The sequence below is a fragment of the Bradyrhizobium sp. Mp19 genome (assembly GCF_029952935.1).
Taxonomy (GTDB): Bacteria; Pseudomonadota; Alphaproteobacteria; order Rhizobiales; family Xanthobacteraceae; genus Bradyrhizobium; species Bradyrhizobium elkanii.
The window spans coordinates 1-54,060 of the sequence record NZ_JASAUT010000041.1; the positions used below are offsets into that span (position 1 = coordinate 1).

Below are 54,060 nucleotides of genomic sequence, written 5' to 3' on the forward strand. Positions count from 1 at the left end.
CAGCCAGCATGGTGAATCAGAAACACACTGATTTGGGAATCCCAAATCGATTCAACCTAAACCCATCCCGCTTTAGCGGCCCGTCCAGGTCGGCTTGCGCTTCTCGCCGAAGGCCTTGAGGCCTTCCTTGGCATCCTCGGTCATCGCGAGCAGCGCGATCTGGCTTTCGGTGTAGGCGATGCTCTCGTCGAACGACATCGACGCGATCGCGCGCATCGCGTATTTGCCGCGGCGGATCGCCGTCGGCGACTTGTCGACGATGCGGCTGATCAGCCAATCGACCTTGGCGTCGAGCTCGGCCGCCGGCACCACATAGTTGAGCAGGCCCGCGGCCTGGGCAGCCTTGGCATCGAACGGTTCGCCGGTCAGCGCCCATTCGTTGACCAGGCGCGGCGGGGCGATCGATTGCAGCAGACTCAGCACCTGCATCGGAAACACGCCGACCTTCACCTCGGGCAGACCGAAGATCACGCCATCGGCAGCCACCGCCATGTCGGTCATGCACAACAGGCCCATGCCGCCGGCCATGCAGACGCCGCCGACCCGCGCGATCGCGGGCTTGGTCGCGCTCTGCGACAGCCGCAGCAGGTCGGCATAGTCGACATTGGGGCGCGAGAAATCCATCGAGAAGGCCGCGCCGCTGTTCTGCAGGTCGGCGCCGGCGCAGAACGCCTTGTCGCCCGCGCCGGTCAGCACGATGACGCGCACGTCCCTGTCGTCATGCGCTTCGCGATAGCCCTTGGCGATGCCCGCGATCACACCGGCATTGAGCGCGTTGCGCTTGTCCGGGCGGTTGATGGTGATCCAGAACGCCTGCCCGCGCTTTTCGAGAAGAACGCTGTTGTCGGTCATGTTTCCTGCCTGTTTTCTTGGCCAATGTGCCATTGTCAGCCGACATTTGCGGCAGGATCGGCGCCGACTGCAAGCAGGATTTATGCGGCGGCCGATGCCTTCCGGATCCAGACCTTGTTGTCGTGGAACGCGGCGCCGCCGAGCGGTGCGACGGCCTCCGCCCCGGTCAGCATGTTGATGCCGCGCCCGCCGATATGGGACTTGTTCGGATGGATCGACTCGGCGATCAGCACGCCGCGGCGAACGCCGTCGAACAGCTTTGCGGTCAGCGTGGTCTCGCCGCGCATGTTGCCGAGCGTCACCGCGTCGCCATCGGCGATCGACAGGTCAGCCGCATCGTCGGGATGGATCATCACGGTCGGCGCGCCCTCGCGGGCCTGCGACGACGGCGTCTCGTTGAAGCTGGTGTTGAGGAAGCTGCGCGAGGGCGAGGTCGCGAGCCGGAACGGATGCTGCGCGTCCGCCTCCTCGATGATGGTCCAGTGGTCGGGCAGCGAGGGCATCCTGTCCCACGCGCCCATCAGCCCGCCGGCCCCGACGGGGACCTTGCCCCAGTCGACCTTGAAGTGGAACTTCTTGTCGGAATGGGCAAAGCCGTCGAGATAATGCGAGGTGCGGAAATCGGGCTGCAGGTCGCGCCAAATGTCGGCCTCCAGCGCCTCGATCGTGCCGTGGCCACTCTTCTTCAAGGTCGCATCGATCAGTTGGCGCGGCGTCATGTCGAAGCCGGGATGCACGGCGTTGAGGCGGCGACCGAGCCCCTGCATCACCTCGTGATTGGAACGGCACTCGCCGGGCGGATCGATCAGCTTCGGGCCGACCGAGATGTGCTGATGACCGCCGCCGTAATAAAGGTCGTCGTGCTCCATGAACATCGTCGCCGGCAGCACGATATCGGCCATCTGGGCCGTCTCGGTCATGAACTGCTCGTGCACCGCGACGAACAGATCCTCGCGGGCAAAGCCCTGGCGCACCAGCGCTTGCTCGGGCGCCACCGTCATCGGGTTGGTGTTCTGGATCAACATCGCCTTGACCGGCCCGCCGCCGCGCAGCGCTTCGGGATCGCCGGTGAGGATGCGGCCGATCTTGGACTGATCGAGCACCCGTGTAGCGGGATCGATCGCGTCGTGGCCTTCGATAATCGACTCGTCGAAGCGCCAGATTGCGGCGTTGTTGAAGAACGCGCCGCCGCCCTCATATTGCCAGGCACCGGTGACCGCGGGGATGCACGATGCGGCGTGCATCTGGGCGGCGCCGTTGCGGCTGCGGGTGAAGCCGTAGCCAAGACGGAAGAACGAGCGCTTGGTCGTTCCGACCAGCCGCGCGAACGCCTCGATCTCGTCGACCGGCACGCCCGAGATCGCTGAAGCCCATTCCGGCGTGCGGGTCTTCAGATGCGCCTCCAGCTCGTCCGGGCAGTCGGTATACCGCGCAAGATAATCGCGATCGGCAAATCCCTCGCGGAACAGCACATGCATCACAGCGCAGGCGAACGCGCCGTCGGTGCCCGGCCGCAGCAGGATCTTGATGTCGGCCTGCTTCATGGTCTCGTTGTTGTAGACGTCGACCGCCGCAATCTTCGCGCCGCGCTCCTTGCGCGCGCGGGATGCATGCGTCATCACGTTGACCTGGGTGTTCACCGGATTGGTGCCCCAGATCACGACGAGGTCGGAGACGCCCATCTCGCGCGGATCGACGCCGGCGATCTTGCCGGTCCCGGCGGCAAAGCCGATGCGCGCGATGGTCGCGCATATCGTGCCGTAGAAGCGCGAATACTTCTTCACATGCGACAGCCGATTGAGGCCGTCGCGCATCACGAGCCCCATGGTGCCGGCGTAATAGTAAGGCCAGACCGACTCGGCGCCGAATTCCCGCTCGGCCGCGTCGAAGCGCGCCGCGATCTCGTCCAGCGCCTCGTCCCAGGAGATCCGCGCGAACTGGCCGGAGCCCTTCGGCCCGGTCCGGCGCAGCGGATACATCAGCCGCTCGGCGTGATGAATCCGCTCGGCATAGCGCGCCACCTTGGCGCAGACCACGCCGGCCGTATAGGTCTGCTGTTTGGAGCCCCTGACTCGACCGATCGAGCGTCCCTCGATCACCTCGACGTCGAGCGCACATGCCGAGGGGCAGTCGTGCGGACAGGTGGAATGGCGGATGTCGACCTTGGCATGCTGGTTCATGGCCAAATTGGTAACATCAAACGCCGCCTCCGCCGAGGGGCATTATTGACTCAGCTCGCGCGAAATCCGGGCACGTGCCATGCGGCAGGCGCCCGGATGGGCAGCGATTGGCCGAGCTGTGCCATCAGACTCGGAAGATGCGGGTGTAATGCGATTTGATCGATTCCCCTTCCCGCTCCACCGCCACCGGATCGTCCTTCATCGTCTTGATGTCCTTTAGCGGCCTGCGTCCGGCCTTCTCCTTGGCCTGCGCGTGGACGGATCTGAGGCCGCCGATCTCGACATTGAGCTGCTGGCCCTCACGCCCGAGCGCGAACGACTGGAACAGCCTGGCGGCATTCGGATGCGGACAGTCCTTGAAGATCCCGTTGGGGCCGACAATGATCGGCGACCCCTCGGTGGCGTAGACCGGCTCGACCGGGCGGCCGGCCTCCTTCATCTGGAAGATGTTGTATTCGTTGCCGTCGGCCATGACGGCACGCTCGCCGAGATCGAGCTTCTTGGGTGGATCCGTCGAGGACTGCACCTGCATGATGTTCTGCTTGGCGAGCTTCTCGAAGAAGCTCCAGCCGAGATCGCGCTGCATCTGATAGGTCGCGGTCATGATGGTGCCGCTATAGCCGGGATGCGCCTTGACGATCTTGCCCTTCCATTTCGGATCCAGCAGATCGGCAAAGCTCTGGGGCGCCTCCTCGGCCTTCACGAGATTGGTGTTGTAGGCAATGATCGAAAGCCAGACCCGGAAGCTTGCGAATTGCCCGTCCGCGTCGCGATGCTCCTCGGGATAGTATTTCGCGACCTCCTCCGGAACATAGGGCGCGAGAATGCCGTCGCGCTTCCACACGATGAAATGTGCGGCGTCGGAGGAATTCACGACATCGACGGCATGAATGTTGCTGGAATATTCCTGGCCGACCCGCTGGAACACACGCTCCGCGCCGGTGCGTTCGACGCGCACAGTGATATCGGGATATTTCGCTTCAAATGCCCTTGCCAGCTTCTCGGCAACCGGCAGATCGGTCGAGGTGTAATAGACGACCTGCCCCTCTTTCTTCGCCGCCTCGATCAACGTCGGCATCACCGGTTCCGCAGGTGGCGCGGCGGCCATCACCCGCGTTGAAAGGGCGGCCCCAGCCAGCACCGCGCCCGAGCCCTTCAGCATGTCGCGGCGCGATAGCCCAGGATGTTTCCTCATATGATTCCCCGCACGCGATGGCGAAGTTTGAGTACACCGTCCTCCCGCTCTTATTCCGATGCGCGAAAACGGAGTCTGTCGTCGACAGAAGCTTCAAGTTGCAGCTAGACTTCTGATCAAGAAACAAGACTAAAGTTGGGGGATTCAGTCAATGGCGAGCCTGCGATACGCCTTGGTGTTTGTCGCGGCGTTGCTGACCGTGTCCATGTCAAGCTCATATGCTGAGGCCGAAGACTATCCTGCGCGGCCGGTCAGGATCATCGTTCCCTTTGGTCCCGGCGGTCCGGCCGACGTCGTCGCGCGACAAGTCGGCGGCATCTTGCAGGAAAGCCTCGGCCAGCCCTTCGTGGTGGAAAACCGCACCGGCGCCGGCGGCGTGATCGGCACGCTCGAGGTCGCAAAGGCGCCTGCCGACGGCTACACCCTTCTGATGATGTCGAACATCCAGACCGCGAACGAATCGCTGGTACCGCAGCGCAACTATGAGCTGATGCGCGACCTGACGCCGATCGCGTCGTTGAACACTTCGGATCTCGTGATCGTGGTTCACCCCGCCGTGCAGGCAAAGACCTTGCAGGAATTCATCGCCCTCGCAAAGGCCCAGCCGGGAAAGTTGAACTATGCGTCGTCAGGTCAGGGCACGCCGTATCACATGGCGGGCGAGCTGTTCAAAGCCATGGCGGGGATCGACGTCGTGCATGTGCCCTACCGCAACAGCGGGGAAGCCCGCGGCGGCGTCATCGGCGGCCAGGTCCAGATGATGATCGATGCCGTTCCGGCGATGGCGCCGAACGTCGCCGAAAACCAGGTGCGAGCGCTCGCAACAACCGGCAAGATCCGTTCGACGGTGCTGCCCAACGTTCCGACGGTGACCGAGGCGGGCGTGCCCGGCTATGAAGCAACGATCTGGCTCGGCCTGATGGCCCCGGCGGGCACGCCGAGGCCAATCATCGACAAGCTCAACGCAGCGGTGAATGCAGCCATCAGGCGGCCGGAGGTCGAGAAGCTCTGGGCCGCGCAAGGCGCGGCGCCGATGACCATGACACCGGAGGCGTTCGACAAATTCCTGCGCGCCGATATCGTGAAGTGGGCAGACGTCGTCAAGAGATTGGACAAGCCCCAATAAGCACGCAGCGGCGAGTCCGCGAGCGAAGGAACAGGGCGCATGAAGACCTTGAACATCCTGAGTGGCGGGGCGGCGCAGGGCCTGGTGCGCAGCCTCGCACTCGCGTTTGAAGCCGATACCGGCCTGGGCATCTCCGGTGATTTTGGCGCGGTCGGCGCCATGGCCGACAAATTGCGCGCCGGCGTACCGACCGACATCGTCATCCTGACCGCTGCCCTGATCGCAAAGCTGGCCGACGAAGGGCTGGTTTTGCGCAGCTCGATCACGGACATCGGCCGCGTGGAAACCGCCCTTGCCGTCCGGGCCGGCGATCCGTGGGTCAGCGCCGACGACGCAGCCAGCCTGCGCGCGGCATTGCTCGCCGCGGACGCAATCTTCGTGCCCGATACCAAGGCATCGACCGCCGGAATTCATGTCGCCAAGGTGCTCGCGCAGCTCGACATCGCTGATGTCGTCGCCGACCGCCTGAAGATCTTTCCGAACGGTGCGACCGCGATGCGGCATCTGGCGGAGTCCAATGACCGGCAGCCGATCGGTTGCACGCAATCGACCGAGATCATCAGCACCAAAGGTGTCGTGCTGTCGGGCACTTTGCCGCCGGAATGCGGGCTCGCGACAATGTATACGGCTGCGATCCCGACGCAGGCATCGTCGGCATCGCAGGCGCAACACCTGATCGCGTTGCTGACGTCGCCCGAGACATCACGGCTGCGCAGCCAGGCCGGGTTCGTCTCCGGACCGGAGTCGTCAACACAACCCACGGCGTGATCGGATGCGATAACCTGCCGCCGCAGGGGCACACGGCCAAAATATCGAAAACAACCCCATGCAAAGTAGCCGGCGGCTGCCGGCCGACACGGCCCACTTGACTCGTCGGGCAACTCAGCGGTACGTTTCCATTATTCCGAAATCACGCCGACACCGCCCCTTGCGGCTGTGCCATCCTTGACGCCCGCCGATGGCGGACTTCTCCAGCGACAAAGGCGACGCCTTTGCGCGGGAATGACGGCGCGATTGCTCGGCTTCCGCAATGACATCACCCACGCATGCGCCGCCGTGCCAAAGGCGGCAATCAGAAACCGATTGGTTTCCACGATGCCGGGCTCAATCCGAGGCCTGGGTCGCATAAGGAGAAGGCTACGAAAATGAAGGTCAGGAATTTCCTAAAGTGGACAGCCTCGACATCGCTGATCATCGCGGTGGTCACGGCCGGGATCAGGGAGAGCCATGGTCAGGCCGTGACCATCGCGAATGGCGCCGACGTTGCCGAGGGTTCGACCACCGACGCTCCAGCTACCGTACCAACCAGCGCCGCCGCCGCGACCACGATCTCCCTGCTCAAGGCGCTGAACAACAGTTTCGTCAATGGCACTCAACAGATACAGGGCAACATCGCCGGCGGCACGGCCGACTCCGGCAACCCGGTCAAGATCGGCGGTGTATTCAACTCCACGATGCCGACCCTTGCCGCCGGTCAGCGCGGTGATCTGCAACTTTCGAACTTCGGTGGCATCCTTGCCGCGACATCGTCCACCGGCGCGGACGCTTCGACCAACGTTGGCGCAGCCTTGAACGTCGGTACCGGCGGGTCATCGAACACCAGCGGTGCGCTATTCAACAAGGGCTTCATGTTCAACGGCACCACGTGGGACCGGCAGCGGTCGATCAACGGCGCAGCGGCCGCTGGCACCGGAACTGCGGCGGTGGCCATCGCGCCGACCAGCGCAGCAGTGGGCGGCATCACACCAGTGGTGACCAGCGCGGCTGCCAATAACCTCGTGCTCAAGGCCGGTGCAGGTAACCTGTACTCGGCCTATGCGACCAACCTGACGGCCACGGCCGGTTTTCTGGTGATCATCAATGCGACCACCGCACCTGCGGATGGCGCAATCACTCCGCTCGATTGCGCGCCGCTGCCTGCGTCCGGCTTCGGCTCGATCAACTATAATCCCGGCCCGCCATCAGTGTACTCGACCGGCATCACGGCCGTGGTCACATCGGCTGCCAACTGTTTCACCAAGACCACCGGCGTGATCACCGCCTACATCAAGGGGGCCGTGCAATGAAACATGGCATCACTCGACTGCTCGCTGCCGCGATTCTAACGGGGCTGTTCCCGTATTGCAGCCATGCCCAGCAGGTGCAGACCGGAAGCCAAGTGCTGAAGGTCCCGTTGACGGGGTCGATATTCTCCGACGACACGCCGCCTGCGATCATCCACCGTCTCGCGGATCGCGTGTTGATCGGCGGTGCGGTAATCGCCGACGGCAAGCGCTTCCCGGTGCAGACGACTTGGGTGGCGCAGCAAGCCTCGGGCCTCATGACGTACTTCGACAGCCGCTCGACCTTCGAGGTGGTGAGCCAGCGCGGCGCCACCGCAATCGCTGCGGGCTCGCGCACGAGCGACATGAACCCCTCCGACACCGGCACCGTCGGCTTCCTCGGCTTCGCGCTGAATGACTATCTCGATGCGGTGCAGACGAACCGGCGATCATCGTGGGGGCACTACACCCACGTGGTGCGCGCAGCGGACACCACGACGACCGGCACCGGCGGCACCGGCGGCGTCTCCAGCACGGCTTTCACCTTCTCGCCGATCCCCGGCACAGCTCCAACGGTTGGTGGACGCATCGACGGCACCGGGATCACGCCCGGCACATGGGTCACCGCATATAACGGTAGCACCGGCGTTGCGACCTTGTCGGCTGCCATGACCGTCGCTGCTGCCACTACCGTGACGTACTCGGCATCTGGTGGCGCCATCGCAGGCGGCATCCAGGGCATGGAAATGGATGTCGCGAACCTCGGCAGCATCGTCAATGTCGATCCGTATGGCGGTGGCACCTCGCAAACCGGCATGACGCTTGATCTGTTGCTCGGGTCCGGCGGCGAAACAGGTCAATCGGGCGCCGTCGTCAACCCCGCCAGTGCGGCGCTGTTGATCGCGAACAATCACGGCCAGTTCATGAAAGGTATCGTTGTCGGCGCCAATTCGATCTACGGCAACGACGGCAACACGCCGGGGCAGACCGCGCCCGCTATCGTCATGGCGAAGGGCCATGAAATACAATGGCGGTTCAGCGGCGGCGACGTGACGCCCGCTCTGTCGGCTGTCATCCGCTCCGACAACAACGCGTTGGCGACCCAAACCAAGCTGATTTTCCGAACCAACGGCGCAGCGTTTACCGACCAGTTCGAGAACCAGATCGGCCGGTTTCAGCCACCCGCTACGACGCAGGGGCAGACCACCAACTATCTGGACTTCATTGCCGCCATTGCGGGCAGCGGTTCGCCCAACCCGGTGATCGCGGCGACCGGCACCGATGCGACAGTCGGAATGGACTTTCAGACCACGAACCGGGGCAACTATAACTTCTACAATCTGTCCCACACGCGGCTACTCGCGCGCATCGCTGATATCGGCGGATCGGGCTCGAACGGCAACTCGATCATCATCAACGGCAACGATTCCGGCGCGTCTCCCTCGGTGGCCGCTGGCGGTGTCGATACCAATATCGATCTCGGGTTCACCCCGAAGGGCACCGGGGCGATCGTCATGAATGCACAGATGAAACTGAAGTCCTTCACCGTGGCGACGTTGCCGACGTGCAATCCGGCAATGCAGGACGCGATGGCCGCCGTGACTGACGCGACCGCGCCAACGTATAATGGCGCCCTGATCGGAGGCGGCGCGGTTCACGTTCCAGTTTATTGCAACGGTTCTGCCTGGACCTCGCATTGAAACAGGGACGTCTGCACTTGAGCCGAGAAGCCGCGGCGTACTGGATCGCCCCGCACGCGTGGAGAGCCCACGGCTCCTTCCACGCGTCGTCCCTGCGAAAGCAGGGACCCATACGCCGCGGCTCGTGTCGTGAACGGGACTCGTCGTCCAGTATTGCGCAACAATGACCGTCTGTGGTTATGGGTCCCTGCTTTCGCAGGGACGACACTGAACTTGTGGCGCGATCTCAAGCAGGTTCCGTGTCGTCGCCCGGTCAGGTGTTCAGGCCGGGCGATGACGGCGCGAGACCGCTTCAACCTGCCTTCATCACGCTCTACCGCGCCAGTTGCGTGAGGCCGGTCGGCGGTCCGTCCACCGCGGTCCAGCCGCCGTCGACGAACAGCGTGCTGCCGCTGACATAGCTCGCCGCGTCCGATGCAAGGTAGGCGACGGCGGTCGCGACCTCGTCGGCGCTGCTCCAGCGATTGAACACGGTATGGCCGGCATAGAGGTTGTAGATATCCGGCCGCTGCTTGAACGGACCGGTCAATGCGGTCTCCGCGATGCTCGGCGCGATCGCATTGACGCGGACGCCGGATCGCCCGACCTCGGACGCGAAGCCCTTGACCAGAAGGCCGATCGCCGCCTTGGTCGATCCATAGACTGCAAGTCCCGGCTCGATGGTCACGGCACGCACCGAGGAACATGCAATCAGGCTGCCGCCCTGTTGCTTGACCATGGTGCGACCGAACGCCTGAAAGAACCAGACCGTGCCCTTGACGTTGAGGTTGATGACGCGGTCGAGATCCTCCTCGGTGTAATCGAGGATGGTCTTGCGGATATTCAGTCCCGGCGTCGTCACCGCGATGTCGATCCGCTGAAATTCCGCGAGCGCCCTCGCCGCCAGCGCCTCGACGCCGGCACGATCGGCCGCATCGCAGCTGGCTGATGTTGCCGATCCGCCCTGCTGCCGGATCGCGGCGGCCGTTGCCTCCGCGCCCTCTTGCGCTCGATCGGCGCAGAGCACGCGCGCGCCGAGCGACGCCAGCGCTTCGGCCGAGGATTTGCCGATCCCTGAGGCCGCTCCCAGCACGACGGCGGTCTTGCCGGTGAGATCGAATAGCTTGCGATAGTCGGTCACGTGAATCCTCCCTTCGGCGACGCATGCCGGAATGCAACACTTTCCCGATTTGCTTCAGGTTCGACACCGAGGGCAAGCGCCATCTTGCACAAGCGCGGCAAACGCGTCAGCATTGCGGGCAGAAGCGCGCCTGCGCCAGCTCCGTCAAGAAAGGGCACCCGTCGTGAGGATCATTGACCTGAGCCGAGAGCTCTATCACCGCACGCCGAGCTATCCCGGCCATCCGCCCATCATGCACGGGATGTGGAAGAACCACGAGGAAGCCCTTGCGGAATCGAGAAACGTCTATGGCCTGGCATCGATGTTCATCTCGATGCCCGACCATGGCGGAACCCACATCGATGCGCCCCGGCATTTCGGCCCGAGCGGCATACCGATCAATGAATATCCGCTGGAAAAGTGCATTGTACCGGGCATCTGTCTCGACCTTCGCCACATCGCGCCGCGTGCCGAGATCACCCCTTCCGACCTCGAAGCAGCCGTGAAGGAGGCCGGACGGCCGATCCCGATGGGCGGCACCGTCCTGCTCTGCACCGGCCACCATGCCCGGACGTTTCCGCGCAAGGAATATTCGACCGACAATTCCGGCGTGAATGTCGCGGCGACCGAGTGGCTGGCGAAACACGGCATCGTTCATTTCGGCGTCGACTCGATGCGCCCCGGTCCCGACAGCGACGAGAACCTGCTCGTTCACAAGGCCTGCCTCGATCTCGACATCACCCACATCGAAAGCCTGTGCAATCTGGAAGCCCTGCTCGGCCAGGGGCAATTCACCTTCATCGGCCTGCCGATGAAATGGCGCGACGGGACGGCGTCGCCGATCCGCGCCGTAGCGGTATTCGACCTTTAGATTCGTGATGCGGGGGCATGTCCGATGACGGGTAGATTAGCCCCTTCCTCGCGTCGTTCGATCCTGAAAGCCTGTAGCGCACTTGCGATCGCTGGTCTTACCGGGCGGGCCAAGGCCGCCGGCTACGCGGAACGCCCGATCAAGGTCATCGTGCCGTTTGCGCCTGGTGGACCGACCGACATCATGGCCCGCATCCTCGGCACCCATCTTGGCGAAGCGCTCGGCGGCACCATCGTGGTTGAGAACCGCCCCGGTGGCGGTGGCAATATCGGGATCGGCATTGCCGCACATGCCGAGCCCGACGGCTATACGCTCCTGATCACGTCGAGCGCCTTTGTCGTCAATCCCGGCCTCTACGCCAAAATCCCGTACGATCCGGTCAAGGACTTCGCGCCGATTGCCGAGCTTGGCACGTCGCCGAACGTGATCCTGGTCAATCCGAAGCTTGGGATCAATTCAATCGCCGAGCTGATCGCACGCGCAAAGGCAAACCCGGACGAACTGAACTATGCCAGCCCTGGCCTCGGGACGACGCCACATCTCGCCGGCGAGCTGTTCAAGATCATGGGCCAGCTCCAGATGACGCACGTGCCGTTCTCGGGCGCTGGTCCCGCCATCCAGGCGATCCTGAGCGGAACGACCGAGGTCGCCTTTGCGGCGCTTCCGCCTGCCCATCCACACATCGAGTCAGGGGCATTGAAAGCGTTGGCCGTCACCGGAACCCATCGATGGTTCGATTTGCCTGATGTGCCGACCATGATCGAGCTCGGCTACAGGGATTTCGTCTCCGACACCTTTCAGGGCTTTCTCGCGCCTGCGAATGCGCCCTCCTCCGTTGTCGCGTTGCTGTCGGCGAAATCGATCGAGATTCTGAAGACGCCGAAGATCGCCGAACAGCTGCGCAACGACGGCTTCGAGGTGCTTGCGAACGGGCCCGACGGCATGCGCAGGCGAATTGCCGACGAAGTGCCGAAATGGCGCGGCATCATCGCAAAGGCGGGGATCAAGCCGGTCTGAGCAGATCAACATTGCGCGACACGCACAGCGTGTGATCTTGCGACCATTGGCCAGCATCCCTAGGCTCCCCCTCCATAACAAAACAACCAGGGAGGCGATCGTCATGACCACAAGGCGGGATTTCCTGAAAGCGGGAGCAACGGCGGCGGCAGGCATCGTGTTCTGCGGCTGCGGGCTCGTCCACAACGCAAATGCGCAGCAATCGCGCCAGCAACTGCCGGTCACGGTCAACGGCAAACGTGTCAAGACCATCGACATCCACGCGCATTGCCATTTCCGCGAGGCGGGAGCCCTGCTCGGCGCCGACGCCGGAAAGCTGCAACTGCCGCCGGTCAACGGCGCCAGCGAGGCCTTCATCGAGATCGACAAGCGGCTGGCTGCGATGGACGCGCAGGCCGTCGATATGGAGGTGCTTTCGATCAATCCGTTCTGGTACGACCGCGACCGGGACCTTGCCGTGCAGATCGTGAAAATCCAGAATGAGAAGCTCGCCGAGCTCTGTGCCTCGAAGCCCGACCGGTTCGCAGCTTTCGCCTCGCTGACGCTGCAGGCACCGGACCTTGCGGTGCAGGAGCTGGAGACGGCGGTGAAAAGGCAGGGGCTGAAGGGCGCGGCGATCGGCGGTGTCGTCGATGGCGTCGAATTCTCAAATCCGAAGTTTCATCCGGTCTGGGCCAAGGCCGAGGAACTCGGTGTCCCCCTGTTCATCCATCCGCAGGGCGTGCCCGAGCTCAACAAGCGGCTCTCCGGCAATGGGTGGCTTGGCAACACGATCGGCAATCCGCTCGAGACCACGATCGCACTCTCCCATTTGATCTTCGAGGGCACGCTCGATCGCTTCCCGGGACTGAGAATCATCGCCGCACATGGCGGCGGTTATCTCGGCTCGTATGCCGACCGCTCGGACCATGCCTGTCTGGTTGGACCCAAGGGATGCAATCCGGAGATCAAGCTCCAGAAGGCGCCGGCGGAATATCTCAAACAGATTTATTTCGACTCTCTGATCTTCACGCCGGAGGCGATCAGGCACCTCGCCGCCCAGGTTGGCGTCGGCCAGATCGTGCTGGGAAGCGACTATCCCTATCCATGGCAACTCGCACCGGTCGACCACATCTTCGCCTCGTCGTCGCTGAGCGACGATGACAAGGCCAATATTCTCGGGCGGACCGCAGCAAAGCTGCTTGGCGTAGCCGCGTGAGGACGGCTTGCTGCTGGACAGGCAGCTATCGTCGCGCCGTGCCGCGCGACGACGGCATCAACGATCAGTAGGCCTTCACCGTCCGGATCTCGTTGAGAGGCCGGGCTGTCGGTGCCACCTGCGCGATATTGGGTATCGGATCGGTGTAGACGGCGTCGGTTCCGACGAACTCCGCTTGCGCCGCGTCCGATATCCATCTGACCGCCGCCGGATGACTGACCAGCATCCCGATCAAGGCAACGATGACGAGCAGCGGCAACGCGACCAGCTTGATGCTGAAGCTCTGGTAATTGTGCTGTGGATCCTGCCGTCGCTTGTCGAAAGAGCTCTGCATGGATTCCTCCATATTGTGCTCCCCTGAAGCGTCACTTACCGCAGCGCACGCAAGGCCGATGTGAATGGCTTCACAGGCCTTGTTCAGCTCACCGTTTCGTGAAATGCACGACCGACCGGGCAGCCGGCGCGACTACTCGCCGTCGTTCGCGCCGGCGTCGACCAGCTCCTGCAGCGTCTCGGGCTTCAGCACGACGATCGCGCCATGCTCGAGCCTGACCCAACCGCGTATCGCCCACGCGCGGAGCTGCTTGTTGATGCTCTCGCGCGTCATCCCGACCATCTCGCTGATCTCCTGCTGGGTGATCGAGATGGTGCGCCCCTGCGGCTTGTGCTTGTCGCTCAGGCGCAGCAGCGCGCTGGCCAGACGGCCGGGCAAGTTCTGCAGGATGACCTGCTCGACCTGATCGCTGGTCCGGCGCAGTCTTTCGCAAAGCAGCTCGATGAACTTCATCGCAAGCGTCGGTTGGCTGCGCACGAACGGAATGAACTCGCGCCGGTCAATGACGAACAGCTCGCAATTGGTGTTGGCGGTGGCATCGGCCGTCCGCGACAAGCCATCGAGCAGCGCGATCTCCCCGAAGATCTCGCCGGCTTCGATCAGGTTCAAGATCGCGTTGCGACCATCCGGCGACGAGATGCTGATCTTGACCGTGCCCGAGATCACCGCAATCAGGCTGGTGCCAGGATCGCCCTTGGAAAAGATCGTCGTCCCCCGTTTCAGCGTGGTGTGCTTGGCGTAGCGGCAGAGCTGATCGAATGCCTCAGGCTCGAGATCGGCGAAATAGGGATGCTTGCGCAACACCGACAGCTTGTTGTTCGAAAACAACGGCGCGCCGGAAGTTCGTTCTATGGGCGACGCACCGGTCATCGTGATCCAGACTGATTGTGTTGCGTTCAATCGGCCCGCCAGCACAGCGGACGCCGACAAAGCCATCGATCAATGAAAGCAGACAGAAGTATAGCCCCCCAGGAGCCCTACAGCAACAAAAGGTCCGAGCCGGCGCAATGGGATAGAAGGCATCCAAGGTACAATTTGGAATAAATATGTGTCGATGCAACGCTCAATTGCAGGCTGCGGGCAGCGCTTGGTCTGACATGCCCGGCCCATCCACGACAATCTCGCCTGGCAAAATCCTGTCTGTGCGAGGGGTCAACGCGGCCAACTCACAGCAGCTTGCCGTCTGGCCCAAAGAACGGATGCGGCCCGTCAAACTGACCGATCGGGACCTGGTGCGTGACCAATTGTCCATAATCCGGCCCGCCAAACCACGTGTGCAAGTGAAACGCCGGCGGTTCCACCTTGAACGATGGTTCGCGGAGCTGTCCGAGGTCCAGGTCGACCGCATGGTTCGGCGCGGGGCACAATGTCACGGGTATCCCGGCGAAAGAGGTCAGCATGGCACGATGCACGTGCCCGCAGCCGATCAAACGCACCCGCGGGTGACGCCTGACGATTGCTGCCAGTTCGGCGGCATTGAAAAGGTCCTGACGGTCCATGTGCCAGATGCCGCCCTTGAACGGCGGGTGATGCAGGAAAAGCAGCGCGGGCCGGTCGAGCGCTGCCGCCAGCGTCGCGTCCAGCCATTGCAGCGTCGACGGTTCGAGCATGCCATGAGGCTTTCCGGCAACGCTTGAATCAAGCAGCAGCAGATCGAGGCCATTCACCTCGATCTGCTGGTCGAGCGGACCTGTCGCATGAACATAAGGTGCGGCAGGGAACGCGGCGCGCATCCACGCACGCGAATCGTGATTGCCGGGAATTCCGGCAAACGGAACGCGCAGCGGCGCGAGCAGTCGCTTGAGATAGTCGTATTCCTCGACCGAGGGCGTATCGACAAGGTCGCCCGAGATGACGACGAAATCGGGCGCCGGCTCGAATGCGCTGAGCGCGGCCACGCAGCGTTCAAGCGCCTTCGCGGTATCGACCCGGCCATAGGCCAACGCTCCCGGCGGCTTGATGTGGAGGTCGGAAATCTGGGCGATGAGGACCGGTTTCGACGGCATCGATCAATCTCGTGGTTCGGAGGGGAGCAGACGGACAGCGTCGGGCGCAATCGAAAGCCCGACGCGATCGCCGATCCTGGCTTGAATCGTGTTGGGAGCGTCGACATTGAGCGGCTTGCTCGATGCACCGCTCACGACGAGCCGCTGTCGGTCGCCGATGAAGCTGACGGAATCGACGATTCCCGAAAGTATCCCGGTGCCCGCCTCCGTCACGCGAATGGTTTCGGGGCGGATCATGACGGTCGCGTTCGCGGTCGTCGCTCCACCCGCGATCGGCAGTCGCCCGCCGGGCAGGATCAATACGCCGTTCTCGACCGGAGCCTCCACAATGTTCGCCGCTCCGATGAACTCCGCCACAAACCGGTCCTTCGGCGCGAAGTAGACCTCGCGCGGCGTGCCGATCTGCGCGATTGCGCCTTTCCGCATCACGACAATCCGGTCGCCCAATTCCATGGCTTCGGCCTGATCGTGGGTGACATAGATCGTCGTGATCCCAAGCGCGCGCAACAGCCGGTTGAGCTCGCTGCGCAGCCGGTCCCGCAGCGCGGCGTCGAGCGCGGTCAAGGGCTCGTCGAGCAGCAAGATGCCGGGCCGGATCGCGACGGCACGCGCCAGTGCGACGCGCTGACGCTGGCCGCCCGAAAGCTGGTCGATGCGGCGATTCTCCAATCCCGTGATGTTCGTCAGCGCAACCAGTTCAGCGACGCGTGCGGCGCGCTCGCCCCTCGCAACACCGCGGATCTTCAGGCCGTAGGCGATATTGTCCGCCACCGTCATGTTGGGGAACAGGGCGTAGGACTGGAACACCATCCCGACATTGCGCCGCTCGATCGGGACCGAAGTCATGTCCTTGCCATCGAACAGGACCTTGCCGCCGACATCCGGCAGCTCGAGCCCTGCGATGATGCGCAGCATCGTGGTCTTGCCGCAGCCGGACGGCCCGAGCAGCACCAGCGTCTCGCCGCGCGCAATGTCGAGGGTTGCGGGATCGAGCGCGCGCGTGCCGTCGGCAAAGGTCTTGCCGCACGCCTCGATCCGCACCGCTGCACCGTGCCCGGCCGTACTCATCGCTTGTGATCCCTGTCGGCCAGCAGCTGCATCGCGACCAGCAGCGGAATGATCATCACGAAGAAGATCAGCGTATAGGCCGACGCCACTTCGAGCCGCATCGAGGCGTAGCTGTCGGCGAGCCCGATCGGCAGTGTCTTCGTCAACGGCGTATGCAGCATCCAGGTCAGGTTGAATTCACCGAGCGACAGCGTAACCACCATCAGCGCGCCGGCGAGAATTCCCGGCAGTGCGTTCGGCACGATGACGTCGCGGAATCGCCGCCATGGCGACGCTCCGAGCGAAGCCGCGCCCTCATCCAGCGTCTTGATGTCCACGGTGGCAAACACCGCCATCACCGACCGCACCATGAACGGCATGGTGAAGATCACATGGCCGACCAGGATGAAAAGCCAGGAACGGCGAAAGTCACCGAAGCTGCCATAGGCGAGCAGCAGTGCAAGCGCAATCGCTAGCCCAGGGATCGCCAAAGGCAACGTGATGATCTCCTCGACGATGCGCGCAAGCCGGCCTCCCCGCGTATGCAGCGCATAGGCTGCGGGAACGCCGGCGAGCAGCGTGACGGCAAGGGTCGCGAATGCGATCACGAAGGAGAGCAGGATGGTGCCGGCATAGAGCTCCCAGACCTGCGCGACCCATTGCAGCGTCACGCCGGACTGGATGCCCCGGAAGTAATTGACGGTCACGCCCGCGGAGATCGACAGCCCCGCGGGAACCACCAGGAAGGCGGCAACGAGCAGCGTGAAGATGAACTGGCCGGTGAAGATCAAGCGATCACGCATGCGTTCACCCGGCCGCCGCGACCGCGCTGCCGCTGAACGAGCGGGCGAGCGCGAGGATGAGCCAGGTGATCAGGCCAAGTCCCACCGACAGCGCAGCCGAGGTCGCGAAATTGGCGGCCAGCGTAAACTCGGTGTAGATCAGCATCGGCAGCACATCGATGTTCGTTGCCAGCGTAAACGCAGTCCCGAAGGCCCCCATCGCGGTCGCAAACGCAATCGCACCGGACGCAACGAAAGCCGGCGCCAGCGCCGGCAGCACGACGTCACGCTGCACCGCCCAGGGGCTGGCGCCGAGCGAACGCGCGGCTTCCTCCAGACCGACATCGAGCTTTTGCACGGCCGCCATGATGGTCAGGATCACGCGCGGGATCGAGAAGTAGAGATAGCCGAGGAACAACCCGTAGATCGAATAGGCGAAGACGAACTTCTCGCCGAAGATCCGGTTGGAGAGATCGCCGATCAGGCCCTGCCGCCCCGCCAGCAGAATGATCATGAAGCCGACCACCACGCCGGGAAACGCCAGCGGAAAGGTCAGCATCGCGATCAGCACGGCCCGCCCGGGAAAGCGGTGCCGCTGCAGAAACATTCCGGCTATCGTCGCCACGATCAGCGTGACGACCGTCGTTGCCGCGGCCAGGAGCACGGTATTGATCAGCGTCGCGCGGTAACGAGCTTCGGTCAGGATGGCGAGATATCCGGCGAGACCGTGCGGTCCTTCGGCACCCGCGACCACCAGCCGTGCCATCGGCAGCAGGAAGAATGCCGTGGTCACGACCGCGAGCGGCAGCAGGCAGAGCCAAACGAAGGATTTTTGCGACATCGGAAGAATGGTGCCCCGGCGAAGGGCACCATATTGCCTCAGCGAACCTCGGCGAGATAGCGGTCGACGAAGGCTTTTTGCACGTTTTCCATCTCGCCCCAGTCGACGCTCTTGGCACGAGCATAGTCGCTGTCGGGGAGAAATTTCCCCTTCACGGAAGCCGGCAGCTCAATCGGGCGGGCCGGACGCAGATAGGCATTGGTCCAGATCGCCTGCCCCTTGTCGGACAAGAGATAGTCCATCACCTTCTTGGCCTTCTCCTTGTCGGGCGCGTTCTTCACGAGACCAACGACATAGGGAAACACCACCGACCCCTCGCAGGGAATCACAAACTCGAAGTTGCCCTTCTCCGAGTACTTCGCGCGATAGGCATTGAAGTCGTAGTCGAACAGGATCGGCATCTCACCGGAGACGACGCGGGCATATGACGTCTGCTTGGGTACGATCGGATCGTTCTTGCGCAGTTCTTTGAAGAAGCTGATCGCCGGATCGAAGTTGCCTGGCGAGCCGCCGAGCGCCAGATTGACGGCGACCGCGCCGACATAGCCGACCGCCGCCGACGACGGATCGAGATAGCCGACCATCCCCTTGTAGTCGGGCTTCAGAAGATCCTTCCAGCAGGCAGGCACCGGCTTGCCGCCAAGCGCATCCTTGTTCACGAACAGGCCGAGCGTGCCGGAGTGGATCGTGGTCCAGTAGCCATCGGGGTCCTTGAGGCCGGTCGGGACCTGATCCCAATGCGCCGGCTTGTAAGGCTCGAGCGCATCCTGGGCCTTGGCCTTCATGCCGAAGGTCACGCCGAAATAGCCGATATCGCCGACCGGATTGCTCTTCTCGGCCAGGATCTGGGCCAGCGCCTGGCCGGAATTCTTGTTGTCATGCGGGATATCGTAGTTCAGATCCGCCTTGATCGCCTTCAGCATCGAGGCCCAATCTGCCCATTCCGGCGGACAGTTGTAGCAGATCACGTCGGCCGCCCTGGCGGATTGCCACGGCGCGATCAGCGTCAGCGCCAGCAACGCGAGGACAAGGCGGACGGTCTTCATGGGAGGCTCCGGTCTGGGAGAGGATGCAATGAGGATTTCAACATCAACCGGGCGACCAAGTATAGGCCGCGTATGAATGTTTTGCGACGCGCTTGCTGCCGTGCAGCAAATGCAACGGCCGCGATGCCGACGATCCGGTGCTCGCGGCAACCACTGGTTTCGCGCTAGGCTGCCGGCCAAAAGAGGAAGCCCATGTACCAGCCGCCCGGCGTCAAGACATCGTCCGATCTTCCCGTCCCAGACCTGATGACAGCCTGGGTCCTTGGTGGCCCCGATCAGCTCCTGCTTCGCGAAAAGCCGACGCCGGTCCCGTCGCGTGCCGAGGTGCTGGTGCGCATCGACGCGGTTGCGATCTGCGCCACCGATCTCGAAATTATCCATGCCGGGTCGCCGGCAAGCATTCAGGGCGGCCTGCCCTTCAACAAGAACTTTACGCCGGGCCACGAATACATGGGCACGGTCGCCGCGCTCGGGCCGGACCTTGACGAATTCAGGATCGGCGAGCGGGTCAGCGTCGAAATCCACGCCGGCTGCGGCCAATGCAAACGGTGCCGCCAGGGCATGTACACGTCATGCCTCAACTATGGAAAGCCGGAGAAGGGCCACCGCGCCAACGGCTTTACGACCGACGGCGGATTCGCGGAGTACGCAGTCAACCACATCAATACGCTGGCGCGCGTCCCGGATAGCATGAGCGACGCGGAGGCGACGCTCGTGGTGACCGCGGGCACGTCGATGTACGGCTTGACTGAATTGGGGGGATTGGTGGCGGGCGAGAGTGTCGTGGTGATCGGCCCGGGGCCGATCGGACTTCTCGCAGTTGCTGTGGCCAAGGCGCTTGGCGCAAGCCCGGTGATTCTGACCGGAACGCGCAACAAGCGGCTGGCGATCGGCCGGGAACTGGGGGCCGACCGCGTCATCAACATCAACGACGAAGACGCCGTTGCGGTCGTGAAGCAACTAACAGGGGGGATCGGCGCGGACTATGTCGTCGAATGTGCCGGCACCGAAGCGACACTCAACCAGGCCATTCACATGACCAATCGTGGCGGCAAGATTTGTCTGGCCGCCTTCCCGCACGAGGCCGCGACGCTGGACATCGCGCATCTCGTGCGAAACAACATCTACGCTTACGGGATCCGCGGCGAGGGCCGCAGCGCCACTCGCCGCGCCATGGAATTGATGGCAGCGAAGCGGTTCGACGCGACACGAATCCACACGCATACGTTTCCGCTGGCCGACCTGCCGACGGCGCTCAGATATGCGCGGGATCGCGTGGATGACGCGATCAAGGTCGTCGTCACCACTCGCAAGGCCGACGCGATCGCGCGCGCTGCGGAGTGAGGTCCATTCGCGCCGGCGGGAGACCGGGAAGCCCGCTCACACCGAACAATATCGTTCCTTGATCTCGTCGTCGGCCAGCAGGGCCTGCGCCGACGCCTGATGCACCACCGCTCCCTGATCCAGGACGTAGGCACGATCGGCGATGCCAAGCGCGAGCTCGACATTCTGCTCAACCAGCAGCACCGTCGTTCCCTGCGACTTCATGTTGCGGAATAGCTCGAACATCTCGTCGACCAGGACCGGCATGATGCCCTCCGAAGGCTCATCCAGCATGATCAGGTCGGGCTTTGCGATCATCGCCCGCGCGATCGCCAGCATCTGCTGCTCGCCGCCGGACATCGTGACCGCCTCCTGGTCCATGCGCTCGGCCAGCCGTGGGAATACTCCTGCGATCTCGTCGATCAGCTCGGCTTCCCGCTTCTTCGCCGGCGACGCCACCAGCCCGAGCCGCAAATTTTCCCGGACCGACAATCCCTGCACAATCCGCCGCTCTTCGGGAACATAGGCAAGTCCGAGCGCGAAGCGCACATGCGCCGGCTGGCTCAGCAGCTCCTCGCCCTTGAAGGTGACCGAGCCGCGCGTTCGTCCCATCAACCCCATGATCGATTTCAGTGTCGTCGTCTTGCCGGCTCCATTGCGACCGATCAGGCAGACGATCTCGCCTTTGGCCACCTCGAGCGTGATGTCCTGCAGCGCGTGACTTGCGCCGTACCAGGCATTGAGCTTGCTGATCTGCAGCATTCGTCAATGCTCCCGCTGGCCGAGATAGACCCGCTTCACCGCCTCGTTCTGCCGGACCTCCTGTGGCGTTCCTTCTGCGAGAAGTTCTCCGTGGTGCAGCACGAGGATGCGATCGCTGATCCCGAGCACCAGCTTCATCTTGTGCTCAACGAGGATGACCGTACGCTCCTTTGCGAGCTTCACGATCAGATCCATCATGGTCCGGGTTTCTTCCGGACTCATGCCGGCCGTCGGCTCATCCAGCAACAGCAACCGGGGTTGGCTGGCAAGCGCCATGCCGATTTCCAGCGCCCGCTGCTCGCCATGGGCCAGCGTCTTGGCGGCACGTTCCCGGGACTCCCACAGCCCGACCAGGGCCAGCAACTCGTCCGCCCGCTCGACCAGCTCGGTCAGGCGCGCGCGGGGACGCCAGATGTCGTATCTCGACACCAGCGCCTGCAGACCGACGCGGATGTTTTCACGGGTCGTGAGCTGCGGAAACACGCTGGTGATCTGAAAGGACTTTGCGATCCCCATATGCGCAAAGCGGTGCTGCGGCAGGCCGGTGACATCCTTGCCCTCGAATTCAACGCTGCCTTTGGTGGGCGCAAACGCGCCGCACAGCAAATTGAAATAGGTGCTCTTACCGGCCCCGTTCGGACCAATAATGGAGGTGATCGCTCCTCTGGAAAACTCCGCCGAGATATTGTTCAGCGCGACAAACTTCCCGAACGTCTTGCCGACGCCCCTGGTGCGCAGAATGATTTCTTTGGTTTGGCCTTCCGCGGCGCTCATCGCCTGCCTCGCGCGATCAGCGTGCCCCAGATGCCGGCGGGGAAGAACAGCACGCATGCAATGAAGATGGCGCCAACGATCAATTGCCAGTGGACCGTCCACACGGAGACCACGTTCTCGAGGACCAGGAAGACGGCGGCGCCGATCATCGGCCCGAAGAACGTTCCCATACCGCCCAGCAATGCAATCATCACGACCAGGCCCGACGTCTCGTAGTGCAGGATCTCGATCGGAACGATCGACAGATGCAGCGCCTGCAAGGCTCCCGCGAGACCGCAGAAGCCGCCAGACAAAACGAAGGTCAGCAATCGGGTCTTGGTGACGTCATAGCCTGACGCGCGGGCGCGCATCTCATTCTCCCGCACGGCCTCAATGACGGCGCCAAATGGCGAGGCGAGAATGCGCGACATCACGAAAAAAGCGGCAATCACGAAAGCCGCGATGACATAGTAACGGACCATCGGATTGATGAAGTCGAGCCGCAAGCCGAACAGATCGATGGTGCGGACGTTGATGCCGCGGAGGCCGTTTTCGCCACCGGTCAGGTCAACCGCCTGATAGAAAAGGTAGTAGATACATTGCGACAGCGCCATCGTCACCATCGCGAAGTAGATGCCGCGGGTCCTGATCGCGAGCACGCCAATCAACGATGCCATCAACAGGCCGCCGGCGATCCCGGCCGCGATGGCCGCATACCATGGCCAGCCAAAATGGACGATGGCGATGCCACAGAGGTAGGCACCGGTTCCGAACAGCGCCGCGTGACCAAACGACAGCAGACCGAGATAACCAAAGACGAGGTTGAAGCCGACGGCGTACAATCCATAGATCAGGATGTTCACCGCGAGGGCCGTGAACGGCATCACCAACGGGAAAATCAGGATCACCGCCGCCACAATGCTGGCGCGATGCCGCGTTGCGAACTCGTACCAACTGCCCGTCGTGGCACGAGGCTGTTTGATGGATTCGGTGGCTCCGGTCATCCCTGGCTCTCAGCTCATCAATCCGGCGCGGCCGAAGAAGCCCTGGGGACGGACGATCAGGACGATCGCCATCAGGGCAAAGATCGAAACCTTGGCCATCTCGGGTGCAAACAGCGACGTCATGCTGACCACCACACCGACGAGGAGGCCCGCCAGTACGGCGCCACCGATCGAACCCATGCCTCCCACGACCGTCACCACGAAAGCCTCGGCGAGAATCGTGCCGCCCATCTCGGGAATGACGCCTTGAAGCGGAGCAGCCAGCAGCCCGGCAAAGCCCGCAATCGCGGTGCCTATCCCGAACACGATCAACCAGACCCGAGAAACGTTCACCCCAAGGACGCGGACGATTTGCGGATCGCGCGCGCCGGCGCGGATAATGAGCCCGAAGCTGGTTTTTTCCAAGAACAGCCAGAGCGCCAACAAGACGACGGCCGTCGCGCCGATCACGAACAGACGGTAGAGCGGAAAATATCCAACACCGATGTTGACAGCCCCCTGCAGAAGCTCGGGCGTATCGAAGGGATAACCAGTCTTGCCGAAGGCAATGCGCACGCATTCGACCATGACGTAGCTCAGCCCGAAGGTCAGCAGCAGCGGATAATCGATGCCGCGGCCGTAGAGCGGCCGGATCAGCACGCGCTCGACGGCAAGGCCGAACAGCCCGATCAGAAGCGGTACCGCCAGCAAGCAGAGCCAGAAATTTCCGCCGATCGAAATCAGGTACAGCCCGACATAGGCACCGACCGTGTAGAAGGCGCCATGGGCGAAGTTGACGACGGTCAACATCCCGAAGATCAGCGAGAGGCCGATCGCAAACAGCACGTAGATCGCGCCGAGCGCCAGCCCGGCGAATAGTTGCAGTGCAATCAGATCAAAGCTCAGGCCCGCCATTTGTCCCCCTCAGCACGACGCGCACCGCCCGCGGTGCGCGCCGGCGCATGGCTCAGCTCTTGTGGCCAAGCGCGTCGCAGCTACGCAGGTTCTTCTCGTCAGGCTCTTCGGTCGATAGAACCTCGAACACGTCGGACTCGTTCCTCATGTCCTTGGACTTCGACTTGATCACGAGCACCGATTGCACCGACTGGTGATCGCATTTGCGATAGTATTGCGGCCCCTTGTAGTAGTCGTACTTCAGAGCCTCCAACGCCGCGACGACCTTGTCGGTCTCCACGCTGCCCGCGCCCTTGACCGCCTCGAGCACCGTCCGAACACCGCCATAGCCGAGCGCACCGTAATCGGTAGGCAATTTGCCGTCATACATCTTGCGGAACGCGTCGTTGAACGCCTTGGTCGAGGCGAACTTGTCCTCGATGCCCCAGAAGAACGAGCAGCCGCCGACGACACCTTCGAATGCCTGAGGGCCCGCCGCAACGCGACTGGCATGCGACAGCAGCGGCGCGATGATCTGGATCGATTTCTTGATGCCGAAGTCGGTTGCCTGTTTCAGTGCGATTTGCTGATCCCGGCCGAAATTGCTGATGCAGAGAATATCGGGCTTCAGCGCCTGGAGACGTGGCAGCAGGGTCGAGAAATCAGTCGTCCCTAACGGATGGCGGATGTCACCGAGATTCTCGATGTTGAATTGCTTGCCGACCTCGAGAAAGCCGCGAACCATCTCGTGACCGTAAGCATAGTCCGCGGTGAGAAACGCAACCTTCTTGCCGAATTTGGTGAAGGCGTAGCGACCGACCGCCCCTGACGTCATATGCGGGTTCAGCGCTTCGTGGAACGTGTATTTGCTGAAATCTGCCGCCTCATTGATGGCGTCGGACTGGCTGATCGAATTGAAGATGACGCCACGTTCCTTGGTGACGTTGTTGATCGCGAGCTGAACCGCCGCGGACAGACTGCCGACGACGAAATTCACCTTCTCCTTCTCGACCAATTCCAGGGTCCGCGTCGCCGCCTCGCCGGGATTCAGCTTGTCGTCGCGCACCACGAGCTCCGCCTTGCGGCCGTTGAGACCGCCGGCATCATTGAACTGGGCGACAGCAAGCTGGCCCGCCCGCACCTGGTCCTGGGCCTCGGCGCCGTATGGACCGGTCAAAGGAACCGGGAAGCCGATCTTGATGGGCGCTTCCTGGGCCTGAAGCAGATTGATGCGAAAAGGCGAGACGGCGAGAACGGCGCCGGCGCTTGCCGTCGTCAGCAGACGACGCCGTGATATCGATCCAGCTTCGGTGACCTTCTTCGTCATGACTATTCCTCCCCAAGAACTGTCTGCGTTTTGCTTATCGTATTATCGTTGCCCGGAACGTCTCCACTCAGATCCGTCCCAAGGCGGTCAGGATAACCTGAGGCGTGAGCGGAATCTCGGTAATTGTTACGCCAAACGGCCGGAGCGCGTCATTGACCGCGTTGGCAACCGCCGCTGCCGCGCCGGCCGTCCCCGCCTCCCCTGCCCCTTTGGCTCCCAGCTCCGATTCCCGCGTCGGAGACACCACATGGCCAATCTCGATATCGGGCATCTCGCCGGACATCGGGACCAGATAGTCCGCCATATTGGCATTGGTCAGCTGACCGCGTTCGTCGTAGATGCACTTCTCGAACAGCGCCGCGCCGAGCCCCTGCACGACCCCGCCCCGGATCTGCTCGTCGACCAGTTGCGGGTTGATGATGGTGCCGCAGTCTTCGACAACCCAATGCTTCAGTAGCTTAACGAACCCGGTCTCGGTATCGACCTCAAGCCATGAGGCCTGAACGCCGTTGGTGAACGCAAAGGGATATTGGCGTGGAACGAAATGCCGGGTCGCCATCAATTCGGGCTGGATGCCCGGCGGCAGGGTGTCCGGTCGAAAATAGACGATCCGCGCAAGCTCGTGCAGTTCGATGCGCGGCGCGCCGTCGGCGGTGTTGACGATACCGTTGTCGACGATATCGAGCTCGGCCGGCGTCGATTGCAGGATGGCCGCAGCGACATTCAGAATATTCTCTCGCAGGGCCTTGGCTGCCTGTAATGCAGCTTCGCCGCCGATGCCGGCACCGCGCGAGGCCCAGGTGCCACCGCCATAGGGCGTGTTGTCGGTGTCGCCCAGGATGACGCGAACGCGCTCCATCGAAACGCCAAGCACGCTGCCGACGATCTGGGCCGTCAGCGATTCCGACCCTTGCCCCTGTTCCGTGATGCTGGTCTGGCAGATCACCGACCCTTGCGCGTCGAGCCGGACCGCAACGCCGTCCTGCGATGAGATTTTCGCGCCGCCCACGCCGTAAAAGGCAGCACTCGGATTGGTCACCTCGATGAAGCTCGCGATTCCGATGCCTCGATGGACGTTTCTGGCGCGCAAGGCCGCTTGCTCAGCGCGCAACACGTCGTAATCCATCATCTGAAGCAGCTTGGTCAACGAGGCGTGATGCGAGAGCTGCTCGAACTTCATGCCCGAGGGTGACGCACACGGATAGGCATCGTCGGCGATCAGATTGCGCCGCCGGATTTCGACGGGGTCCATGCCGATCTTCGCTGCCGCCAGATCGACCAGGCCCTCGGTGACCGAACAGGCGATCGGGTGTCCGACCGCCCGGTACTGGCACATCACGTTCTTGTTCTGGAAGACCACGCGCGCCCGCGCCCGATAGTTCGCCGTGGCATAGGGCCCGCCGACCAGATTGACCACCTGATTGGCCTCGATGGCGCTGGTGCGCGGATACATCGAATACGGGCCGATCCCCGTCAGGTCGTCGATCTCGAAAGCCGTGATCGTACCGTCCGGCCTGACGCCGATCCGCCCCCTGCACCGATGATCGCGGGCGTGGATGTCCGTGTTGAAACTCTCGACGCGGTCCGCCACGAACTTGACCGGCCGGCGCAACAGCTTGGACAGCGCGTAGGTCGCCATTTCGTCGGCGTAGATATGGACCTTGATGCCGAACGAGCCACCGACATCCTTGCAGACCACCCTGACCTGCGCTTCCCTTAACCCAAGATGCAGCGCTGCGATGTTCTGCACCATGTGGGGCGCCTGCGTGCCCTGATAGATCGTGAGCCGTGCCTCCGCCGCATTCCAATCGGCAACGACGGCCCGCGGTTCAAGTGTCACGCCGGTGTGGCGCCCGAATACGAAGTCGGCCTCGACGAGTTCGGACCCCGCCAATGCATGATCGACGTCGCCGGCGTCGAGCGTCCGCTCAAAGGCAAGATTGTCGCCGAGCGCAGCATGAATGACGGGAGCTGCCGGATCGAGCGCAGCTCGCATGTCCGTCACCGCCTCGAGCTCCTCGTAGTCGACTGAAATATGCTCCATGGCATCTTCGGCTGCAGCACGGCTGGTCGCCACAATCGCTGCAACGGCCTCGCCCTGCCAGCACACGCGGTCGACCGCGATCGCGTGCTGCGGTGCTGACTTCAGTCCCTTCAGGTGCGAGAGCACGCCGACCCACGGCGTGATGACCGCTTCAAGCTCACGACCCGTGACGATGGAAATGACACCTGGCATGCGCCTTGCCGTGTCGACGTCGATCGCTGCGATTTTAGCGTGGGCATGAGGCGACCGTAGAAAAACCACATGCGCCATCCGCGGCAATTCGAGATCACTGACATATTGGCCGCGCCCCTGCAGCAGCCTGTCGAGGTTCGGCCGCGGTACGGTCTTGCCGATGTAGGAATTCGGGCGATCAAGCACCGAAAGCGTGTCTACTGGCGCCCGCGTCACCGTCATACGCCCCGCTCCGCGCGCGTCTTTGCTGTCGCCTCCACCGCATCCACGATGGCCTGATAGCCTGTGCAGCGGCAATAGTTGCCGGAAAGATGCTCGCGGATTGCTCGACGATCAGGCACGAACACATGCTTCAGCAGGTCCTGCGCCGTTATCAGCATCCCAGGCGTGCAATAACCACACTGCAATGCGTTGCGTTCGCGAAATGCCGCCTGAAGATCGGCTATTTCACCGCTGTCAGACAGCCCCTCGATTGTCTCAACTGACGCGCCCTGCGCCTGGACCGTCAGCATCAGACAGGAGCGAACGATCTCGCCATCGAGCCGGACTGTGCAGGCACCGCAAACGCCGTGCTCGCACCCAACGTGGGTTCCGGTCAGCTTGAGATTCTCCCGGAGGAAATCAGCAAGATTGAGCCGCGGCAAGACGAATGCGTCGATGGGTTCGCCGTTGACCAGAAGCGAGACCGGTACCGGAGCGTTCACTTGCCGACTCCCGTTTCCAGTTCTGGCCGTGCCAGCAATGCTGCCACGCAGCGCCGGAGCAAGACCGTCGCGAGGTGTCGACGCATGGCCGCGCTCGCCTGCTGGTCCTCCTGTGGATCGAGTTCATCGGCCAGTGCGGTCGCCGCCTCTGCGAGCAAGGCGGGAGTTACCGTGGTATCGATCAGCTTGCCGGCGGCCGCCGCGAGCAACGGGCGATCGCCAACAGCAAAGAAGCCGAGCTGAAGAGCTGAAAACCTGCCGGCTGCAACAACAGCACGGGCGGCAAGACCAACGACAGCGTAGTCGCCATGCCGCCGGGCATACTCCTGAAAGAAAAATGTCGAGCCCGGGCCTGCGACCGGCACCTCGACCGCGACAAGCAACTCGTCCGGCAGCAGCGCCGTTTCGTAGATTCCCCTGAAAAACTCAGTCGCAGCAATCCGGCGCTCGCCGGCCGAGCCCCGAACAACGATGGTGGCGTCAAGCGCCACAACACAGGCCGGCAGCTCCGATGCAGGATCGGCGTGAGCGAGGCTACCGCCGATCGTTCCGCGATTGCGAATTGCGGGGTGGGCAACGTGGGCAACGGCATCGCGCAACAGCCGCGCGTGCAGTGCAACCTCCGGCGATCCGAGCAGATCGACGTGCCGGGTCAGCGCGCCAACGACCAGCACGTCTCCCCTCACGGCGATGCCGCGCAACTCGGCGAGGCCGCCGATATCGACCAGAATGTCCGGGGACAGCAGCCGCAGGTTCATCGCCGGCATCAGGCTCTGACCACCCGACAGAACCTTCGCCTTGTCGCCGTGCATGGCGAGCAACTCCAGCGCATTAGCGACGCTGGTCGCGCGGGCGTAGGCGAAAGCCGCAGCTTTCATGTGGGCGTGGCCTCCCGGGCCCAATTTTGGTTTGCCCGATTAGAGGGCCGCCCTCTTCAAAGGTCAAGCTTGTTTATCGAGTGATTATTTGTGCGGCAGGGCTTGTCTTCGCCTCGGGAAGGACGCAGGTTCCTTGCCAACTAAAGTTCAAATCGAAGTCGGATCGTAGCCATGTCGTTCTGTGAGCCAAGGAGTTGCCAGACATATTTGTCTTCCTAAGACCGCTTGGCCTCCGACTTGAGGCTTTTCTGCTCGCGGATGAGCTCGCGTTCACCGAGGCGTATGTCGGAGAGCACGTCACCGACAAAGCCGAGAACATCACCTCCAGCATCGCCTTCATTGCCTGGCTCGCAGCCGCAACCAAGCAGATCAAGCTTGGAACCGGCACCATCAACATGCCAAACACGCATCCGGCAGCAGTCGCAGCGGCTGTCGCCATGCTCGATCACATGCTTGATGGCCGTTTCATACTTGGAATCAGCCCTGGTGGATTGCTGTCCGACGCGGAGGTTTTTGGCAATCTCGATGCCGACCGCAATGCGATGTTCCTCGAAGCCATCAATCAGGTTCTTGATATCTGGGCCGGTAAGCCGCCCTATGATTTGCAGGGCAAATATTGGAACGTTTCGGTCAAAAGGACTCTGATCGAGGACATCGGCCAGGGAATCGTCGCTCGCCCCTTGCAGGCCCCTCACCCGCCAATCGTGGTGACCGCGGTTGCGCCATTCTCAAGGGGCGTCACGGAGGCGGCGGCGCGCGGCTGGGATCCGATCTCAGCAAACTTCCTGATGCCGGCCTGGGTGAAGAGCCATTGGCCGAAATATGTCGAGGGTTGCGCGCGCGTGAACCGGGCAGCCGAGCCTGCCAACTGGCGCGTCGCCAAGAGCGTGTTCGTGGCAAAGGATGCAGCAACCGCGAAGGCCTATGCCACATCGCTCGATAGTCCCTACGTGTACTATTATCACCAGCTGTTCACGAAGCTGAAGCGCAGTGGCCGGCTCGAGTTGTTCAAGACGCGACGGGATCAACCCGACGCTGAGGTTACACTGGAGTCGATCTGCGACAAATTGATCATCTACGGCACGCCCGAAAGCGTGGCTGACCAGTTGCTGGCGTTCCAGGAAGAGATTGGCACCTTCGGAACCCTGCTTTACGCCGGCAAGGACTGGAAAGATCGCGAGCTTGGCCGTCAATCGATGATCCTGATGGCCGAGCAGGTCCTGCCGCGGATCAATGCCGCCGCTGCCGGATCATCGACGTGAAGGAGGTTTGACATGACCTTTACTGATCGCATTCCGTACCAGGCGCAGGTCGACCGCCCGAAACTGACATTGCCTGACGGCAAGAAGCTTGTCGTGTGGGTCATCCTCAATGTCGAGGAATGGCGCATCGAAAATGCGATGCCACGCACCGTGCTGAGCCCACCGATGGGCCAGCCCCTGCTGCCCGACGTGCCGAACTGGTCGTGGCATGAATACGGCATGCGCGCCGGCTTCTGGCGGCAGTTCAAAGCTCTCACTGATCGAAAGATACCGGTGACGCTGGCTGCGAACGCCAACGTCTGCAACAGCTATCCGCGTGTGGCGTCGGCGGCGCGCGAGGCGGGCTTCGAATTCATGGGACATGGGTTTGTGCAGGGCCCGATGCACAAGGTCGAGAACCAGGCGGACGCAATCAAACGCGCGGTCGACACGATTGCTGGATTTACCGGCAAGCCGCCGCGATCATGGGAAAGCCCGGGCCTGACCGAAACCGAAGAAACGCTCGATCTCCTGCGCCTCAACGGGATCGAATACGTGGCCGATTGGGTGATCGACGATCTCCCCCAGGACATCGCCACGCCGCACGGCACCGTGACGACGATTCCCTATTCGGTCGAGACCAACGACATTGTCATTCACGCGCTGCAACACCTTCCTTCGGAACAGTTCCTGACGCGCTGCACTGACCAGTTCGATCGGCTGTACCTCGAGGGCGCAGAGAACGCGCGGATCATGGCCATCTCGGTGCATCCCTACATCACGGGTGTACCGCATCGTATCAAGTACCTCGAGGCCCTGCTCGATTACGTCATCGGCCATGACGGCGTCGCCCTCATGACGGCAAGCGAGATCGGCGATTGGTATCGGGGTCAGATGGCGACAATGTAGCGCGACTCAGCCGACGACCTTGATCGGCGCCCGTCGACGATCGGTCGCGCTCTCCGCCATCCTCTCAAATCCCGCGAGGAAGATATCCAGCGCGTCACTGATCATTTGCGCCTTGTCCTCGAGGACAGGCGCTTCGTAGATGTACTTGCGTACGCCATAATAGAAGATGCCGCCGTGAAACACCCAGGCCAGCTCGAGTTCTGCGGCGCTGGGCCTGCCTTGCGTCGCGAGGCCGGCGTCGTGGCGGCATTCCCTGAGAATGCGCGTCAGGATCTTGTCCTTGACCATGCCGACATACCAGCGATTGATATCGAGGCCCTTCAAGCCGGAGTAGAGATAGATCCGGAGCCATCTTCGGTTGAAAATCGCGTCGGTATAGATTTCGTAGAATTCCTGAAGCCGCACGCGGAGCGGACGTGACCGATCCGAGAGCAGCTTCTCCCAGCCGATTTCAAGGGGTTCGAGATATACCTTGCGGTAGACCTCCTTGATGAGATCGTCCTTGCTCGGGAAGTAGCGGTAAAGCAGCGGCTGTGTCACGCCGAGCTTGTGGGCAAGGGCACGCGTGCCGCCGCCAAATCCCTCCTCCGCAAACAGCTCGGTTGCCTTGATAACGAATTCGCTGCGACGATCGACAGCTGATAGTCGCCTCTGCTTGGCACGAACGCGCTTGACGGGCGTCTTTCGATTCATGATGTCTTGTCACCACCGTCGGCCTGGAACCGGCCAAAACCTCCGCGCGCGAACAACAGCGGATTGTTCCGGTTATAGGCGTAGGCTTCCACCGCGCCTAGGAAAATGACGTGATCCCCGCCATAGTAGCGGTTGGCGGCACGGCATTGGAAATTCGCGACCACATCGGCAAGCACGGGAGCATTCCCGAGACCCGGCGTCCAGCTCACACCCGCGAACTTGTCACCTGACGATCTGGCAAACTGCATCGCCAGCGCCTGCTGCGACGCGTCTAGAACGTTGACCGTGAAATGGCTGGCATTCTGGAAGATCGGCAGCCCCTGCGAAAACGTGCCCAGGCTCCACAACACCAGTGGCGGGTTGAGCGACACCGATGCAAAGGAATTGCAAGTAATTCCATACGGCCGTCCTTCAGCCGACATCGCGGTGACTATCGTCACACCTGTTGCGAACGTGCCGAGCGCATTGCGGAAATCACGGGGATCGATCGCCGAACTATCGCTTGCGAGCTCACCGGCGGGATCCAGCGGATGTTTGGGTGAGTCGGACATCCGGCCAACCTCAAAGCGTCAGGTTTTCAGACGGCAGCCCGAGAGCCACCCGCCCGTAATTGGTGCCCGCCGCGTCGAAATTGAACGCGAGATGCGAATTCACCGCATGCGCGTCGCGGAACTGGCGCTGCAACGCTCCCGAGGTGAACAGGCTGCGTGCGCCGCCCGCCGCAAATAGAAGAGACACCGCCTCGGTGCACAGATTGACCGCGAACGCACCGTCGCGCCGAAGCTTCGTCTTCGCTGCAATGCCCGGGATGTCGCCACGCCGGACCTCCGCAAGCGCCTCAACGCAGTTCGTGCGCATGACCAGCCGCGCGGCATCTATCTTCGCCGACGCCTCGGCGATCTTGATCTGTGTGCTTTGCAGGTCGCCGATCTTGGCCCGGTTATATGTCGAAGCGCGGTGTCGCGCGATCTCAACATAGTCATCAAGGCAAGCCTGTGCATTTCCCAAACCAACCCCGGACAGCACATAGGGAAACAACGAAAAGACCGGAAGCATGTAGAGCGGATTCGGATTGACGACACTGCCCGGCGTTGCACCTCCCGCCAGATCGCTGACGGCAACCGTCATATGCTCGGGAACGAATGCGTCGGTTACCCGCACGTCGTTCGACCCCGTCCCGCGCAAACCAGCCGCATTCCAGGTGTCGTCGATGCTGTAGTCCCCCCTGTTCAACAGGAATAGCCGATACTCGACACCATCGGCTTCATCATCCGAGGCGACCACGCTCGCGAGCATGTTCCATCCGCAGGATTCCACCCCGGAGGAAAACGGCCAATGACCACTCAGAACATATCCGCCACCTGTCTTCCTCGCACGACCTGCCGGGAAGACAAAGGAAGACGCGATCAGCGCATCCGGATCCTCTCCCCACACCGCGCTCTGCGCGTCGGGCTCGAACATACCCAGCATCCAGTGGTGACTTGCAAGGTTGGCAAAATTCCAGGAGACCGAGGCGTCTCCCTGCCCGAGGGCATCGGCGCAGTCGACCAGTGCAACATAGTCGAGTTCGCTGCCTCCGACGCGCTTGGGCTGCAGAATCCGGAAAAGGCCGCTATCGAGCAAATCCCGCTCGGTCTCCGGCGGCAATCGGCGCAGCTCTTCGGTCCGCGATGCCCGCTCGCGCAAAGCCGGAACGAGCGCTCTGGCTCGTGCGACCATGACCGAATAACGATCCATATCCGGGCCTGGCTGTACCTTCGTGTCGAGCCCGCGGTCAACCTCAACCATGGTCTCTTCCTTCGTTCGATCTCCAAGACATTTGCACGTGCGATCGAGCCGTCAACTCAGTTTATCGATCGATCACCAGAGATCAAGACGCGCAAGCCTGCATTTCGCGATTTCAACGCTCAGGATCCACGACTGCCGCCGGGCGCCCATTTGAGGAAACGCTTCCAGCGATGCTTCGTTCGCACTGCACACGCCCATTCTAGCATTCCCGCGCCCAAGATTCGATACCAGCTACGACCGCTGCTTGCCGAAGGGTGTTACCCATGACCAGAAACTGAAAAAAGCCCGGCGGCCGAAGCCACCGGGCGCTCCACGTCATTGAATTGTTCGCAACAACCCGAACCAGGTCGCGTGGCCTAGACGAGTTCCTTCCGCCAATACAGCGTGTGCTGCCATGCCCAGGGCGAGACAGGTTCGAAGAGCCGATACCCTTGCCGGATAAAATTGTTGGCCGAGAAAATGTTATCGGTGGTATCCGAAACGATCGCCTTCCAGCCGGCACGCCGCGCTCGTGCTTCCAGCGCGCGAGTAAGCCGCACCTGCAGGCCGTGGCCGCAGTGTGGCATCACGACGCCAACGCGGCACAGATATCCAGCATTTGTAACATGGGTTGAAGGAACGACACCCGCGAATGCGACTGGCTTCGCTCCACAGAACGCAATCCACCAATATCCTTGCTCGAAGTCCGGTACACGGGTCCCGTCGCAGAATATCAGCTGGTGAAGCTCGGCGAGCGAGTCCGCCACCGCCTCGTCCTGGGTTTCGACCTCGCGTATCTGATACATTTCTGCGCCTCAATAATTCTGTTGTCCGCCAAGGCGCCCAGATCTGTGTCCAAGGACATCAATCCGCTCCGCGCTCTGCGAGTCATTTTCCGAGCGTGGCCTTGATGCCCAACCAAACGGCTCCGAGAAAACCCGTGGCAATCACAGTGATGACCGCCTTGAATGTATAGCTCTGCGCCTGCTCGACGCTTCGTCGCCACCGCCGGAGGTGCTGAAAATCGGCGCGCAGTTCGCGTCGGTCTCCCTCTTCAAAACCGAATGAAGACAAAACAGTCGCAATCGTCTTGACCACCACGGCGTCGATATCGCTTCGTCGTACCCGATCCTGCTCAATCAACGTTTCCATTACGATCGCTTTGACATCAGCTTCGTGCATGCGATCACCGTCGAATGATGCGCGCGACATTCTCGAACGTGCGTTTTCCAAAATAGAAGCCCATGATCATGCCAGCCCAGGTGCTTACGTCTCCCGCGAGCTGCGGCGTCGTTCCAAGACCGAGAACCTTGTCCCACACGACGCATTTCGCGTAAAAAGTCGCGCATGCCCCGGAAGATCATCACGCCGTCACCGGGCGTCGCGATCCTGTCCGAATAGTTCTTGAACCCCTGGCCGACGCCAAGCGACGCGATCTTGCTTTCGATCAATCGCTTAGACGATTGCGCCAAGGTCCGCTGCGCCTCGCGGATGCAAACCGCCAGCGTGCCGCGCTCGGCCTGGCACATCTCGACCAGGAGCTCGCCGAAGAAATGGGATTTTCCCGATCCGCGGCCACCGAATGCACCCTTGTAACGCGCCGGCCGCAACAGCGGCTCGAACACTTTTGCCGTTGGAATTTTCAGGATCGACAAGACTACTCTCGATGAGGCAAGATCGATTGAGCGCCGGGCAGCTACCTTGCTGCAATCGTCGGCCGTGAACTGTCATTGACGAGCACGCGGCCTGATCAGACTGGCAAGCCAATTATTGAAGTCCATCTCCGGAATGTCGGAATTGTCCGGAAAGCGAAAGACCGACGGCGGGAACGGAGGAATCGGCATAGGCTGTCCATCGATGGGAGCCCGAGGCTCAGCCATTGGGGATGCGAATCCCCCGAAGCGCTCGCTGAATGTGGCGGGATGCCCCGGTTTCGCAGCCCGTGGAACGAACGGCACGGCCGGTGCTCCACCTTCGAATCTGGCCTGGCTCTCGCCCGCCGTCGGTACTCGCACCAGCCGCCGGACAGGCGCTCCGTTGCTGTCCGATTCTTGCGGAGAGCCGCCAGGTGGCCCCACGAACGATCGCGTCTCGTAGAGCGGTTGCGACGATATAGCTGATCCCGCCGAAAACTGTCCGCCGGTGCCAAACCGGCCGAAGGCGCCAGCCCCCCTCGGCGCCGGATTGAGATAATCATAACGCGGATTGCGTGGCGCGTCCGCGCGCGGCAACAGGTTGCCTGGAGGTGAGGCAGGATGATCGGGGGAATTCAAAGGGTCGTTACCGAAGAGTTCTTCCCAGTATGCACGATCCGAATCATAAAGATTCCATGCCTTGAAATAATCGCGGAGCCCGAACTCTCGATTGATCCTGTCGGCATATGCTTCAGGCTTATTCGGCTCGCCCCCATCTACAGTTTTGCGGAAGACCTTTCGTCCCGCCCATTGGGCAGCCCTCCTCTCAAGTTCTCGAGCAACTTCTTCCAGAATCAACTGCCACATGAGTGCTTTCAGCCTTGGCTCGAGGTCCGCCCGAATTGGTCCGAGTAAATTTGGCCCGCGCATGCGCGATTTCGGGAAGACGTCTTATCGTTGTCGAGTGTTTTCAGAATTTGTTCGCTTGGGAGGGGCTACCGGCGGACGGAACGCAGAACCACCGCAAGACCGGCGCAATAGACTGCCAATCCGATCAATGCTGCGAACATCGTGCGATTTATCGCAACGAATGCCATCGCCGGCTCTTCCGCCGAGACCCTTATCGGCCACACCGATTACATCAGCGCACGAAGAACAAGACCGCCGCTAAACAGAGAGCACAGATAATAAGCCCAATCCCGCCGGCAGCGCTCGCCCCCAGCTCTACTCTTCCGAGCCCGTTACGCCTGGCACCGAGCCAGCCGAACTCTCGTTGGTCGTTCGACATGCCGGGCGCCACGCTAATTCTTCCAAACGAAAGAAGTGGCAGGACAAACCGCGCCACGTTGTAACCAACGAGGTCGACAAAAAACAATACAAGCAGTTCAACAGCCGTCGCGACGATCCACATCAGACTCTCGCCATAGCAGCACTTTTTGCGCGGAGCACGCCATGATAGATATCATGCTGATCCGTGCCCTGGTAGGGCGGTTCTGCAGCACGGTACCGCGAGCGGCGACAGGAGTGGTCCGGCCGCTAGCGGTGAAGTGATTGAACGTATTCGAACAGACGTCGGACAAAGGCAATTCGAGCGCTCTGCCTCAGAGAGGATCGCGCCCACGCCTCTCAGGTATTTTCGTCTTCGACTTCTTCGGGCTCGACGATGACCCGTTCGATCCGGTGCACAAGCTCTAGCGCTCCGTCGCCGTTCTCGATCGCCTGCGGCGCTTTACCCCAGCCGCGATCGAGGATGGCGTTGGCAGCGGAAACGCGGGCAGCCGGGGTTGCGCTGGTCGACCGCATCACGCCGACCAAAGTGTTGAGTGCGCTTCGCGTATGGCTTCGGGCAAGCGAGCGAATCTGCGTAGTCGTTTTCGCCACTCATTTCTCCTGCCAATCGGTCGGGAGGTATTCGCTCGGCGCCGTGTCGATGCAATTCGTCTCGGGATCGGGCAACGCGGAGCGAAATGCGATCGTGGGAAAGTCCGTCGGCTCACGATCCCGACGGGCTCGCGGGATGAACTGGATGATCTCGGCGCTCATGCTGCGGACTCCCATAGGGCGATGGCAAGCAGGCCCGCCAGCGCGAGCGATATCAGATAGGCGGTCATATAAACCTCATTGATCGGCCGTGGGCGTGCGACGCGGCCATGGAATGGAATGGAATGGAATGGAATGTGCGGCAGATCGCGCAGCAGGCGGCGATCTTTGGGGCGCGAACCTTATCCCTGACGAGTGGGGCCGCGAGCGGCGCCGGCTTGCGCCGCGCCGCAGGACCGGCGCGTTCGCGCGCACCGGCCAATTCGGTTGATCTTTTCAAAGGGTTCGGACGGCGGCGCGCTTGCGACGCTCAGGCGACGGGCTGGGAGGATGTGGCGTCGTGACGGTGCGGCCGCCGTCCGATTGGTGAAACGGCAAAGAAAAAGCCCGCCGCGGATTGCTCCGCGCGGGCTCAACAATTTCTGATTTTCGGATTATGCCCCTGAGTTGCCCGACGTGTCAAACCCTTTTTTCGGGCTGAATGCGATCGGTAAAATGCGATGCGTCGGCTTCGACGGTGAGAAACCGCCTTGAGCGAAAGTTTGCGCATTGATCCGAAACTGCAACGTGAGCCGGCGCCAAGCGCCTATGCTTGCTGCGATGATGTCAGTGTGCCGCTGAGTTGCCCGACGCGTCAAGCGGACAGCTCACAATATTTGGATCGACATCCATACAGTTTTGGCTCGCGTCGGTCGAACTGACCCGCGCCGCATTTGATTGCAAGGAGGAAGCGTCGATGTATTTCGTTGCTGCCGTGCTCGCGGTCCTGTCCGGCCTGTTCTACGCCGCGGGCCATCATCAGATCGGCTCTCTTGGTGCAACCATGTGCCAGTATGGCGGCATGTTCTGCGATAGTCCGGTGCTGGTTCTCGTCGGTGCAGGATTTGCAGCAGCGTGGGGCATGCTGGTCAGCGTTCGCTGATCATCTCGCGATATTTCCGACGATGATTTTGTGCCGCTGATTTGCCCGACGAGTCAATTCCTGCGGCCTGCGTTGGGATGTGATCCCACCAACACCGGCATCTATTGCGGCGTGCTCGGATTTGCCGGATGAGCGGGCTTTGGGCCGGGTGGAACAGGCTCGATCGGTGCCTTGGGCTCGGTCGGTATTACCTTTGCGCCAGCGGCTCGGGCCGCCTCGCCGGTCGTTGAGTAGTTGGCCGAAGCGGCCGGCTGCACGTTCGGCTTGTTCCACGGACCGTGATCCACGATCAGCATGCCGAGCACGCCGAGGATCGCAACCACGGCCGCGACCAACAGCGGCGTGCCACCATGCCGATTTCGATGCTTGACCGAACCGCCATCCGCAATGCCATGCGCCTGCATTGTCATCATCGCCTCCTCCACGGAAACAAGCCGCGACCCGCGCGTAAGTTTCCGGTTCCCGAATGTGAAAGCGAGGCATGTCGGTGGAACCAATCCACCGCTGCGGAATTTCTGAGATATGTGGCCGCCACCGCCGTTCAGAACGGGCGGATAGCAAAGGTGGTGGTCACTTGACGTCAGTCAGTGGCCTTGAAATCGCGGCACCGCACATGAGCTCCGAAATACCCGAGTCCCCGCTTCAACCCACACTCGGTGAACGAGCGATCGACACCGCGACGGACGTCTCGCGTACGATCACGGAGGTGTCGGACGGACTTCGAGCGGCCGCCGATCGCCTCAGCGATGCCATCGCGACCTCGCGCCGACCGGGCGGAGCCCTGGCCACCGTGAGTGCGGTCACGCGCGAAGCGCCGCTCGCAAGCCTGTTCGTCGCGTTTCTGCTCGGCGTCGCCGTCGCGCGCCGGCGCTAAAGCGTCGATGGGACCGCGAAAGCCGCCCTAGAACTTCCCCTTCGTCGCGTCCTTGGTCGCCGACATCACGCTACCGCTGATCTGCCGCATATGTTCGCCGGCATTGGTGAACTGGCTGCGCAGGAATTCCGACTGGATCCGCATCGCCTCCTGCAGATCCGTTGCGTGCACGAGCTTGCGCGCATGCTCGAACGCCGCCTTCATGTTCTGCTCGGTGAACGACAGCGCTTGTTTGGAGATCTCGGTACCGGCGCCCGGCATCGTCGTCATCGACTTGCTCGCGGCATCAAAGAACAGGCTGAAGGCCTGTTCGGCCTGGTCGATGGTCTTTTCCGCGAGATCGCGCAACTCGGCTGGAACTTCAAGCTTCGGCTCAATCATGATCGCGCCCCCTGAAATAAGCGTCTGGCGAGGTTAGCATAGATTGTGACGGCGTCAGCGCCGGATCGCAGCCATGAAAGCCTCACCCGTTCCGGCCGATCGAGGAAAAATTACCTAGCCCGGACCGACAGCCGATTCCAATCATGTCAGCACTGTGGCATAGTGATTCGGCTTCTTCGTCGGTCGCGTTCGCGTCTCTGGGGAATAAGGGGATCCGATGCTGCGCGCCGTTCGTCCAACACCGACCTGCACCCGGTTCAAAACCAGCATAGAGATGCCGTGCATGAAGTGCGGCACGCAAATGCGGCTTGCCTTGATCGAGCCGCGCGACCAAGTCTACGACGTGCTGACCTATCAGTGCACGCCTTGCAATTCCGGTGAAAGCTTCCTGAACGCGCGCTAGACCGGGCGCCCGTTCAGTCGCTCAGCACGGCGGCCCCCGCCTCTGTCAGCCCCGGCTCGTCGTCATGCAGCTCGATCAGACCGAGCTCAGCGAGGATGTGCAGATCCTCGTCGCTGACCGGTGACAATTTCAGCCTGCCCGCCTGGATATCCCGCAAGGTCCAGCGCAAGCCGATCGCGCGTTCGAGTGGAAATTCCGCGAATGGATTATTTGCCATGCGCCTCGACTAGTGCGGCATTTGGATCAGACTTTGTCGTTGCCGCGGCGGCTTCATGGACACCACAGATTGATGGCGGCTGGCGCGATCGAGGCGCACATTGGCTCGATCGCGCCAGCGCTTCATGCATCGCTCGCGGCGGCTCAGTAGCGGTAGGGATCGATATCGAGAAGCGGGAATGCGCTGAACACGCTCGGCAGATTGGTCGGCATCGCCGGATGCAGGTAGGATTGGTCCAGTTCGGCAAAGCTGGTGACGCCGAGCAGACCGAGGCAGCGGATCACCTCGTCCTCCAGCAGTTCAAGCATCCGGACAATGCCGGCCTCGCCGGCCGCGGCGAGCGCCCAGCATTGCATGCGGCCGATGCCGACAAGATCAGCGCCCGAAATGATTGCCTTCACAATGTCGGTGCCGCGGCAGAACGAGCCGTCGACCATGATCTTGGCGCGGCCGGCGACCGCCTGAACGATCTCGGGCAGGACATGCATGGACCCACGGCCATGGTCGAGTTGTCGGCCGCCATGATTTGAGACGTAGATCCAGTCGACCCCGTGGTCGAGCGCGATCTTGGCGTCTTCGGCGGTGGCGATCCCCTTGAGGATAAGTGGAATCTTGAACTTGTCCTTGATCAACTTCACCGTCCGCCATTCCAGCCCCTTCTGGAAATCGCCGCCGGTGGCGCGGATGCGGCTCTCGCGGACATAGCGCTTGGCTATGTCGCGCTCGCGCCGGCTATAATGGGCGGTGTCGACGGTGAGGCAGAACGCGGCGTAACCGTTGTCGATGGTGCGGCTGACCACATCCTCGACAAAGGCATCGTCGCCGCGCACATAGAGCTGGAAGATGCGAAGCGCATCCGGTGCCGCCTTGGCGGTGTTCTCCAGCCCGGGCTCGGACACCGAACTCAGCATGTGCGCCGCGCCAAACGTTCCCGCTCCGCGCGCGACGGCCGCGCCCGCATCCGGATCGAAGATCTCGAGCGCGCCGACCGGGGCGATCATCACGGGAAGCCGGAGCTTGCGTCCGAATACCTCGGTGGAAGGATCGACGTTGATGACGTTGCGAAGGACGCGCGGCCGGAACGCGATCTCGTCGAGCGCCATTCTGTTGCGGCGCATCGTGGTCTCGGTCTCCGAGGCGCCGACGATGTAGTCCCAGGCGTTCTGATTCAGCTTGGCGCGGGCCTTTCGCGCGAATTCGTGCAGGTTCTGGAATTCCTCGCCGCTGGCGCCGAGTTCGACATTGCGCGCCTGTCGAATGGGGGTCCCGTCATTCATGGTGTTTCTTCTCCCGATTTGGCCGGCACATTAGCCGCAGACAAACCGGAAAAGCTACCACCTTGAGCCACGAATCCGGCCAGCGAAGGCCAGCTATTCGCTCGTGAGATAGATCGGCTTTCGACGCGAAGCGGCCGCGTCCGGACGGCCTCGCCCGAGGCGAGCTAGCTGCCCGAAAACCGGTTTCGGTACTCGGTCGGCGATACGCCGAGGTGGCGCAGGAAGGCCCGCCGCATTCGCTCGTCATCGCCAAATCCCGCGCGCTTGGCGACCTCGACCACGCCGCCGATCTGGCGGCTTTCGAGCAGCAAGCGCGCGGTCTCCACGCGCAGCGCCTCGACGCCGCTTGCGGGTGTCATGCCGGTGCGGCTGACATAGGTCCGGGCAAAGGTGCGCGGCGTCATCCCCGCCTTTTCCGCGAGGGTCTCGACCTTGAGGTCGCTTGTGATGTTCTCGATGATCCAGGCGTGCAGCGCGCTGAAGCGTCCCTCGACGTCCGATGCCTGGGCGGCAAGGACGGTCGAGAACTGGCTCTGACCGCCCGGCCGTTTCAGAAACACCACAAGTCTGCGCGCGACATCGAGCGCGATGGTGTGGCCGAAATCCTCCTCGATCATGGCGAGCGCCAGATCGATGCCGGCGCTGACCCCGGCCGATGACCAGACCCGTCCGTCCTTGACGAAGATCGCGTTGGGCTCAACCCGGATATTGGGAAAGCTATCCTGCAGACGGGGACAATAACGCCAGTGCGTTGCTGCCCGCTTGCCGTCCAGAATCCCGGTCCAGGCCAACGCAAATGCGCCAAGGCAAACCGACGCGATACGGCGCGCCTTCGGCAGCGCCTCCGCGATCCAGTTCATCAACTTCGCGTCGTTGCGGATCTTCCAGATGCCGGGCCCGCCGGGGATCACCAGCGTGTCGACCTCGGCGGGCGCAATACTGTCGATCGGCGCTGTGTCGATCATCATGCCGACATCGGTCGGCACCAACCCGCCGGAGGTCGACAGGTAGGACAGCGAGTAGTCCGGACCTGGCAGCTCGATCGCTTCCAGTTCTGCAAACACCTGCGCCGGTCCCGAGATGTCGAGCAAGGTCACACCCGGAAAGGCAACGATCGCGATCCGCCGCGTTGCTTTCTTGTCGCGCGGCTCAGGCCGGGGCGCTTTGGCAGTTTTCGAGGGCATATTGTCCTTTAAGCCATTCGAGGCTGCCCTGTATAGCTCGCAATGGAATTCTGGAGTTCTGCCATGCCGCGAAATCTGGGCAGCGGATACGAGGCGATCAAATCGCCTTGGACGGATTACGCGATCTATAGTCTACCCGATGCCTCCCGGGTCGAAGCCTGCGACCGTCAGCCGCTGATGGACGCCATGAACGGCATCATTGCCGTCAACTGGCAGGCCACCGAGCCGCACTGGACAGCAACCTCCTCGCCCTTCGACAAGAAGTACAGCCTGATCCTTGTCTACGATCGGTCTGGCCTCATTGCCTTCTCGGTCTACCGCGTCCTGGAGATGTCGGCCGGACTTGGAATCTATCGCAGCGGCACGGAAGTGCTTCCGGCGCACCAGGGCCGCGGCTTCTACGGCTTCTTCACATCGGAAGTCCTGAAATGCTCCGGCGCCGCCGCGAGAGCCGAGGGCAACGTGCTCTACGGCTGGCGAACCCGCAACCCGATCGTCTGGGCAGCGAACGCTAAGATTTGCGAAAAAGTGACTCCATCTTTGCTCGACGATACGCAGGATCTCGCCCTGCAGGCGGCCTGTATCGAGATGTGCACCTCGCTCTATCCGGGCAAGCCGCTCGAACTGCCCGACATGATCATGCGTGGCGCTTACGGCCACATTAAGCACCATCGGCAGGCCTATCATGGCACCGCGTCGCTGGTCGATGCCGCGATGTCGCGGAAGATTCCGAATTCAGCGGATGCCCTTTTCTCGGTAGGTTACGCGAGGGTGTAATGTCGATGCTCGGACAACAAGCTGTTTATGCCCCGACGTCGCGCTTCACCGATCGCGCCTATCTCGCGTGGACTGCGGTGGCCATCGCCTACGCCATTGCCTTCCTGCAGCGCGTATCGCCGCAGTCGGTCAGCCTCAGTTTCATGCACGACTTCGACACCGACGCGGCCGGCGTTGCGATGCTCGCCTCAAGCTACTTCTGGGGCTACACCCTGATGCAGATTCCGGCAGGCCTTCTAGTCGACCGTTACGGCGTCAAGCGCGTCGTCCTCGTCAGCATGATCGCCTCCTCGCTCGGCAGCGCCGCGTTCGCGCTGGCACCGAACCTGCTCGACGTTTTTGTTGCACGCCTGATCGTCGCCTGCGGCGATGCGCTGGTCTTCACCGCACTCCTGAAGCTCGTGGCACAGAGCTTCGCGGATGAGCGGTTCGGCATGATGTCGGGCATCTCGCAGGTCTCGGGCTATGTCGGTGGCGTCATCGCGACCACGCCGCTTGCAGCCGCGGTCTCAGGCTTTGGCTGGCGGGCCTGCTTCCTGTTCATCGCGTGCATTGGGTTGGCCAACCTCGCTTTCGCCAAGCTCGCGCTCAAGCCAGATCCGGCCTCGCATAGCAACAAGACGCTGAAGGGCGTGATGACCGCCGCGCGGCAATCGCTGGCCCATGTCGCGAACTGGGGTTGCGCAATGACGTTTGCGTCGCACTTCGCGGTGGTGACGACGCTGTCGGGCGTCTGGGGCATTCCGATGGTCGCGCACTTCTTTCACATCTCCCCGACGGCGGCCGGCACGCCCCTGCTCGCCTTCATGATCGGCAATGCGCTCGGCTCGATCTTCCTGGGTCACGCCGCCGATCGCGCCGCGGCGGCGCTTGACCGTGCGCTGATCGGCATTTGCGTACTGCGCATGCTGCTGATCGCGATGCTGCTGCCGCCGATCGCCCAGACATTTGGACTCGCCTACGTCACCGTCGTGTTCACTGCCTTGGGGCTCGTCGCCGGCGGCACCGTCCCGCTGGTGCTGAAATGCGTCAAGAAGCTCTACACCGCCGATCTGATCGGCGTGGGCGCATCCGTGAACACCACAGCCGCCGGAATCTTCGCCGGCATCTCGCAGCCCATCATCGGCTTCGCGATGCTCGCCGCCAGCAACGCCTCGGGGACCGACGCCGTACACAACACGGCCGCGATCGGCGACGGCGGCTACAGCGCCTTGATTGTCATTCTGCTTCTCATGTCGCTGCCGGGCATTGCCGGGCCGCTCTTGATGAGAAGCAAGTTGATAGCTCGTTAGTGTGGTTATGAGTGTAGGGGGTGTTATGGAGCGCTTGTTCTTGAGAAAAGGCGAAGTCGCGTCAAACTTTCCGGTCAGCAGCTGGCAGAGCGTGATGTTCTCCGAGTTTGAAGCGCAGATGAGCAGCGAGGCAAGGCCGTTCCCTTGCGTGTTCGGCGTGACCGGACATCGCCAGGATCAGCTCCGCTACCTTTTCCTCGATCCATATGATGTGGCGGTGCTGGGCGAGCAACTCGGGCAATATGTCTCGCAGGCGCGCTCGTTCGGTCCCAACACCTCGTTGATCGTGTTCACGCGGCCCCGCCCGGTACAGACGCTCGACGCCTATTATCGCAAGATGTGGCTGACGCTCGACCAGCTCGCACGGCTGGACAAGAACCCGTGGCCATCGGAGATTCCGGAACAGATCGACCACCCGATGTGGGAGTTCTCATTTGCGGGCGAGCCGATCTTCGTGGTCTGCACGACGCCCGCGCATGTGATGCGGCAAAGCCGCCGGTCCAGCGCCTTCATGCTCACGTTCCAGCCGCGCTGGGTATTCGAGAAGATTCTCGGGACGGAGAAAGCCGCGAACGCCGCGTTCGCGGAGGTGCGCAAGCGCCTGATCCCGTACGACAGCGCGAGCCCCTCTCCGCTTCTTGGCCGCTACGGTGCGACCGACGGCCGCGAGTATCTGCAGTACTTCCTGCACGACGACAACAATGCGAGCTCGGGCTGCCCCTTCGCCAAGCTCGCGCAGAACAAGGCGCAACCGATCGCGAACAAGGAGCAGGCAGCATGACCCAGATCATCGCAGGCACGAAGACTGAATTTGCCATCGACACGGAGATTCTGAACCTGCTCCCGGCCCAAGGCTCGGTCGAGCTGCAGCATGATGCGGCCGGCAAGGTGCATCAGTTTCATACTCATCCGGTCGACGAGATCCTGATGATCATCAGCGGCCGGCTGAACTTCATCTGGGATGGCGGCGAGCGGGTGGTCGGCGCCGGCGATACCATCCTGCTGCCAGCCGGCACGCTGCATCAATCCGAAGCGCTCGAGGGCGGCGCAATCTACGTGATCGCGACGCAGCCGCCCGCCAAGCCGATGAACAACTGACGCACAGGAAAGATTTGCGAGCACCTCAGGACAGTGAGGGATCGCGCGGCGGCTCAACCGCCAAACGTTCGACCAGCTCGATGACCTCGGAACGCTGATCGGGCGCAAGTCGAAGGAAAGCCTTCAACAGTCGCAGGCTTTCCAGTGTTTCGCTCGATGGAGCTCCGAGCTTCTTCTGCAGCTCTGCAACGTATGTGGGATTTTTCATCTCGCACCTTAAGTGAGGATTACGAATGGCATACCCAGGTAAACGTGAAGGCTTGGCCCAGAAGGTCGACACCGCAGCACAAGAGGCCGAACGCCTCGGCCTGACCACGGCAACCCTCATCCTCCGGATGGCACGCCTCGAGATCGATCGGGCGGAGCCCGAGGAAGTTGAAAGTATGCCAAGGAACAACTTGCGCAGCAAGCCGAACTGAGTTCCCGAAACGGACCAGCTCCCGGGCCGCCGGCGACGCGCCGGGGCCTGCGACGCCTGAAAGATATCTCGCCAGGCGAGAGGCTTTCCTCTCGCCAGCGCTCAGGCTGTTTTGCGAATAGTTGATCCTTTGTGCAGGCCGAGCACGCTGGAGCGTTTTCGAGCGAAGCGGATACCGGTTCGCGTCAAGGAAACGCATCAAACCAGAATCTAGAGCCCCGTTCCGATTCCATCGGAACGGAAAAGGCTCTAGCCGGTGTTGCCTGCCTTGCCGAACGCGCCGGCCTCGGCCAGCGCGGCGATGCGCCGGTCGTCGTAGCCAAGCGTCTTGCTCAACACGTCCTTCGTATGCTGACCGAGCAGCGGAGCCGCAACGGGATCAATGCTCGGCGTCAGGCTCATATTGACCGGCGACTCGATGTTCGGAACCGAGCCGGCGGTTGGATGCGCAATCCTGCTCAGGCGATGCCGGTCGCGCACCTCGGGCGCGTTGAACCCCTCCTCGACCGTCCGCAGATAGCCAACCGGAATGTTGGCCTTCTTCATCTTCGCCATCCAGTTCTCGAGCGTGTCGCCCGCAAACACGCTGGCAATGATCGCGCGCAGCTTCTCCTTGTTGGCGGTCCGCGCCTTGCGGTGAGCAAACTCGGGATCGGTGACGAGATCCGGGCGTTCCAGCACGTCGGTGACCAGCCGGCGATAGAGCCGGTCATTGGCGCAGGCCATGTAGAGCGGACCATCGGACGCCCGATAGACGCCGACGGTCGGCGAACCATTCGGAGAGTTGCCGAAACGGCCGGGATTGTTGCCATTGATGAGATAGGCCATGCCGTAGAAGCCGGTCATTGACACCGCGGTGTCGATCAATGCGACCTCGACCTGCTGACCGCGACCGAGCCGATCGCGTGCGATCAGCGCCAACAGGATGGCGTTGCAGGCCGACATGCCCGTTGCCATGTCGACGATCGGCGGCCCGGTGCGCACCGGTTCGCCATCCGGAAAGCCGTTGAGCGACATGAAGCCGCTTTCGGCCTGCGTGATCGGGTCGAAGCCCGGGCGCAGCGCGAAATCGCCTTTGCGGCCGTAGGCGGAGATCGAGCAATAAATCAGCCGCGGGTTGGTCGGCGCGACCGACGCATAATCGAGACCGAATTTCTTCATCACGCCGCCGGAGAAATTCTCCACCACCACGTCGGCCTTGGCAATCAACGCGCGCGCGACCTCGAGCGCGGCCGGATTGTTGAAATCGAGCGCAATGCCGCGTTTGTTGCGATTGAGGCTCAGATACGCCGCGCTCTCCCCGCCGATTTCGGCGTGCTCATAGGCGCGCGTGTCATCACCGCCGTCCGGATTCTCGATCTTGATGACTTCGGCCCCGAAGTCGGCCAGCGTTTGCGTGCAGGCCGGGCCGGCCACGACGCGGGTGAAGTCGACGACCAGTAGGCCGTCGAGCGCGGTCGGAACTCCCTCCCCGCGCGGCGCGCGCCCCGGCAATTCTGGTCTGGTCATGATCTGACGCTTCCTCTGTTATTTTGTCAGGCGAAATACGACGGTCCCTGCCAAGACCGGCACTGCTTGCCTTTTAGCGGAAGCTCGTCGGCAAAACCAAACCCGGATTTTGCAAGGCGGGACCATCGTCGGACATGGCTGTCAATGGCCAGGACGCCCCGGCGGCACGGGCGGCCGCCGACATGGTCGGACGCCTCGCATGCGAAGCAAGCCTGCTGGATACCGATCTGTTCGGCGGAGCCCATACGAAGACGGGTGGCGGCACGCCGCCGCCACCCGCGTTCGTGATGGAGAGCCTTCGGGCTATTCGGCGATCATTTCGCCGGAGCCGCCGAACTCGGCCGGAAAATCCTTCAACTTCGGCAGGCCGTCGCGTATCTGCAGCACTGCCTCGGAATAGTTGACGTGAACGCCCGGGCTGAATTTCAGCGTCGGAATCGTTGCGGTGAACACGTCGACGAGCCCGAGCGTCGGGTGGTTGGTCATCAGGTGACCGCCGCACTTTGTGCAATATTTGCGCTGGCTCATCGCGGTCTTCTCGAATGTCGCGATGTGGTCGGCACCCTTGGTGACCTCGACCGCCTCGGGCTTCCAGAGGCTGAACGCATTCACCGGACCGCCAGACCAGGAACGGCATGAACGGCAGTGGCAATAGCCCATTGCCTCGGGCTCCCCGCTGACCTTGAGTTCGACGGCGCCACAAAAGCAGTTTCCAGTGTGATTCATCGGTCGGTTCTCCCTTGGGTTATTTTGATTGGGCTCCGCGTCGGCATCGATCCACGTTGCTCGTGGTGTTCGTCATGCAGAGAAGATGTAGACAGGTGCGTAGCCGCGGCGAACTCCCTTGCGTGGACGTACCAGACCCTTCCCCGCGTGAGGCCTCGAATGCAGGCAGGTCGTCGACGCGACGGAAGTTACATGAGAGTCCGCGCCGCTGTCGACCATCTTCGACACAGCCTGGCCGGGCCCAATCCCGACCGCACACAAGGAATGAGTTCAGTGTGAGGCAAGGCACATTCATGTCGTGAGTTGTTGCCGTGCCGGATTCCTGCGCGGCAAACCGGCACGTCAGCAATCACGTCAGATCAGCGTTGACGGTCCTTCACCGGAACCCTGCTTGCCGTCGCAAGCCCGTACATCAGCGCCAGCCGATCCAGGCATTCCTTGAGACGCCGCGCAAAATAGTCTTGCCAGCGCTGCGTACGCAGTCCGCGCCGCTGTCCAACCTGCTCCATGGTCATGCCGAGGATCAGGACATCGTGCACCAGTGCCGAACCGTCGGCGCCGAGTTCATGCTCGGCGCGATTGAGGCGCAACGTCGCCTGGCGCTGCCCCTCGGTGATCGGCTCGCGTCGCAGGCCGCCATCGACATATTCGCGTGTCGTATCCACCGCGCGCGGACCGCGCTCGGCCTTTTCCCAGTCGTTCTGGAACGCCCGGCCACTCCGATACTGCGTATCGTCGATCTGGCGGTGCGCATGCAACCGGCCGAGCGGATCGTTGCGGATCGAGCGAAAGGCAACGATCTTCTCGCCCGGCTCGAGCGCAAGGGGATCGTCGACCTCAACAGTCGCCACCTCGGCATTAATGGGCAGATCCTGGGCACGTCGATCGTGCGCTCCGGCGGGATCGTACGGTTTCCGGCGCTTGGCTCGCGACATTGGTAACCTCCAAAATGTCTGATGATGGGCGCGCGGAGGCTTCCGCGCGATCGCGGTTGCGGACCGATGTCCGTCGGTCAGGTGATGAATTGCCTCAGCCGGCCCCGATGGCTTGAAGCCAGGCGGCGCTCAACACCGGCCTCGCCGTGGCTTCAGGATCGCGACTCAGGTGAAAATGCGGGGTGCAGTAGCTCGAGCCCGACCGGCACGGATGACCGCAGAAGGTCATTGTCTCGCCGTCGCTATCCCCGCCATAGGGATAGCGGCAGTCTCCGGGCTTAAGGTCGAGCAGCGAAAGATGCCGCGGCACGACCGCCGCGCAACGAAGTTGCGGCATCTCCGCCGTTTCAGTGAAGATCCTTGGCCCGCGAAGCAAATCGGGCGTCAGTTCGGCGCGCCCTTCATGCAACCGCCCGATCCTTGGGAGCTCCGGCAGGGACGGTTTGGGCGGATCGAGGTGCCCCGGCAGGGACGGCTCGAGCCTTTCGAGGCCCGCCAACCCCATGCGCTGCGCCCGGCTGAGCGCCGCATTGCGTGTATAGGCCGTATTGAAGGTAGCGTTGATCGTGTCAGCGATTTCCGAATAGGACAAGCCGCGGGCGCGGAGGTCCTGCAAGGCTGCCGAATGCTCCGGCAGCCAGTTCATCGTTTCCATTCCAAATTCCCATTTCTGTCATTCCGCCGGCGCCTCGCACACCTTCCGATATTCCGAAGAAAAAGTCAAGCTTGTTTCTGATAATCGTAACGGATATAGTGTGTCCGGGTTTGGGAAAGGATGAAACATGCTGGACGCGGCACTGATCGAACGAGCACTGGAAAAGACCGGGAAGAGCAAAGGCGGGCTTGCCCGCGCGATGGGGGTTCGGGCCGGGGCGGTCTCCGAAATCCTGTCGGGAATAAGGTTGATCAAGGCATCCGAGATTGCCCCGATCATGGAGTATTTGGAGCTGAATTCGGTGCCGATCGTGGGCCGGGTCGGCGCCGGCGCCTCGATCCAGCCGGAGCTTGAGCAGGTCCCGCCGGAGGGTCTCGGCGAAATCGAGCTTCCGTTCCCGGTGACGGAGGAGACCGTCGCGTTCGAGGTCTCAGGCGATTCGATGCTGCCGAAATACGAGAACGGCGACGTCATCGTGGTGTATCGCGAGCAGCGCTATCCGCTGTCGAGCTTCTACGGAGAGGAAGCTGCGGTCCGGCTGAAGAGCGGCGAGCGGTATCTGAAGACGATCGAACGCGGCAGTTCGTCCGGCACCGTCAACCTTAAGAGCTTCAACGCCAAGCCGATCAACGGCGTAAAGCTCGAATGGATCGGCGAAATCTGCGTCACCCTGCCCCGCGGCCAGATCGAAAGGCTGCGCGGCAAGTCGGCGGTGAAGGGGCGAAAATCTGCCCGGACGCAGGGCGGGCGATCGTCCGAGAAGTAACCGTGCTGCTTCAGGGACCGGCCGGACCGATTCGGACACCTTCGAGCCGAATCGGTCCGGCCATGCATGCCTGAATTTCGGTTTTCAATAATTCACCTTGACATACTTCCGATTATCGGAAATAATGCTCGGTGACAGTCAGAACATCGAACGATCAGGCAGTGCAGTATTTCGTCGTGATGATCGACTATGGCCGCCGTGGCCGCGAGGCGATCGTTGATCCCGAAATGACACGACGCGACGTCGTCTCACGAATCGCCTCGGGAGAATATGCGAACATCAGCTTCATTCACGAGATTGCCGAGCGTTCGGTCGAGGATGTCACGGACGATCTCCTGGCCGAGGCCGCCTTGCCGGAACTCCCCGTGACCGGCGCAAACCTGCAAGCCAATACGCTCGATCACGCCCGCGACCTGCGCAAATACGAGCCGGTCTGACACCGCTCACGAGTTGATTGCGAAAACGTGATCTTTCTTGAGCCGGCCACTTGGCCGGAACCCGAAACGGACTAGATAGGGTTCACGCAAAGTCTATTCGGACCAGGCGCGGGTTCCCTCTAGATTAGCGATTCGTTTCTCGGGCCGGCAAATTTCAGCTTCAGATGACTTCGACAACAAACGCCGAGATCGCGAAAGCCGATGGCGATCTCAGGATCGCGCTGCTGCTTGGCATCGCAAACTGGTTTCTGTTTCTGGACCATATTCCGCACAACGTTGTCGGCGCGCTGACCATGCGCAACTTCGGCTTCAGCGGCGCAACCGACCTTTTTGTATTCGTGGGCGGCTACGCCGTGACGCTCATCTACGCCAGGATGACGCTGGAACGCGGATTCCTGGTGGCCGCAACCCGCATCTTCAAGCGCGTATGGCAGCTCTATGCCGCCTATATCGTTCTGTTCGTGATCTATGTCGAGTTGATCAGCTATGTCGCCACCCGGACCGCGGCGCCCGAGATCATCAGCGAGTTCAACATCACCGGATTCATCGACCACCCGATCCGGACGTTAATTTACGGCCTGTTCCTGCAGGCCAAGCCGCTCAATCTCGACGTGCTGCAACTCACCATAGCCTTGATGGCGTTCCAGCCCATCATCGTGTTCGGGCTGTTGTACGTGCCGAACGTGACGGTCGTCGCATCCGTGACCCTCTATGCGGCCGGCCGGCTGCTCGACTGGAACCTGTCGTCATATCCGTATGGCGACTGGTACCTCAATCCGTTCTGCTGGCAATTGCTGTTCGTGATGGGCGGTTGGCTCGCGCTGATCGGCACGCGATATACGCCCGCGATCCGCGCGATGCAGGCGGCTCCCGCGCTGCGCGCCATGGCGTTGCTGTATCTGCTGTTCGCCCTGACGATCGTCTCGAGCAGCGATATCCCGGCACTCGCGCAAATGATGCCGAGCGGGCTGAGCGATATGCTGCCGCCAAACGACCGGGAGGATGTCGCACCTCATCGCATCCTGCACTTCCTGACCCTGACGTTCCTGTTCACGTGGCTGGTGCCGCGCGATTGGGAATACCTGCGATCTCCCGCCTTGCAGCCGATCATCAAGTGCGGCGAGGAGTGGCTGGCCGTGTTTTGTGCAGGCGTCTTCCTCTCATTCGCTGCGCACCTGATCCTGATTACGGGCCCATACTCACTGGCAAGGCAGGTCGCGGTCAGCATCGCCGGCATCGCGGCGATGACGGCCGTCGCCTACTACGTCTCGTGGTCAAAGCAGCAGGACGGCAAGTCGGCCGTCGCTCATTCCTGATTCCTGCGGTTAGTCGATCGCCAGCGACCGCCGCCGCCGCACCTCGCTATCGCGCAACATGGCGGCGTCCGGCCCGCCTGCCGACTATTTCCTGCGCGACGCCAGGATCTTCTCGGCGGCGCGCAGATGCGGCTTGTCGAGCATCTTGCCGTCCATCTTGGCGACCCCCGATGGGTTATTGGCGAACGCGGCGATCACCCGCTCCGACCATGCGATTTCTTCATCCGTCGGCATGAAGGCCGCGTTCACGACGTCGACATGCTTGGGATGGATCACGGCCTTGGCAAGGAAGCCATCCTGCCGCGCCGCGATCGCCTCGGCCTTCAACGCATCGAGATCGTTGATGTCGGTCGCGATGGTATCGATCGCGACGACGCCGGCGGCGGCCGCGCCGATCAGGCAGAGATCGCGCGCCAGGATGAAGGGCGAGTGATAGCGGCCATCGCTGCGGTTGCGCGTTGCCCCGAGCGAGGCCGCGAGATCCTCCGCGCCCCACATCATGCCCCACAGCCGCGGGCTCATGTTCTCGAAATCGAGGATTTTCAGCACCGCCCGCGCCGTCTCGGTCGCGACCGTCACGATCCGCGTGGTGCCCTGCGCGATACCGGAGGCCGCCTCGAATGCGTCGAGATAGAGCGCGAGCCTGTCGACGTCGGCGGCGCCGGCACATTTCGGCAGCACGATTCCATCGGGCTTGCCGGGCATCACGGCGGCGAGATCGCCGAGCGTCAGGTCGGTGTCGAGCGCGTTGACGCGGATATAGAGCTTCTGCTCCGGGTTGCGCACATCGAGCATCTGGCGCGTGATCCCGCGCGCAACGACCTTCTGGTCCGGCGCGATGGAATCCTCGAGGTCGAGAATCAGCGCGTCGGCCGCGGTCTTTTTCGCGCTTTCATACTTCCGGGTGCTGTCGCCGGGAACGAACAGGAGCGATCGCATCGCTTACGCCTTCGGCTTGCAGTGCATCAGGCCGGTGCGGCGGCAACTGGCCACCACCTCGCCGCGCTGGTTGGTCATGGTGTGCTCGAACTCGACGATGCCCTGGGTCGGCCGCGACTTACTGGCGCGCTTGCCGATGATCCTGGTGTGCGCCTTCAGCGTGTCGCCATGGAACACCGGCTTGGGGAACTTGACGTCGGTCATGCCGAGATTGCCGACGGTGGTTCCCAATGTCGTGTCGTACACGCTCATGCCGATCATGATGCCGAGCGTATAGAGGCTGTTGAACAGTCGCTGGCCGAACTCGGTCTTCTCGGAGAAATGTGCGTCGATATGCAACGGCTGCGGGTTCATGGTCAGGAGGCTGAACATGGTGTTGTCCATCTCGGTCACGGTCCGGCTGAACTCGTGGTGGAATTCCTGCCCTACCTCGAACTCCTCGAAATACAGTCCA

General features: G+C 62.3%; 62 protein-coding genes and 1 pseudogene (1 of these 63 only partly in view). 22 read left to right on the top strand and 41 right to left on the bottom strand.

Features of this window, described 5'->3' with window-relative positions:
• Positions 1–72: 72 nt before the first annotated feature.
• The 3 genes from QJT82_RS32490 to QJT82_RS32500 all read right to left on the bottom strand — a co-directional run bounded on the left by QJT82_RS32490 (position 73) and on the right by QJT82_RS32500 (position 4,227).
• The gene (locus QJT82_RS32490; protein ID WP_028343137.1) at positions 73–852 is read right to left on the bottom strand and encodes an enoyl-CoA hydratase/isomerase family protein; all 780 of its coding nucleotides are present in this window, start codon (positions 850–852) and stop codon (positions 73–75) included.
• Between the two features lie 80 nt (positions 853–932).
• Positions 933–3,032 carry a molybdopterin oxidoreductase family protein gene (locus QJT82_RS32495; RefSeq protein ID WP_028343138.1) on the bottom strand — a complete coding sequence of 700 codons (2,100 nt, stop codon included), beginning with the start codon at positions 3,030–3,032 and terminating at the stop codon, positions 933–935.
• Positions 3,033–3,156: 124 nt separating this feature from the next.
• Positions 3,157–4,227: a substrate-binding domain-containing protein gene (locus tag QJT82_RS32500; RefSeq protein WP_028343139.1), complete on the bottom strand. Its 1,071-nt coding sequence runs from the start codon at positions 4,225–4,227 to the stop codon at positions 3,157–3,159.
• Positions 4,228–4,378: 151 nt separating this feature from the next.
• Here QJT82_RS32500 and QJT82_RS32505 point away from each other — a divergent pair, with 151 nt between their 5' ends.
• The 4 genes from QJT82_RS32505 (at position 4,379) to QJT82_RS32520 (ending at position 9,095) form a co-directional block, all read left to right on the top strand.
• Positions 4,379–5,353 carry a tripartite tricarboxylate transporter substrate binding protein gene (locus QJT82_RS32505; protein ID WP_028343140.1) on the top strand — a complete coding sequence of 325 codons (975 nt, stop codon included), beginning with the start codon at positions 4,379–4,381 and terminating at the stop codon, positions 5,351–5,353.
• 39 nt (positions 5,354–5,392) lie between these two features.
• Positions 5,393–6,121, top strand: coding sequence for a substrate-binding domain-containing protein (locus tag QJT82_RS32510; protein WP_028343141.1), 729 nt, complete (start codon positions 5,393–5,395; stop codon positions 6,119–6,121).
• Between the two features lie 377 nt (positions 6,122–6,498).
• On the top strand, positions 6,499–7,419 hold the full coding sequence (locus tag QJT82_RS32515) for a hypothetical protein (protein WP_155258685.1): 921 nt from the start codon (positions 6,499–6,501) through the stop codon (positions 7,417–7,419).
• Complete coding sequence (locus QJT82_RS32520) at positions 7,416–9,095, top strand: hypothetical protein (RefSeq protein ID WP_155258686.1); 1,680 nt, start codon at positions 7,416–7,418, stop codon at positions 9,093–9,095. The genes QJT82_RS32515 and QJT82_RS32520 overlap by 4 nt, the downstream gene beginning before the upstream one ends.
• 313 nt (positions 9,096–9,408) lie before the next feature.
• On the opposite strand, the gene QJT82_RS32525 is transcribed toward QJT82_RS32520, so the two are convergent.
• Positions 9,409–10,215: an SDR family NAD(P)-dependent oxidoreductase gene (locus QJT82_RS32525; RefSeq protein ID WP_028343144.1), complete on the bottom strand. Its 807-nt coding sequence runs from the start codon at positions 10,213–10,215 to the stop codon at positions 9,409–9,411.
• 163 nt (positions 10,216–10,378) lie between these two features.
• Here QJT82_RS32525 and QJT82_RS32530 point away from each other — a divergent pair, with 163 nt between their 5' ends.
• From QJT82_RS32530 to QJT82_RS32540, 3 genes are all read left to right on the top strand, one after another.
• Complete coding sequence (locus QJT82_RS32530) at positions 10,379–11,065, top strand: cyclase family protein (protein WP_028343145.1); 687 nt, start codon at positions 10,379–10,381, stop codon at positions 11,063–11,065.
• Positions 11,066–11,089: 24 nt separating this feature from the next.
• Positions 11,090–12,082: a tripartite tricarboxylate transporter substrate binding protein gene (locus tag QJT82_RS32535; RefSeq protein WP_063607113.1), complete on the top strand. Its 993-nt coding sequence runs from the start codon at positions 11,090–11,092 to the stop codon at positions 12,080–12,082.
• Positions 12,083–12,185: 103 nt separating this feature from the next.
• Positions 12,186–13,280, top strand: a complete 1,095-nt coding sequence (locus tag QJT82_RS32540; protein WP_028343147.1) for an amidohydrolase family protein — start codon at positions 12,186–12,188, stop codon at positions 13,278–13,280.
• A gap of 64 nt (positions 13,281–13,344) precedes the next feature.
• Here the strand turns inward: QJT82_RS32540 and QJT82_RS32545 are convergent, their stop codons facing one another.
• Both QJT82_RS32545 and QJT82_RS32550 read right to left on the bottom strand, forming a co-directional pair.
• Positions 13,345–13,614 carry a hypothetical protein gene (locus QJT82_RS32545; protein ID WP_155258687.1) on the bottom strand — a complete coding sequence of 90 codons (270 nt, stop codon included), beginning with the start codon at positions 13,612–13,614 and terminating at the stop codon, positions 13,345–13,347.
• A 132-nt stretch (positions 13,615–13,746) separates the two neighbouring features.
• Positions 13,747–14,418, bottom strand: a complete 672-nt coding sequence (locus tag QJT82_RS32550; protein WP_229188843.1) for a Crp/Fnr family transcriptional regulator — start codon at positions 14,416–14,418, stop codon at positions 13,747–13,749.
• Between QJT82_RS32550 and QJT82_RS32555 the strand changes: the two genes are divergently transcribed.
• A complete protein-coding gene (locus tag QJT82_RS32555) occupies positions 14,408–14,560 on the top strand; it encodes a hypothetical protein (protein WP_225645868.1) in 153 nt (50 codons plus the stop codon). The genes QJT82_RS32550 and QJT82_RS32555 overlap by 11 nt on opposite strands.
• 220 nt (positions 14,561–14,780) lie before the next feature.
• Here the strand turns inward: QJT82_RS32555 and QJT82_RS32560 are convergent, their stop codons facing one another.
• Genes QJT82_RS32560 through QJT82_RS32580 form a run of 5 tightly spaced genes read right to left on the bottom strand, consistent with a single transcriptional unit; the run spans position 14,781 to position 19,336 of the window.
• Positions 14,781–15,620, bottom strand: coding sequence for a phosphodiesterase (locus QJT82_RS32560; protein ID WP_028343149.1), 840 nt, complete (start codon positions 15,618–15,620; stop codon positions 14,781–14,783).
• Positions 15,621–15,623: 3 nt separating this feature from the next.
• The gene (locus QJT82_RS32565) at positions 15,624–16,688 is read right to left on the bottom strand and encodes an ABC transporter ATP-binding protein (RefSeq protein WP_028343150.1); all 1,065 of its coding nucleotides are present in this window, start codon (positions 16,686–16,688) and stop codon (positions 15,624–15,626) included.
• On the bottom strand, positions 16,685–17,470 hold the full coding sequence (locus tag QJT82_RS32570) for an ABC transporter permease subunit (RefSeq protein WP_028343151.1): 786 nt from the start codon (positions 17,468–17,470) through the stop codon (positions 16,685–16,687). The genes QJT82_RS32565 and QJT82_RS32570 overlap by 4 nt, the downstream gene beginning before the upstream one ends.
• Before the next feature lie 4 nt (positions 17,471–17,474).
• Complete coding sequence (locus QJT82_RS32575; RefSeq protein WP_018272804.1) at positions 17,475–18,290, bottom strand: ABC transporter permease; 816 nt, start codon at positions 18,288–18,290, stop codon at positions 17,475–17,477.
• Positions 18,291–18,328: 38 nt separating this feature from the next.
• Complete coding sequence (locus QJT82_RS32580) at positions 18,329–19,336, bottom strand: ABC transporter substrate-binding protein (RefSeq protein ID WP_028343152.1); 1,008 nt, start codon at positions 19,334–19,336, stop codon at positions 18,329–18,331.
• A gap of 330 nt (positions 19,337–19,666) precedes the next feature.
• Between QJT82_RS32580 and QJT82_RS32585 the strand changes: the two genes are divergently transcribed.
• Complete coding sequence (locus QJT82_RS32585; protein WP_245288833.1) at positions 19,667–20,680, top strand: zinc-binding dehydrogenase; 1,014 nt, start codon at positions 19,667–19,669, stop codon at positions 20,678–20,680.
• A 36-nt stretch (positions 20,681–20,716) separates the two neighbouring features.
• Here QJT82_RS32585 and QJT82_RS32590 read toward each other — a convergent pair whose 3' ends face one another.
• The 8 genes from QJT82_RS32590 to QJT82_RS32625 form a co-directional block, all read right to left on the bottom strand.
• Positions 20,717–21,421, bottom strand: coding sequence for an ABC transporter ATP-binding protein (locus tag QJT82_RS32590; protein WP_028343154.1), 705 nt, complete (start codon positions 21,419–21,421; stop codon positions 20,717–20,719).
• Positions 21,422–21,424: 3 nt separating this feature from the next.
• Positions 21,425–22,195: an ABC transporter ATP-binding protein gene (locus QJT82_RS32595; protein WP_028336863.1), complete on the bottom strand. Its 771-nt coding sequence runs from the start codon at positions 22,193–22,195 to the stop codon at positions 21,425–21,427.
• Positions 22,192–23,178 (bottom strand): branched-chain amino acid ABC transporter permease, encoded by a 987-nt coding sequence (locus tag QJT82_RS32600; protein ID WP_028343155.1) that lies wholly within the window; start codon positions 23,176–23,178, stop codon positions 22,192–22,194. The genes QJT82_RS32595 and QJT82_RS32600 overlap by 4 nt, the downstream gene beginning before the upstream one ends.
• 9 nt (positions 23,179–23,187) lie before the next feature.
• Positions 23,188–24,072, bottom strand: coding sequence for a branched-chain amino acid ABC transporter permease (locus QJT82_RS32605; protein WP_035632596.1), 885 nt, complete (start codon positions 24,070–24,072; stop codon positions 23,188–23,190).
• Positions 24,073–24,124: 52 nt separating this feature from the next.
• The gene (locus QJT82_RS32610) at positions 24,125–25,378 is read right to left on the bottom strand and encodes an ABC transporter substrate-binding protein (protein WP_028343157.1); all 1,254 of its coding nucleotides are present in this window, start codon (positions 25,376–25,378) and stop codon (positions 24,125–24,127) included.
• A gap of 67 nt (positions 25,379–25,445) precedes the next feature.
• A complete protein-coding gene (locus QJT82_RS32615; RefSeq protein ID WP_028343158.1) occupies positions 25,446–27,836 on the bottom strand; it encodes a xanthine dehydrogenase family protein molybdopterin-binding subunit in 2,391 nt (796 codons plus the stop codon).
• Positions 27,833–28,318, bottom strand: a complete 486-nt coding sequence (locus QJT82_RS32620; RefSeq protein ID WP_028343159.1) for a (2Fe-2S)-binding protein — start codon at positions 28,316–28,318, stop codon at positions 27,833–27,835. Before QJT82_RS32620 ends, QJT82_RS32615 begins: the two co-directional genes overlap by 4 nt.
• Positions 28,315–29,196 (bottom strand): xanthine dehydrogenase family protein subunit M, encoded by an 882-nt coding sequence (locus QJT82_RS32625; RefSeq protein WP_028343160.1) that lies wholly within the window; start codon positions 29,194–29,196, stop codon positions 28,315–28,317. The genes QJT82_RS32620 and QJT82_RS32625 overlap by 4 nt, the downstream gene beginning before the upstream one ends.
• Before the next feature lie 194 nt (positions 29,197–29,390).
• On the opposite strand from QJT82_RS32625, the gene QJT82_RS32630 reads away from it, so the two are divergent.
• Both QJT82_RS32630 and QJT82_RS32635 read left to right on the top strand, forming a co-directional pair.
• Entirely contained in the window at positions 29,391–30,458 is a 1,068-nt protein-coding gene (locus tag QJT82_RS32630; RefSeq protein WP_281446675.1) for an LLM class flavin-dependent oxidoreductase, read from the top strand.
• 12 nt (positions 30,459–30,470) lie between these two features.
• A complete protein-coding gene (locus QJT82_RS32635) occupies positions 30,471–31,346 on the top strand; it encodes a polysaccharide deacetylase family protein (RefSeq protein ID WP_028343162.1) in 876 nt (291 codons plus the stop codon).
• 6 nt (positions 31,347–31,352) lie between these two features.
• Here the strand turns inward: QJT82_RS32635 and QJT82_RS32640 are convergent, their stop codons facing one another.
• The 10 genes and pseudogenes from QJT82_RS32640 to QJT82_RS32685 all read right to left on the bottom strand — a co-directional run bounded on the left by QJT82_RS32640 (position 31,353) and on the right by QJT82_RS32685 (position 37,483).
• Positions 31,353–32,039 carry a TetR/AcrR family transcriptional regulator gene (locus tag QJT82_RS32640; RefSeq protein ID WP_028343163.1) on the bottom strand — a complete coding sequence of 229 codons (687 nt, stop codon included), beginning with the start codon at positions 32,037–32,039 and terminating at the stop codon, positions 31,353–31,355.
• Positions 32,036–32,590, bottom strand: a complete 555-nt coding sequence (locus QJT82_RS32645; protein WP_028343164.1) for a flavin reductase family protein — start codon at positions 32,588–32,590, stop codon at positions 32,036–32,038. Before QJT82_RS32645 ends, QJT82_RS32640 begins: the two co-directional genes overlap by 4 nt.
• A 10-nt stretch (positions 32,591–32,600) precedes the next feature.
• On the bottom strand, positions 32,601–33,827 hold the full coding sequence (locus QJT82_RS32650) for an acyl-CoA dehydrogenase family protein (RefSeq protein ID WP_028343165.1): 1,227 nt from the start codon (positions 33,825–33,827) through the stop codon (positions 32,601–32,603).
• A 356-nt stretch (positions 33,828–34,183) separates the two neighbouring features.
• On the bottom strand, positions 34,184–34,612 hold the full coding sequence (locus QJT82_RS32655) for a GNAT family N-acetyltransferase (RefSeq protein ID WP_028343166.1): 429 nt from the start codon (positions 34,610–34,612) through the stop codon (positions 34,184–34,186).
• An 82-nt stretch (positions 34,613–34,694) separates the two neighbouring features.
• Complete coding sequence (locus tag QJT82_RS32660) at positions 34,695–34,988, bottom strand: hypothetical protein (protein WP_028343167.1); 294 nt, start codon at positions 34,986–34,988, stop codon at positions 34,695–34,697.
• Positions 34,989–35,146: 158 nt separating this feature from the next.
• Positions 35,147–35,461: pseudogene (locus tag QJT82_RS32665) on the bottom strand (phage terminase large subunit); the annotation flags it as partial.
• Between the two features lie 72 nt (positions 35,462–35,533).
• Positions 35,534–36,307, bottom strand: coding sequence for a hypothetical protein (locus QJT82_RS32670; RefSeq protein WP_155258688.1), 774 nt, complete (start codon positions 36,305–36,307; stop codon positions 35,534–35,536).
• Between the two features lie 274 nt (positions 36,308–36,581).
• Positions 36,582–36,851 (bottom strand): hypothetical protein, encoded by a 270-nt coding sequence (locus tag QJT82_RS32675; protein WP_028343169.1) that lies wholly within the window; start codon positions 36,849–36,851, stop codon positions 36,582–36,584.
• Between the two features lie 215 nt (positions 36,852–37,066).
• Positions 37,067–37,321, bottom strand: a complete 255-nt coding sequence (locus tag QJT82_RS32680; protein WP_028343170.1) for a hypothetical protein — start codon at positions 37,319–37,321, stop codon at positions 37,067–37,069.
• A complete protein-coding gene (locus QJT82_RS32685) occupies positions 37,322–37,483 on the bottom strand; it encodes a hypothetical protein (RefSeq protein ID WP_155258689.1) in 162 nt (53 codons plus the stop codon). It abuts the gene before it with no gap.
• Positions 37,484–38,216: 733 nt separating this feature from the next.
• On the opposite strand from QJT82_RS32685, the gene QJT82_RS32690 reads away from it, so the two are divergent.
• On the top strand, positions 38,217–38,402 hold the full coding sequence (locus tag QJT82_RS32690; protein ID WP_028343172.1) for a hypothetical protein: 186 nt from the start codon (positions 38,217–38,219) through the stop codon (positions 38,400–38,402).
• Positions 38,403–38,503: 101 nt separating this feature from the next.
• Here the strand turns inward: QJT82_RS32690 and QJT82_RS32695 are convergent, their stop codons facing one another.
• Positions 38,504–38,806 carry a hypothetical protein gene (locus tag QJT82_RS32695; RefSeq protein WP_051002873.1) on the bottom strand — a complete coding sequence of 101 codons (303 nt, stop codon included), beginning with the start codon at positions 38,804–38,806 and terminating at the stop codon, positions 38,504–38,506.
• 209 nt (positions 38,807–39,015) lie between these two features.
• Between QJT82_RS32695 and QJT82_RS32700 the strand changes: the two genes are divergently transcribed.
• On the top strand, positions 39,016–39,276 hold the full coding sequence (locus QJT82_RS32700) for a hypothetical protein (protein ID WP_018272816.1): 261 nt from the start codon (positions 39,016–39,018) through the stop codon (positions 39,274–39,276).
• Positions 39,277–39,303: 27 nt separating this feature from the next.
• On the opposite strand, the gene QJT82_RS32705 is transcribed toward QJT82_RS32700, so the two are convergent.
• Positions 39,304–39,657 carry a phasin gene (locus tag QJT82_RS32705; protein ID WP_028343174.1) on the bottom strand — a complete coding sequence of 118 codons (354 nt, stop codon included), beginning with the start codon at positions 39,655–39,657 and terminating at the stop codon, positions 39,304–39,306.
• Positions 39,658–39,874: 217 nt separating this feature from the next.
• Between QJT82_RS32705 and QJT82_RS32710 the strand changes: the two genes are divergently transcribed.
• The gene (locus QJT82_RS32710) at positions 39,875–40,060 is read left to right on the top strand and encodes a hypothetical protein (protein ID WP_018272817.1); all 186 of its coding nucleotides are present in this window, start codon (positions 39,875–39,877) and stop codon (positions 40,058–40,060) included.
• Positions 40,061–40,073: 13 nt separating this feature from the next.
• On the opposite strand, the gene QJT82_RS32715 is transcribed toward QJT82_RS32710, so the two are convergent.
• The 3 genes from QJT82_RS32715 to QJT82_RS32725 all read right to left on the bottom strand — a co-directional run bounded on the left by QJT82_RS32715 (position 40,074) and on the right by QJT82_RS32725 (position 42,738).
• On the bottom strand, positions 40,074–40,277 hold the full coding sequence (locus tag QJT82_RS32715; protein WP_028343175.1) for a hypothetical protein: 204 nt from the start codon (positions 40,275–40,277) through the stop codon (positions 40,074–40,076).
• Between the two features lie 143 nt (positions 40,278–40,420).
• Positions 40,421–41,554, bottom strand: coding sequence for an alpha-hydroxy acid oxidase (locus tag QJT82_RS32720; RefSeq protein ID WP_028343176.1), 1,134 nt, complete (start codon positions 41,552–41,554; stop codon positions 40,421–40,423).
• Between the two features lie 164 nt (positions 41,555–41,718).
• The gene (locus QJT82_RS32725) at positions 41,719–42,738 is read right to left on the bottom strand and encodes an AraC family transcriptional regulator (RefSeq protein ID WP_018272820.1); all 1,020 of its coding nucleotides are present in this window, start codon (positions 42,736–42,738) and stop codon (positions 41,719–41,721) included.
• A gap of 63 nt (positions 42,739–42,801) precedes the next feature.
• On the opposite strand from QJT82_RS32725, the gene QJT82_RS32730 reads away from it, so the two are divergent.
• The 4 genes from QJT82_RS32730 to QJT82_RS32745 all read left to right on the top strand — a co-directional run bounded on the left by QJT82_RS32730 (position 42,802) and on the right by QJT82_RS32745 (position 45,905).
• A complete protein-coding gene (locus tag QJT82_RS32730) occupies positions 42,802–43,515 on the top strand; it encodes a hypothetical protein (protein ID WP_028343177.1) in 714 nt (237 codons plus the stop codon).
• On the top strand, positions 43,515–44,807 hold the full coding sequence (locus tag QJT82_RS32735) for an MFS transporter (RefSeq protein ID WP_028343178.1): 1,293 nt from the start codon (positions 43,515–43,517) through the stop codon (positions 44,805–44,807). Before QJT82_RS32730 ends, QJT82_RS32735 begins: the two co-directional genes overlap by 1 nt.
• A gap of 94 nt (positions 44,808–44,901) precedes the next feature.
• The gene (locus QJT82_RS32740) at positions 44,902–45,588 is read left to right on the top strand and encodes a YqcI/YcgG family protein (protein ID WP_245288834.1); all 687 of its coding nucleotides are present in this window, start codon (positions 44,902–44,904) and stop codon (positions 45,586–45,588) included.
• Positions 45,585–45,905, top strand: a complete 321-nt coding sequence (locus QJT82_RS32745) for a cupin domain-containing protein (protein WP_028343180.1) — start codon at positions 45,585–45,587, stop codon at positions 45,903–45,905. The genes QJT82_RS32740 and QJT82_RS32745 overlap by 4 nt, the downstream gene beginning before the upstream one ends.
• A 25-nt stretch (positions 45,906–45,930) precedes the next feature.
• On the opposite strand, the gene QJT82_RS32750 is transcribed toward QJT82_RS32745, so the two are convergent.
• A complete protein-coding gene (locus tag QJT82_RS32750; RefSeq protein WP_016847357.1) occupies positions 45,931–46,113 on the bottom strand; it encodes a hypothetical protein in 183 nt (60 codons plus the stop codon).
• A gap of 25 nt (positions 46,114–46,138) precedes the next feature.
• On the opposite strand from QJT82_RS32750, the gene QJT82_RS32755 reads away from it, so the two are divergent.
• Positions 46,139–46,324, top strand: coding sequence for a hypothetical protein (locus QJT82_RS32755; protein WP_016847356.1), 186 nt, complete (start codon positions 46,139–46,141; stop codon positions 46,322–46,324).
• A 248-nt stretch (positions 46,325–46,572) separates the two neighbouring features.
• On the opposite strand, the gene QJT82_RS32760 is transcribed toward QJT82_RS32755, so the two are convergent.
• From QJT82_RS32760 to QJT82_RS32775, 4 genes are all read right to left on the bottom strand, one after another.
• Positions 46,573–47,835, bottom strand: a complete 1,263-nt coding sequence (locus QJT82_RS32760; protein WP_028343182.1) for a CoA transferase — start codon at positions 47,833–47,835, stop codon at positions 46,573–46,575.
• A 300-nt stretch (positions 47,836–48,135) separates the two neighbouring features.
• Positions 48,136–48,558 carry a GFA family protein gene (locus QJT82_RS32765; RefSeq protein ID WP_026193083.1) on the bottom strand — a complete coding sequence of 141 codons (423 nt, stop codon included), beginning with the start codon at positions 48,556–48,558 and terminating at the stop codon, positions 48,136–48,138.
• Positions 48,559–48,917: 359 nt separating this feature from the next.
• Positions 48,918–49,493, bottom strand: coding sequence for a DUF6456 domain-containing protein (locus tag QJT82_RS32770; protein ID WP_028343183.1), 576 nt, complete (start codon positions 49,491–49,493; stop codon positions 48,918–48,920).
• A 94-nt stretch (positions 49,494–49,587) separates the two neighbouring features.
• Positions 49,588–50,148: a GcrA family cell cycle regulator gene (locus QJT82_RS32775; RefSeq protein ID WP_051448056.1), complete on the bottom strand. Its 561-nt coding sequence runs from the start codon at positions 50,146–50,148 to the stop codon at positions 49,588–49,590.
• 127 nt (positions 50,149–50,275) lie between these two features.
• Here QJT82_RS32775 and QJT82_RS32780 point away from each other — a divergent pair, with 127 nt between their 5' ends.
• The 3 genes from QJT82_RS32780 (at position 50,276) to QJT82_RS32790 (ending at position 52,667) form a co-directional block, all read left to right on the top strand.
• Complete coding sequence (locus QJT82_RS32780; protein ID WP_028343184.1) at positions 50,276–50,914, top strand: XRE family transcriptional regulator; 639 nt, start codon at positions 50,276–50,278, stop codon at positions 50,912–50,914.
• Between the two features lie 161 nt (positions 50,915–51,075).
• On the top strand, positions 51,076–51,351 hold the full coding sequence (locus QJT82_RS32785) for a hypothetical protein (RefSeq protein ID WP_028343185.1): 276 nt from the start codon (positions 51,076–51,078) through the stop codon (positions 51,349–51,351).
• Between the two features lie 164 nt (positions 51,352–51,515).
• A complete protein-coding gene (locus QJT82_RS32790; protein WP_028343186.1) occupies positions 51,516–52,667 on the top strand; it encodes an OpgC domain-containing protein in 1,152 nt (383 codons plus the stop codon).
• A gap of 84 nt (positions 52,668–52,751) precedes the next feature.
• Here QJT82_RS32790 and QJT82_RS32795 read toward each other — a convergent pair whose 3' ends face one another.
• A complete protein-coding gene (locus QJT82_RS32795) occupies positions 52,752–53,606 on the bottom strand; it encodes a CoA ester lyase (RefSeq protein WP_028343187.1) in 855 nt (284 codons plus the stop codon).
• A gap of 3 nt (positions 53,607–53,609) precedes the next feature.
• Positions 53,610–54,060 carry the 3' portion of a MaoC family dehydratase gene (locus tag QJT82_RS32800; RefSeq protein WP_018272840.1) on the bottom strand. It continues 5 nt past the right edge of the window, so the window shows 451 of its 456 coding nt (coding positions 6–456); its start codon lies off the right edge, out of view; its stop codon occupies positions 53,610–53,612.

What these genes read in the sequence shown, in the direction of transcription:
- QJT82_RS32705 (WP_028343174.1), bottom strand. Translation starts at nt 39,657, where the DNA reads ATGATTGAGCCGAAGCTTGAAGTTCCAGCCGAGTTGCGCGATCTCGCG.
- QJT82_RS32780 (WP_028343184.1), top strand. Translation starts at nt 50,276, where the DNA reads ATGCTGGACGCGGCACTGATCGAACGAGCACTGGAAAAGACCGGGAAG.
- QJT82_RS32490 (WP_028343137.1), bottom strand. Translation starts at nt 852, where the DNA reads ATGACCGACAACAGCGTTCTTCTCGAAAAGCGCGGGCAGGCGTTCTGG.
- QJT82_RS32670 (WP_155258688.1), bottom strand. Translation starts at nt 36,307, where the DNA reads ATGTGGCAGTTGATTCTGGAAGAAGTTGCTCGAGAACTTGAGAGGAGG.
- QJT82_RS32725 (WP_018272820.1), bottom strand. Translation starts at nt 42,738, where the DNA reads ATGCCCTCGAAAACTGCCAAAGCGCCCCGGCCTGAGCCGCGCGACAAG.
- QJT82_RS32615 (WP_028343158.1), bottom strand. Translation starts at nt 27,836, where the DNA reads ATGACGGTGACGCGGGCGCCAGTAGACACGCTTTCGGTGCTTGATCGC.
- QJT82_RS32710 (WP_018272817.1), top strand. Translation starts at nt 39,875, where the DNA reads ATGCTGCGCGCCGTTCGTCCAACACCGACCTGCACCCGGTTCAAAACC.
- QJT82_RS32770 (WP_028343183.1), bottom strand. Translation starts at nt 49,493, where the DNA reads ATGTCGCGAGCCAAGCGCCGGAAACCGTACGATCCCGCCGGAGCGCAC.
- QJT82_RS32655 (WP_028343166.1), bottom strand. Translation starts at nt 34,612, where the DNA reads ATGTATCAGATACGCGAGGTCGAAACCCAGGACGAGGCGGTGGCGGAC.
- QJT82_RS32575 (WP_018272804.1), bottom strand. Translation starts at nt 18,290, where the DNA reads ATGTCGCAAAAATCCTTCGTTTGGCTCTGCCTGCTGCCGCTCGCGGTC.
- QJT82_RS32505 (WP_028343140.1), top strand. Translation starts at nt 4,379, where the DNA reads ATGGCGAGCCTGCGATACGCCTTGGTGTTTGTCGCGGCGTTGCTGACC.
- QJT82_RS32590 (WP_028343154.1), bottom strand. Translation starts at nt 21,421, where the DNA reads ATGCTGCAGATCAGCAAGCTCAATGCCTGGTACGGCGCAAGTCACGCG.
- QJT82_RS32520 (WP_155258686.1), top strand. Translation starts at nt 7,416, where the DNA reads ATGAAACATGGCATCACTCGACTGCTCGCTGCCGCGATTCTAACGGGG.
- QJT82_RS32605 (WP_035632596.1), bottom strand. Translation starts at nt 24,072, where the DNA reads ATGGCGGGCCTGAGCTTTGATCTGATTGCACTGCAACTATTCGCCGGG.
- QJT82_RS32750 (WP_016847357.1), bottom strand. Translation starts at nt 46,113, where the DNA reads ATGAAAAATCCCACATACGTTGCAGAGCTGCAGAAGAAGCTCGGAGCT.
- QJT82_RS32610 (WP_028343157.1), bottom strand. Translation starts at nt 25,378, where the DNA reads ATGACGAAGAAGGTCACCGAAGCTGGATCGATATCACGGCGTCGTCTG.
- QJT82_RS32695 (WP_051002873.1), bottom strand. Translation starts at nt 38,806, where the DNA reads ATGCAGGCGCATGGCATTGCGGATGGCGGTTCGGTCAAGCATCGAAAT.
- QJT82_RS32730 (WP_028343177.1), top strand. Translation starts at nt 42,802, where the DNA reads ATGCCGCGAAATCTGGGCAGCGGATACGAGGCGATCAAATCGCCTTGG.
- QJT82_RS32515 (WP_155258685.1), top strand. Translation starts at nt 6,499, where the DNA reads ATGAAGGTCAGGAATTTCCTAAAGTGGACAGCCTCGACATCGCTGATC.
- QJT82_RS32640 (WP_028343163.1), bottom strand. Translation starts at nt 32,039, where the DNA reads ATGAATCGAAAGACGCCCGTCAAGCGCGTTCGTGCCAAGCAGAGGCGA.
- QJT82_RS32715 (WP_028343175.1), bottom strand. Translation starts at nt 40,277, where the DNA reads ATGGCAAATAATCCATTCGCGGAATTTCCACTCGAACGCGCGATCGGC.
- QJT82_RS32495 (WP_028343138.1), bottom strand. Translation starts at nt 3,032, where the DNA reads ATGAACCAGCATGCCAAGGTCGACATCCGCCATTCCACCTGTCCGCAC.
- QJT82_RS32625 (WP_028343160.1), bottom strand. Translation starts at nt 29,196, where the DNA reads ATGAAAGCTGCGGCTTTCGCCTACGCCCGCGCGACCAGCGTCGCTAAT.
- QJT82_RS32660 (WP_028343167.1), bottom strand. Translation starts at nt 34,988, where the DNA reads ATGCACGAAGCTGATGTCAAAGCGATCGTAATGGAAACGTTGATTGAG.
- QJT82_RS32580 (WP_028343152.1), bottom strand. Translation starts at nt 19,336, where the DNA reads ATGAAGACCGTCCGCCTTGTCCTCGCGTTGCTGGCGCTGACGCTGATC.
- QJT82_RS32790 (WP_028343186.1), top strand. Translation starts at nt 51,516, where the DNA reads ATGACTTCGACAACAAACGCCGAGATCGCGAAAGCCGATGGCGATCTC.
- QJT82_RS32745 (WP_028343180.1), top strand. Translation starts at nt 45,585, where the DNA reads ATGACCCAGATCATCGCAGGCACGAAGACTGAATTTGCCATCGACACG.
- QJT82_RS32690 (WP_028343172.1), top strand. Translation starts at nt 38,217, where the DNA reads ATGTATTTCGTTGCTGCCGTGCTCGCGGTCCTGTCCGGCCTGTTCTAC.
- QJT82_RS32600 (WP_028343155.1), bottom strand. Translation starts at nt 23,178, where the DNA reads ATGACCGGAGCCACCGAATCCATCAAACAGCCTCGTGCCACGACGGGC.
- QJT82_RS32560 (WP_028343149.1), bottom strand. Translation starts at nt 15,620, where the DNA reads ATGCCGTCGAAACCGGTCCTCATCGCCCAGATTTCCGACCTCCACATC.
- QJT82_RS32740 (WP_245288834.1), top strand. Translation starts at nt 44,902, where the DNA reads ATGTTCTCCGAGTTTGAAGCGCAGATGAGCAGCGAGGCAAGGCCGTTC.
- QJT82_RS32735 (WP_028343178.1), top strand. Translation starts at nt 43,515, where the DNA reads ATGTCGATGCTCGGACAACAAGCTGTTTATGCCCCGACGTCGCGCTTC.
- QJT82_RS32510 (WP_028343141.1), top strand. Translation starts at nt 5,393, where the DNA reads ATGAAGACCTTGAACATCCTGAGTGGCGGGGCGGCGCAGGGCCTGGTG.
- QJT82_RS32570 (WP_028343151.1), bottom strand. Translation starts at nt 17,470, where the DNA reads ATGCGTGATCGCTTGATCTTCACCGGCCAGTTCATCTTCACGCTGCTC.
- QJT82_RS32565 (WP_028343150.1), bottom strand. Translation starts at nt 16,688, where the DNA reads ATGAGTACGGCCGGGCACGGTGCAGCGGTGCGGATCGAGGCGTGCGGC.
- QJT82_RS32545 (WP_155258687.1), bottom strand. Translation starts at nt 13,614, where the DNA reads ATGCAGAGCTCTTTCGACAAGCGACGGCAGGATCCACAGCACAATTAC.
- QJT82_RS32650 (WP_028343165.1), bottom strand. Translation starts at nt 33,827, where the DNA reads ATGGTTGAGGTTGACCGCGGGCTCGACACGAAGGTACAGCCAGGCCCG.
- QJT82_RS32535 (WP_063607113.1), top strand. Translation starts at nt 11,090, where the DNA reads ATGACGGGTAGATTAGCCCCTTCCTCGCGTCGTTCGATCCTGAAAGCC.
- QJT82_RS32595 (WP_028336863.1), bottom strand. Translation starts at nt 22,195, where the DNA reads ATGAGCGCCGCGGAAGGCCAAACCAAAGAAATCATTCTGCGCACCAGG.
- QJT82_RS32700 (WP_018272816.1), top strand. Translation starts at nt 39,016, where the DNA reads ATGAGCTCCGAAATACCCGAGTCCCCGCTTCAACCCACACTCGGTGAA.
- QJT82_RS32645 (WP_028343164.1), bottom strand. Translation starts at nt 32,590, where the DNA reads ATGTCCGACTCACCCAAACATCCGCTGGATCCCGCCGGTGAGCTCGCA.
- QJT82_RS32795 (WP_028343187.1), bottom strand. Translation starts at nt 53,606, where the DNA reads ATGCGATCGCTCCTGTTCGTTCCCGGCGACAGCACCCGGAAGTATGAA.
- QJT82_RS32765 (WP_026193083.1), bottom strand. Translation starts at nt 48,558, where the DNA reads ATGAATCACACTGGAAACTGCTTTTGTGGCGCCGTCGAACTCAAGGTC.
- QJT82_RS32540 (WP_028343147.1), top strand. Translation starts at nt 12,186, where the DNA reads ATGACCACAAGGCGGGATTTCCTGAAAGCGGGAGCAACGGCGGCGGCA.
- QJT82_RS32755 (WP_016847356.1), top strand. Translation starts at nt 46,139, where the DNA reads ATGGCATACCCAGGTAAACGTGAAGGCTTGGCCCAGAAGGTCGACACC.
- QJT82_RS32775 (WP_051448056.1), bottom strand. Translation starts at nt 50,148, where the DNA reads ATGGAAACGATGAACTGGCTGCCGGAGCATTCGGCAGCCTTGCAGGAC.
- QJT82_RS32675 (WP_028343169.1), bottom strand. Translation starts at nt 36,851, where the DNA reads ATGTGGATCGTCGCGACGGCTGTTGAACTGCTTGTATTGTTTTTTGTC.
- QJT82_RS32685 (WP_155258689.1), bottom strand. Translation starts at nt 37,483, where the DNA reads ATGAGCGCCGAGATCATCCAGTTCATCCCGCGAGCCCGTCGGGATCGT.
- QJT82_RS32500 (WP_028343139.1), bottom strand. Translation starts at nt 4,227, where the DNA reads ATGAGGAAACATCCTGGGCTATCGCGCCGCGACATGCTGAAGGGCTCG.
- QJT82_RS32720 (WP_028343176.1), bottom strand. Translation starts at nt 41,554, where the DNA reads ATGAATGACGGGACCCCCATTCGACAGGCGCGCAATGTCGAACTCGGC.
- QJT82_RS32635 (WP_028343162.1), top strand. Translation starts at nt 30,471, where the DNA reads ATGACCTTTACTGATCGCATTCCGTACCAGGCGCAGGTCGACCGCCCG.